This is a genomic window from Streptomyces sp. MK7, assembly GCF_032658145.1.
GTDB lineage: Bacteria > Actinomycetota > Actinomycetes > Streptomycetales > Streptomycetaceae > Streptomyces > Streptomyces spiralis.
On sequence record NZ_JAVACL010000027.1, the window covers coordinates 57672 to 115342 of the forward strand.

Here is a 57671-nt window from a genome sequence, read left to right on the forward strand (position 1 = left end):
CTGCCGCCGATGGCCTTGGACAGCACCATCACATCAGGTGTCACTCCGCTGTGTTCGACCCCCCAGAACGCGCCCGTGCGGCCGACCCCTGTCTGGATCTCATCGGCGATCAGCGGCACCGAGCGCTCCGCGGTGAGCCGCCGCATCCGCCGCATCCAGTCGTCCGGCGCGGGAATCACCCCGCCCTCGCCCTGGACGGGTTCGAGGATCATCCCGGCGGGCAGGGGCACACCCGACCTGGGGTCGTCCAGTACGGACTCGGTCCAGCGGGCCGCGAGTTCGGCTCCGCGGGGGCCGCCGACGCCGAACGGGCAGCGGTAGTCCTGCGGGTAGGGCAGCCGGGCGACCCGGACGTCGGGGGCGTGTCCGGAGGCGGCGAGCGCTCCGGCGGTCATCCCGTGGTAGGCACCGGCGAACGCCATGATCCCGGCGCGGCCGGTGGCGGCCCGGACGAGCTTGAACGCGGCCTCCACCGCGTCCGTCCCGGCCGGGCCGCAGAACTGCACGCGCGCGTGGCCGGCGAGCCCGGCGGGCAGGGTGCGGAACAGTTCGTCGACGAAGGCGTCCTTGACGGGTGTGGCCAGGTCGAGGGCGTGCAGCGGTGCGCCGGAGTCGAGTACCTTGCGAACGGCCTCGAGAACGACGGGATGGTTGTGCCCGAGGGCAAGGGTGCCCGCGCCCGAGAGACAGTCCAGATAGCGGCGGCCGTCCGCGCCCTCGATGGTGAGCCCACGGGCGCGGACGGGAACGATCGGCAGGGCGCGCGCGTAGGTGCGCGCCGCCGACTCGCGCGCCGACTGGCGCCGCAGGATCCCCTCGTGCAGGGCGCGTGCCCCCGCGGGCGCACACCCCGAGGGCACACACTCCCCAGAAGCACACCCCCCGGGCCCGGACCCACCGGGCCCAGACCCCCCGGGCGCAGACTCCGTCACGGTCACGGCTCCCTGTCCTCCCGCTGTCCCAAGGTGTCGGCCTCCACCTGTCCCGAGGGGCCGGCCTCCCAACTGCCGCGAGGCGTCGTCCCGCTGCCGCCTGCGGCCTGCCGGTCGGCACTGTGGTCGGCGCTGTCGGCGGCGAGTCGCACATCCGTCGGCGCGGGGGCCCGGGCGCGGACAGCAGGCCCCTCACCGTTACAACCGCCAACCGCCCATGGGGTTACGGGTTGATTCAAGATCCTTGCCGTGACGGAACCGTTGCCGTTCCGTCGGCGGTCCCCCACAGCGAGCGCATAGTGTGTGGTGCCGTTCCGCACGCTGTGAGCGCGCACGACCTCGGCCGGCCGGCTCGAGGTGGCTGCGGGGGCCACGGCGGCACCAGCAAGTCCCGTCATACCAGGGGGAGTCAGAGCATGCGACCCATACGCCCGTCCGTCACCGCTCGCCGAAGGGGGAGCGCCCGGCGCACGGGCTCCCCGGCGCTGGCCGCCCTCGCTCTGGTCTCGGCGCTGGCGCTCACCGCCACCGGCTGCAACGGGGACGACACCCACGCGGACGGCAAGCCCTCCGCGAGCGCCGACGACGCGGGTGGTTCGGGGGGCGACGGCAAGATCAAGATCCCGGACGACATCCGCAACAAGCTCAAGGAGCACGGGATCGACCTCGACAAGTGGAAGAACGGGGCCTGGAAGAACTGGGACAAGGACGACTGGCTGCGCGAGGCCAACGACTTCATCAACCCGATCATCCAGGGCCTGTGGGACCCGGACCGGATGCGCCGGGCCGAGGACCCGGACAAGGGAGTCGACGACAGCGACATCTCCGGTGACCAGGGTGTCACCGACCCGACCCCGGCGCCGGTGAAGGCACAGGCGGTGGCGCCGCCCTACCACACCAACGCCGCGACGGCGGGCAAGCTCTTCTTCGACTCCCCCGAGGGCACGATGGTCTGCTCGGCGACGGTGGTCGAGGATCCGGCCCACCCGGGCAAGTCCGACCTCGTGTGGACGGCCGGCCATTGTGTGCACGCCGGCAAGAAGGGCGGCTGGTACCGCAACATGGCGTTCGTGCCGTCGTACAACAACGCGGGCAAGAGCGCGGCCCAGTTGCAGAACGCCACCAGGGAGGAGGTCGCTCCGTACGGTGTGTGGTGGGTCGACTGGGCGCAGACCTCCGACCAGTGGATCGAGCAGGGCGGTGCGACCGGCGGGCAGGGCGCGTCGTACGACTTCGCCGTCATGCATGTGACGCCGGAGAAGGGCGGCAGCGGCAAGTCGCTGGAGGAGACGGTCGGTTCGGCGCTGCCGGTGAACTTCAATGCCCCGGCCGTGCCGAAGGTGGAGAGCATCACCGCGACCGGCTACCCGGCCGCGCCGCCGTACGACGGCCAGTTGCTGTACCAGTGCCAGGACAAGCCGGGACGGCTGTCGGTCAAGGCCTCCGACCCGACGATGTACCGCATCGGCTGCACCATGACCGGTGGTTCGTCCGGGGGCGGATGGGTCGAGAGGGGCGCGGACGGCAAGCCCGCGCTGGTGTCCAACACCTCGATCGGCCCGGTGACGTCGGGCTGGCTGGCCGGTCCGCGGCTGGGTCCGGTGGCCAAGGGCGTGTACGACTCGGTCAGCGAGAAGTTCGCCGGGCAGTGAGAAGGGCCCGGTGAACGCCGGGAGGCTTCGCCGACGGCGGTGGGGTGTCCGACGGAAACCTTCACCAGCCCACCGCCGATGGCACTCATCCGCACCTGCACAGTGGGGTGTCGCTCCCCGGCCGGTTCCCGCGCACAGCGCACGGGGACCGTCGTCGGCGCGGCCTGACAAGCACATGACATCAAGCACATCGTGAGCCGCGCGGCCGTCAGGCACGGCGCGCGCGGCAGGCGGACGAACCACAGGCAAACCAACCAACGGGGGTTCTACGAACCATGCGTTCCACACGTACGCCGTCCGCGCTCCGGCGCGGGCGCCGGCGCGCCGTCCTCGCCGCCACGGCCCTGGCCGCGACGCTGACGCTCACCGCGACCGCCTGCGACGACTCGGGCAAGGACGACGCGAGCGGCAAGCCGGGCGCCACCGCTTCGCAGGCCGCCGGAGACGGCAGCGGTGGCGGTGACGGCAAGGTCCACGTCCCCGCCGACATCGCGAACCGGCTCAAGGAGCACGGGATCGATGTCGGCCAGTGGCAGAAGGGCGGCTGGAAGGACTGGGACAAGGACAAGTGGCTCAGCGCCGCCAAGGACTTCGTCAACCCGGTGATCAAGGGGTTGTGGAAGCCCGAGCGGATGAAGTCAGCCAAGGAGGCCAACAAGACGGTCTCCACCAAGGACGCCGCCGCCGACCAGGGCGTCAGCGACCCGGCGCCGCCGCCTGTGCAGGCCCAGGCCGAGAAGACCCCGTACCACGAGCACGCCGCTCCGGTCGGCAAGGTGTTCTTCGACTCGCCCGAGGGTTCGATGGTCTGTTCCGGCACGGTCGTCAAGGACGTCAACCATCCGGGCAAGTCCAATCTGGTGTGGACGGCGGGCCACTGTGTACACGCCGGCCAGGGCGGCGGCTGGTACCGCAACATCGTGTTCGTCCCGGCCTACAACGACCTCGGCAAGTCCGCGTCCGAGCTGAGCGACGCCGGCGCGTCCCAGGTCGCCCCGTACGGCGCCTGGTGGGCCGACTGGGCCTCCACCTCGAACCAGTGGATCCAGGGCGGCTCGGAGACGGGCGGCGCGGGAGCGGCGTACGACTACGCCGTGCTGCACGTGAAGCCGGAGTCCGGCTCGAAGTCGCTGGAGGAGACCGTCGGGGCCGCGCTGGACGTGGACTTCTCCGCGCCGTCGGCCACCGAGGTCACCACGATGGGCGCCTGGGGCTACCCGGCCGCGCCGCCCTACAACGGTCTGAGGATGTTCCGGTGCCTGGACCGGCCGGGCCGGTTCTCGCTCAGTCCGTCCCTGCCGACGATGTACCGCATCGGCTGCACCATGACCGGTGGCTCGTCCGGCGGCGGCTGGTTCCGCGTGGTGGGCGGGAAGACCGAACTGGTCTCCAACACCTCGATCGGCCCGTCCGACAACACCTGGCTCGCGGGCCCGCAGCTGGGCCGGGGCGCCGAGGCGCTGTACGAGAACATGAGCAGGACGTACGGCGGCCGGTGACACCGGAGGCATGACGAGGGCCCGCCCCTGCGACAGGGAGCGGGCCCTTGTGCTGTGCGCCGGACCGAGGTGGCACGGTGCGCCGGAGCCGGCCGGCGCACCCGGGCCGGAGCGGCTCAGAGCGCGGCAGCCGGCACGTACGGCGCCAGGTCCGCCGCGAGCTCCTCGTGCACCCGGGCCTTGAGCAGGGTGCCCTCCGCGGTGTGCTCCTCGGAGATCACCTCGCCCTCGGTGTGGGCGCGCGCGACCAGCTTGCCGTGGGTGTACGGCACGAGCGCCTCGATCTCGACGGACGGCCGGGGCAGCTCGTTGTCGATCAGGGCGCGCAGCTCGGCGATGCCCCGGCCGGTGCGGGCCGAGACGGCGATCGAGTGCTTCTCGATCCGCAGCAGCCGCTGGAGCACCAGCGGGTCCGCCGCGTCCGCCTTGTTGATCACGACGATCTCGGGTACGTCGGTGGCGCCCACGTCCCTGATCACCTCGCGCACGGCGGCCAGCTGCTCCTCCGGGTTCGGGTGCGAGCCGTCCACGACGTGCAGGATCAGGTCGGAGTCGCCGACCTCCTCCATGGTGGAGCGGAACGCCTCGACCAGGTGGTGCGGCAGGTGCCGGACGAATCCGACGGTGTCGGCCAGCGTGTACAGCCGCCCGCTCGGGGTCTCGGCCCGGCGCACGGTCGGGTCCAGGGTCGCGAACAGCGCGTTCTCGACCAGGACGCCCGCGCCGGTGAGGCGGTTGAGCAGGGAGGACTTTCCCGCGTTGGTGTAACCCGCGATGGCGACGGAGGGGACCTTGTGACGGCGCCGCTCCTGGCGCTTGATCTCGCGGCCGGTCTTCATCTCCGCGATCTCCCGGCGCATCTTCGCCATCTTCTCGCGGATCCGGCGCCGGTCCGTCTCGATCTTGGTCTCACCGGGACCACGCGTGGCGAGTCCGCCGCTGCCGCCGCCCATCTGGCGGGACAGGGACTGACCCCAGCCGCGCAGCCTCGGCAGCATGTACTGCATCTGCGCGAGCGCGACCTGCGCCTTGCCCTCCCGGGACTTGGCGTGCTGGGCGAAGATGTCCAGGATCAGGGCCGTACGGTCGATGACCTTGACCTTGACGACGTCCTCGAGGTGGATCAGCTGACCCGGGCTGAGCTCACCGTCGCAGATGACGGTGTCCGCGCCCGTCTCCAGGACGATGTCGCGCAGCTCGTCGGCCTTGCCGGAGCCGATGTAGGTGGCCGCGTCGGGCTTGTCGCGGCGCTGGATCACACCGTCCAGCACGACCGCGCCGGCGGTCTCCGCGAGGGCGGCGAGCTCGGCCAGCGAATTCTCCGCGTCCTGCACGGTCCCCGAGGTCCAGACGCCGACGAGGACGACCCGCTCCAGGCGGAGCTGACGGTACTCGACCTCGGTGACGTCCTCGAGCTCGGTGGAGAGGCCCGCGACACGGCGCAGGGCCGCGCGCTCGGAGCGGTCGAACTGGTCGCCGTCCCGCTCTCCGTCGATCTCGTGGCTCCAGGCGACGTCCTCTTCCATCAGGGCATCGGCCCGAAGACCTTCGGCGTAGGTGTGCGCAAGGCGCTCGGTGGCCTGGGAAGAGGAAGAAGAGGAGGTCATTGGGTCCTTACGTCGTTGGGAATCCGTGGTGCGGCGACGGAGCCGTGGAGAGTCCGACGGGCTGTCCGCGGCAGTTCCGTCACTGCTGTCAACGCACGAGTGCCCCGGGAGATTCCCCGTGCACCCTGCCGTGCCGACCCGAAGATGGTCGCACGGGACGGCCCGTCTCGTCACGGTGTTATTTCTCCGCCGCGGCGGCCGCTTCCGCACCGTCGCCGGCAGCCCTTCCCACCGTCCGCGGCGACGGAGTGGCCTGCCACGGTCACTTCCTCGCCGGCCACGGTCACCGCTTCATCGTCCTCGGCGCGTTCTTCTGCCGTGGGGCGGGCTTCCAGTCCGGGTGGCCGGGCATCGGCGGGGTCTTCGCGCCGTACAGCCAGGCCTTGAAGAAGCCGCTCAGGTCGCGTCCGGCGACGTCCGAGGCCAGCCGTACGAAGTCGGCAGTGGTCACCGTGGAGTCCCGGTTGCCGCGCGCCCAGGCGCGCTCCAGGCGTTCGAACGCCGCCTCGCCGATCTGCCGGCGCAGCGCGTACAGGACGAGGGCCGCGCCGTCGTAGACGTTCGCGCGGAAGATCCCGATCTTCTGGCCGGGCGCCGGCGGCTTGGGCCGCGCGGGCGGGCCTCCGGCCTCGCGCCACTGGTCGGAGGCCCCGTAGGCGGCCTTCATCCGGGCCTCCACGGACTTGTGCGCCTTCTCCTCCGCGTACAGGGCCTCGTACCAGGTGGCGTGCCCCTCGTTGAGCCACAGGTCCGACCAGGCGCGCGGGGTGACGCTGTCGCCGAACCACTGGTGGGACAGCTCGTGCACCATCACCGACTCCACGTACCACTTCGGGTAGACGGGGTCGGTGAACAGATCTCTCTCGAAGAGGGAGAGCGTCTGTGTCTCGAGTTCGAAACCGGTGGCGGCCGAGGCCATGAGCAGGCCGTACGTCTCGAAGGGGTAGCGACCGACCTTGCTCTCCATCCAGGCGATCTGGTCCGGGGTCTTGGCGAGCCACGGTTCGAGCGCCTTGCGGTCCTTGCTGGGGACGACGTCGCGGACGGGCAGACCGTGCGGGCCGGTGCGGTGCAGCACGGTGGAGCGGCCGATGGAGACCTGGGCCAGTTCGGTGGCCATGGGGTGCCGGGTGCGGTACGTCCAGGTGGTCCGGCCGCCGGCCCGGGCGACACCCTCCGGCAGGCCGTTGGCGACGGCGGTGTACCCGTCGGGGGCGGTGACCCGGATGGTGAACAGCGCCTTGTCGGAGGGGTGGTCGTTGCACGGGAACACCAGGTGCGCGGCGTCGGCCTGGTTGGCCAGGGCGAGGCCGTCCGTGGTGCGCACCCAGCCGCCGTCCAGGCCCTTCGCCGACGCGGGGTCGCTGGTGTGGTGCACGGTGATCCGCGTCAGGCCGTACTCGGGCAGCGGGGCCTTCGGGGTGACCACGAGGTCCTCACCGGCGGTGGTGAACTCGGCCGGCCGGCCGTCGACCTCCACGGAGGTGACCTTGCCGTGCCCGAAGTCGAGGTTCACGCTCCGCAGCGTCCTCGTCACGCGGGCGTCGATCGTGGTGACGGCCTGGAGCGGCTTGCGGTTGTCGCCGGAGTAGGTGAAGGAGAGGTCGTACGACGCCACGTCGTAGCCGGGGTTGCCCAGATACGGGAACAACCGGTCGCCGATGCCGAGCGGGGCGGGCGGGGCGCTCGCGGCGAGGAGGCAGACGGAGACGGCGGACGCGAGAACGGTCGCCTTCAGGCGACGCATGGGGCGGTGACGGAGAGTGCGCGGCATGGACCCACGGCTATCAGCGCCCGGCGGTGGTGCGACGACGACGCGCGCCCGGCCCACCCGAACGGGGCCCTCCAGGTTGCGGACAGGGGTGGCATCCCCGGCGCAGACCCGTCCCCCCTCGGTTCAGCTCCCCGGCGGTTGGGGCTGCGGCTGGGTTCGGCTGACGTCGTAGACGCCCGGGACGTTGCGCATCGCCCGCATGAGGGCGGGCAGGCGGGCGGCGTCGGGGAGCTGCAGGGTGTAGGTGTGGTGGACGCGCTGCTGGGTCGGCGGGGCCACGGTCGCCGAGACGATCTCGACGCCCTCCAGGGCGATGGCCTCCGTCAGGTCGGCGAGCAGACGGGGGCGGCCGAACGATTCGGCGAGCAGCGTGACACGGCACGCGGTGGTATCGCCCCAGCGCACGCCGACCTCGGGGCGCCCCGCGTCCGTCATCTGCGTCACCGTGGCGCACGCGACGCGGTGCACGGTCACCACTCCCCCGCGGACGGCGAACGCGGTGATCTCGTCCGGCGGCACGGGTGTGCAGCACCCGGCGAGCCGCACGGTCGCGCGGGGCTGGTCGACGATGACGGCGCTCGCCGCCGGGGACAGGCCGCCGCGCGTGTCCGGCAGGGGCCCGTCCGCCCCGTCGGACCTTCCGGGTTCCTCCGCCGTGGCCGCGGCGGCCGGGGGCGCCCCGTCGACGGCCGCGGGAGTGACCCCCGGAACCTCGCTCCCGGCGTCCGGGCCACCCGGCGTGGCCCGCCCGGCGGTCCCCGCCGCGTCGTCGGCCGCCGCCGGATGCGCCGCCAGCCATCGCTGGATGGCGATCCGGGCGGCGGGGGTGTGGGCGTGGTCCAGCCATTCCCTGGACGGCTCGGAGGCGGGGTCCTGGCCCATGAGGAGCTGGACGGTGTCGCCGTCCCTCAGGACGGTGCTGAGCGTCGCCAGGCGGCCGTTGACGCGGGCGCCGATGCAGGCGTGGGCGTCCTCGCCGTACTGCGCGTAGGCCGCGTCCACGCAGGTCGCGCCCTCGGGCAGGCCCAGCGTGCCGCCGTCGGGCCGGAAGACGGTGATCTCGCGGTCCTGGGCGAGGTCCTCGCGCAGCGTGGACCAGAAGGTGTCGGGGTCGGGTGCCGCCCGCTGCCAGTCGAGGAGGCGGGAGAGCCAGCCGGGACGGGTGGGGTCGACGCGCTCGCCGTCGCCCGTCGACTGCTCCTCCGAAGGAGGAGCGTAGGGATTGCCGAGCGCGACGACGCCGGCCTCGGCGACCTTGTGCATCTGGTGGGTGCGGATGAGTACTTCGACGACCTGGCCGTCCTCCCGGGCGACGGCCGTGTGCAGCGACTGGTAGAGGTTGAACTTGGGTACGGCGATGAAGTCCTTGAACTCCGAGACGACCGGCGTCATACAGGTGTGCAGCTCGCCGAGGACCCCGTAGCAGTCGGCGTCCTCGTTCACCAGCACGAGCAGCCGGCCGAAATCGCAGCCGCGCAGCCGGCCGCGTTTACGGGCGACGCGGTGCACGGACACGAAGTGCCGCGGTCTGACGAGGACTTCGGCGGAGATGTCGGCCTCGCGCAGCACACCGCGGACCTGCTCGGCGACCTCGGTGAGCGGGTCGCCCGGCCGGGCCGCGTTCTCGGCGATCAACTCCCGTGTGCACTCGTACTCCTCCGGGTGCAGGATCGCGAAGACCAGGTCCTCCAGTTCGGTCTTGAGCGCCTGCACGCCGAGCCGTTCGGCGAGCGGGATGAGCACGTCCCTGGTCACCTTGGCGATGCGGGCCTGTTTCTCGGGGCGCATGACGCCGAGCGTGCGCATGTTGTGCAGCCGGTCGGCCAGTTTGATCGACATCACGCGGACGTCGTTGCCGGTGGCGACGAGCATCTTGCGGAAGGTCTCGGGCTCGGCCGCGGCGCCGTAGTCGACCTTCTCCAGCTTGGTGACGCCGTCGACGAGGTAGCGGACCTCCTCCCCGAACTGCTCGCCGACCTGGTCGAGCGTCACGTCGGTGTCCTCGACGGTGTCGTGCAGGAGGGAGGCGGTCAACGTCGTCGTCTCGGCGCCGAGTTCGGCGAGGATCAGAGTGACGGCGAGCGGATGCGTGATGTACGGCTCGCCGCTCTTGCGCATCTGGCCGCGGTGCGAGGACTCGGCCAGGACGTAGGCGCGGCGCAGCGGTTCGAGGTCCGCGTCGGGGAAGTGGGCGCGGTGTGCCTCGGCCACGTGGCCGATGGCGTCGGGCAGCCGGTCGCGGGCGGCCGGGCCGAGCAGCGCGGCGCGGCCGAGGCGGCGCAGGTCGATCCGCGGGCGGGCCCTCCTGCGGGGCGCCGCGGGCGCCACCGGGCCCGGGGCCGCGGGATTCGTGGCATCCGCACTCATGGGCACCTCCGGCTGCGTGGACCGGCGGACGGGGTGCCCCAGGGCGTACTCGGCTCAGGGGTTGGCGTCGGATCCCCCGTCCGGGCCGGTGCTTGATGCTACCGAGCCCAGCACACCGGGCCGACCGCCTCTCGGAGAGCGTGAAACGGATCACCCATTCGAGCGACAGATCGGAGGTTTACGATTTCTGGCCACCTGACAGGACGTCGGCCGTGGATTCGCTCCCGTGCCCGCGCTCCGGGCATGGTTCCTGTGCCGTATCCGGCTCGCAACCCCCGCTGGGTGTGTGCCGCGGGTGCTCAACCGGCCGCTGTTTCCAGCCACTCCGCGTCGATCGCGCCCTCGGCGACGATCACCGCGGGGCCGGTCATCTCGATCTCGCCGTCCGGACGCTCGGTGATCACCAGCGTTCCGCCGGGCACGTCCACCGTGTAGGTGGCCGGGGAGCCGGTGACGGCCGGGTCGGCTCCGTCGCGCCGGGCGGCCGCCACGGCGACGGCACAGGCGCCCGTGCCGCACGAGCGGGTCTCGCCGGCGCCGCGCTCGTGCACGCGCATCGCGACGTGCCGGGGGCCGCGGTCGACCACGAACTCGACGTTCACCCCGTCCGGGTAGGCGGCGGCCGGGCTGAACGGGGGCGGGGAGTACAGGTCGCCGGCGTCGGCGAGGTCGTCGACGAAGGCGACCGCGTGCGGATTGCCCATGTTCACGTTCCGCGCGGGCCAGCTGTGCCGCCCGACACTGACCGTGACCTCCTGCTCGGGCAGCCGCGCCCGGCCCATGCCGACGGTGACGTCGCCGTCTTTGGCGAGGTGCACCGTCTTCACGCCGCCGCGGGTGGCGATCGCGAGGTCGCCCTCGGCCACGTGCCCGGCGTGCTGGAGATAGCGCGCGAACACCCGTACGCCGTTGCCGCACATCTCCGCGATGGAGCCGTCGCCGTTGCGGTAGTCCATGAACCACTCGGCCTCGGCGGCCATCTCCCGGGCCTCGGGGTGCGCGGCCGACCGGACGACGTGCAGCACCCCGTCGCCGCCGATGCCCGCGCGCCGGTCGCACAGGGCGGCGACCGCTGCCGGGGACAGCTCGACGGTGTTCTCCGGGTCGGGGATGATCACGAAGTCGTTCTCCGTGCCGTGACCCTTGAGGAAGGCGATGCGGGTGCTCATGCCTCGATCGTACGGGGTGGGTACGACAACCCGGTGGCCACCGGGCGAGGGACGAGGCGCCCCACGGCGGCGGGCGCACGTGGAGGGCGGCAGCGGTGGGGGCGGCAGCCGTGGACGCCGGCCGACGCGACCGGACTAACGCAGCCGGGCGACCCGCCAGACGGCGAGGACCACGACGACCGCGACGAGCAGCACATAGGCGCCGATCAGCCGCCAGTCGGGACGTCCGCCGGCACCGCGCGGCGGCAGGCCCGGCCAGGTGTACCCCACGCGCCGGGCGGCCATCATGCCCCAGCCTGCCGCGCAGGAGCAGATCAGCAGCCCCAGCATGGCGATCATCGCACCGCTGTCGCCGTCGAAGGCCAGCGGGAAGGCGAACATCAGCGAGCCGACGGCGGCCAGTCCCACGATGGGGGCGAGCTGCCAGATACGCAGGCGCCGCTGCGGTCGCAGCTCGACCTCCACCTCGGGCCCGGCGAACATCTCCTCGGGCTCCGGGCCGTCCGCGGTCACGCCGTCCTGCGTGTCGTCGGGCCCGTCGGGGCTCAGCGGGTCCTCGTCCGGTTCCGCACCGGCGCGCTCCATGGTGATGCGCTCGGTGCCGTGCGCGGCATGTGCGCCGCGTGCGCCTTGTGCGGTGTCGCGAGGGCCGGCCTCCATCGCCACGCGCCCTCCCAACTAGGACTCCACTTGGTCGATCGAAGCTCGATGATGGCACGGTCCCGGAGGCCCGGATGACGGCCTGGGCGTCCCGATGCCATCACGTGATCAGGCTGTAACCGGTCGTTCGACCAACGCCAGCGCGAGGTGCGGAAGTTCCGGGAGGTCCGCGGCGGCCCCGCTCAGCCAGTGCACGCGCGGGTCGCGCCGGAACCAGGAGTCCTGACGGCGCGCGAAGCGCTTGGTGGCGCGTACGGTCTCGGCGCGCGCCTCCTCCAGCGTGCACTCCCCGGCGAGCGCCGCGAGCACCTGCTGGTAGCCGAGCGCCCGGGAGGCCGTACGCCCCTCCCGCAGACCCTGCGCCTCCAGCGCGCGCACCTCCTCCACGAGACCCGCCTCCCACATGCGGTCGACCCGGCGCGCGATGCGCTCGTCGAGCTCGGGCCGCGCCACGTCGACGCCGATCTGAACGGTGTCGTAGACGGAGTCGTGTCCCGGGAGGTTGGCCGTGAACGGCCGGCCGGTGATCTCGATCACTTCCAGCGCCCGGACGATACGGCGGCCGTTGCTGGGCAGAATCGCCCGCGCGGCCTCCGGGTCGGCGGCGGCCAGGCGGGCGTGGAGCGCCCCGGAGCCGCGCAGCGCGAGCTCCTCCTCCAGGCGTGCCCGCACGGCCGGGTCGGTGCCGGGGAACTCCAGGTTGTCCACGGCCCCGCGGACGTAGAGGCCGGAGCCGCCGACCAGGACCGGCCAGCGTCCCTCGGCGAGCAGGGCGTCGATGTGCTGCCTCGCGAGCCGCTGGTACTCGGCGACGGAGGCCGTGACCGTCACGTCCCAGATGTCCAGGAGGTGGTGCGGTACGCCGCCGCGCTCCTCGGGCGTCAGCTTCGCGGTGCCGATGTCCATCCCTCGGTAGAGCTGCATGGAGTCGGCGTTGACGACCTCTCCACCGAGGCGCTGGGCCAGGAAGACACCGAGGTCGGACTTTCCGGCCGCGGTGGGGCCGACGACGGCGATGACGCGGGGGGCGGGGGGTGCGCTGCTCACCGCACCAGTTTCGCAAACCTCCCGCGGGCCCCTCGAACGAGTTACGTGACGGCACGCGCGCGGGGTCGTTGCCCGTTGCGAGGTTCACGCGGCCGGATTCCGGCGGGCGGTGGTCCGGGCAGCGGGGACGGACACACCGGGCTACGCGGTTTCGCCCGCACGAGTAACGTATGGAGTTGATATGGGCGTTTTTGCGCGACTTTTCCGGAGGTCGAGGGCTACGGAGTCGAGGGCTGCGGAGGAGGCATCGGTCACGAAGGAGCCGGCCGGCGCGGCGACGACCGGCTCGCAGGATGTGACCACCGGCCCCGCGGTGGACAGGACGGCAGCGGCGAAGGGGTCCGCCGGGGCGGACGGCGGTGCCGAGGCCGACGCGGTGAAGGCGACGGAGGCGGAGGCCGTCGGTGCCGGCGCCGAGGGCACCGACCGGACCGCCGCGGACGGCGTGGAGATCCCCAAGCAGCAGTGCACCGACGAGGTTGCCGAGCAGGAGGCCGGCGAGGGCGCCCGCACGTAACTTCCGCCAGGGAAGGTGAACCATGGGTCTGCTGGACAACATGAAGGCCAAACTCGGCCCGGCCAAGGACAAGGTCTCGGACCTCGCCCAGCGGCAGAGGGGCTCGATCGAGCACGGGCTGGACAGGGCCGCGAAGGTGGTCGACGAGAAGACCAAGGGCAAGTACAGCGAGAAGATCCACGCGGGCACGGGCAAGGCGAAGGAGGCCGTCGACCGCATCGCCCACCGGGGTGAGCGGCGGCCGGACACAAGCACGAGTACGGCGCCGGGCGGCGAGACCGCCCAGACGCCTCCGCAGACGCCTCCGGAGGGACCCCCGCCCACCTCCTGAACAGCGTCCCGAAGACCACGACGGCGGTACACCGGCGGACGGCCGGGAAGCAGGTCTTCCCGGCCGTCCGCCGCGCCGTGGGGCTCTGCCCGCCCCCGGGCGCGGGCGCGCCATGACGTCCCCGGAAGACACCGCCCGCGCCCGTACCCGGGATAGGACCGGAACCAGGCGGCGTGGCGTCCTGTCAGGACCAGGTGGCGACGAGGTAGCCCACGCCGTAGGGCGCGGAGTCGTGGAGCAGGGTGCCGGAGAGGCCGGCGCCCTCGGCGGCGCCCGCGAGCACCTGCCACGGGGCCCGGCCGGCCGCCTTCAGCTCGTACGCCAGCTCGGCGTCGAGGGCGCTCAGCGCCGCCACGTCCGCCGCGCCGAGCGCACGGGCGACCTCCGCGTCGAAGGGCTCGGCACGTTCGTCGAGATACCCGGGTGCCTTGAGCGACCGGCAGGCGCTGGCGTCACCCATCACCAGCAGCGCCACCCGGTCGGCGCGCGCGGCGATGTCCCGTCCGGCGGCGATGCACCGCTCGGGCGCCAGCGGCTCGCCCACGCCCAGCCCCTCGATCGGGGCGTCGGACCAGCCGGTCCGCTCCAGCAGCCACGCCGCGACGGCGAGCGAGGGCGGCAGTTCGCGCTCCGACGCGGGGCCCGTGCCCGTATCCGTGTCCGTGAACCCACCGAGCCGTACGTCCAGATCCACGCCGAAGCCGCGGAAGGAACCCCGGGCGCCCTCCGGGTGCGGGCCCCGCCCGGACTTCTCGGCGGGCCCCACCACCATGAGCAGGCCGGGCCGGGCGGCGGCCAGCACTCCCAGCGCGTCCGTGCACGCGGCGCGCAGGGCGTCCAGTTCGGGTGCGGCACCCGCGGCGACCGCGGGCACGAGAAGGGGCGGACAGGGACAGACTGCGGCGGCGACAAGCATGATCGGCAGGGTAACGCGTGCACCGCTCCCCACCCCGCCAGGAGTGGCTCAGTCGCAGCCGCAGCCGCTGCCCGCAGCCGCCGGCAGCGGCTCCGGGACGCCGATCTTCGGCAGGCCCAGCATGACCCCGGCCGGCTTGGCCGCCTCGGCGGCGGTGCGCTTCTCCCAGGCGTCACCCGCCCGGGTGCGGCGCACGTCGAGCACCGGTCCCTCGGCGAGCAGGTGGTGCGGCGCGGCGTAGGTGACCTCGACCGTGACCACGTCGCCGGGGCGCACCTCCTGCTCCGGCTTGGTGAAGTGGACCAGGCGGTTGTCGGGGGCGCGGCCGGACAGGCGGTGGGTGGCGCCGTCCTTGCGGCCCTCGCCCTCCGCGACCATCAGTTCGAGCGTGCGGCCGACCTGCTTCTTGTTCTCCTCCCAGGAGATCTCCTCCTGGAGGGCGACGAGCCGCTCGTAGCGCGCCTGGACGACCTCCTTGGGGACCTGGTTCTCCATCTCGGCGGCCGGGGTGCCGGGCCGCTTGGAGTACTGGAAGGTGAACGCCTGAGCGAACCGCGCCTCACGCACCACGTGCAGCGTCTGCTCGAAGTCCTCCTCGGTCTCGCCGGGGAAGCCCACGATGATGTCGGTGGTGATGGCGGCGTGCGGGATGGCGGCGCGCACCTTCTCGATGATCCCGAGGTAGCGCTCCTGCCGGTAGGAGCGGCGCATCGCCTTCAGCACCGAGTCCGAGCCGGACTGCAGCGGCATGTGCAGCTGCGGCATGACGTTCGGGGTCTCGGCCATCGCGGCGATCACGTCGTCGGTGAAGTCGCGCGGGTGCGGGGAGGTGAACCGGACGCGCTCCAGGCCCTCGATGTCCCGGCAGGCGCGCAGCAGCTTGCTGAACGCCTCCCGGTCGCCGATGTCGGAGCCGTAGGCGTTGACGTTCTGGCCGAGCAGCGTGATCTCCGAGACGCCCTCGCCCACGAGGGCCTCGACCTCGGCGAGGATGTCGCCGGGACGGCGGTCCTTCTCCTTGCCGCGCAGCGCCGGGACGATGCAGAAGGTGCAGGTGTTGTTGCAGCCCACGGAGATGGACACCCAGGCCGCGTACGCGCTCTCGCGGCGCGTGGGCAGCGTGGAGGGGAACGCCTCCAGCGACTCGGCGATCTCGACCTGCGCCTCCTCCTGGACGCGGGCGCGCTCCAGCAGGACCGGCAGCTTGCCGATGTTGTGCGTGCCGAAGACGACGTCCACCCAGGGCGCCTTCTTCACGATGGTGTCCCGGTCCTTCTGCGCCAGGCAGCCGCCGACCGCGATCTGCATCCCGGGCCGCTTCGCCTTCTTGGGGGCGAGGTGGCCGAGGTTGCCGTAGAGCCGGTTGTCGGCGTTCTCCCGGACGGCGCAGGTGTTGAAGACGACGACGTCCGCGTCACCGTCCGACCCCTCGGGCGCACGTACATACCCGGCGTCCTCGAGCAGCCCGGCCAATCGCTCGGAGTCGTGGACGTTCATCTGGCACCCGTAGGTGCGGATCTCATAGCTGCGAGTGACGCCCACTTCTTGGCTCCGGTCGATGCTGCTCATGCCACAAGGGTAGGCGCTCGCCGGAGTACCCCCGGACGGCGCAGTCACCGGCGACGGCTTCGCGGCCGTGCGGCAGCGACGCGGGCGCGCTCCCGGGCCCTTCGAGCGGCCACCGCTCGCGCGGCGGCCGTGCGGCGGCGTCATTACGCTCGCAGCAGCCCTCTCGGACAGGCCCGCAGCCCCAGTCGGTCAGGCCCGCAGCCCTCTCGGACAGGTACGTGTGATGCAGCCTCGCGACGCCCTTCGGACGGCCGCCCCGGAAGTGCCCGTGGCCGCCGCACCGCGCGCCTGGCTGCTGCGTCCGGCCGGTCCGGCCGTGGTCACCCTCCTCGCCGTCGTCCTGCTGGCCCGGGCCGCGCGGGTGGCGGTGGTCTCCGCCCAGGGCGGGATGGACAACGCGTTCGTCGTCCACGCCGGGCAGGTCTGGCTGCACGGCGGTGCCCCGTACGCCGACCGGCGCTTCCTCTATCTGCCGAGCGCCGTGCTGTTCGCGGGTGGCCAGGCGCTGCTGCCGGCGCCGGTGCTGCGGGTGGCCGCGCCCGTGGTGTGCGTGGGGATGGTCGCGGCGGGCTGGTGGTGTGCGGTACGGCTGTTCCGGGTGCCGGCGCGGAGCCGGTTCGCGGTGCTCGGGCTGCTCGGGCTGGTGCTGTGCTGGGCACCGGTCGGCCATCTGATGAACCTCGGGAACTGGACCGCCGTGAGCGCCCTCGCGCTGCCGTCGGCACTGCTGCTGGCGGACCGCCGCCGCTGGGACGCGGCCGGAGTGGTCCTCGGGGTGTCCGTGGCGGTGAAGCCCCTGCTCCTGCCGGTCGTCGTGCTGCTGCTCCTGGCCCGGCAGTGGCGCGCCCTGGCCTGGATGGTGGCGCTGCCGCTGGCCATGTCCGCGGGCGCGGCGCTGATCATGCCGGATCCGAGCGGGTTCTTCACCCGCACCCTGCCGTTCCTCCTCAAGGGCGGGGACACGCTGATGCGGCCGTTCGACTGCTCCCTGCCCGCGGTGCTGCCGCGTCTCGGGGTGCCGCCACTCCTGGCCCAGGTGGTGGCGCTGGCCGCGGCGGCGGCCGGCCTGGTGTGCGCCTGGCGGCGCTGGCGCCGCGGCGACCCCGGTCCGGCGCGGCTCGCGGACACGGCCGCGATGCTCATGCTGGCGTCCTTCCTGGTGTCCCGGCCGTCCTACGAGCACTATCTGGTCGTCGTGGTTCCGCTGCTGGTCGCCGGGGCGCTGGAGGCGGGCTCGGTGACGCGGTCGCCGTGGTTCTGGGGGGCGCTCGTCCCGCAGGTGCCCGAGTTCGCCTTCCCTCACCTGGACGCGTCGACGCGCAGGGCGTTCAAGGACGCGTTCACGCTGTGCGGTCTGGCGCTGGTGCTGGGCGTGCGGTGCGCGCGTCCCGGGCGGGGGCGTCAGGCGCCGGTGGGGTCCCAGCCCTGCCGGCGGAGCACGGCCGACACGTCGGGCGCCTCGTAGTGGTCGCCCTTGAGCACCTTGCCGTCGGCGCGGCGGGTGACCTGGCCGTCCGGGCCGAGCTTGGTCATGTTGGAACGGTGGATCTCGGCGATCACCTCGTCCAGGTCGATGCCGTGCACCAGGGCGGTGCCGTACGCCACGTAGACCACGTCCGCCAGCTCGTGCGCCAGCCGGTCGAGCGGGCCGCCGGCCGACACCTCGGCGACCTCGGCCGCCTCCTCCGCGAGCAGCTCCCCGCGGTGCGCGCCGAGCTCCGGCGACACCCGTGTCGGGGTGCTGCGGACGTCGAGCCCGAAGGCACGGTGGAACTCACGGACGAGGTCGGCGGGCGAAGAACTCATACGGCGACTGTAGCCGCCGCCTGTGACAACCCGGCCGCCCCGCCTGCGGCCGCCCCTGGTCAGCGGGCCGTCCTGCTGGCAGGATCGCGCGCATGTCCAAGGTGTTCCCCTCGATCGGCAGGCGCCGCGGTGTGCAGGGCGCGGCCGTCGCCGCCGTTGTCCTCGGGCTGCTGCTGTGGTGGCTGCTGCCGCTGGGCGACCGGCCGCCGAGCGGGACGATCACCTTCAGCACCGGGACGCTGCGCGGGGTCTACCAGGAGTACGGCGAGCGGCTGCGCACCGCGTTCGCCAAGCGAATGCCGGATCTGAAGGTGCGGCTGCTGACCAGCGACGGCTCGCAGGAGAACGTCACGCGGGTGGCGACCGGCAAGGCCGACTTCACGATCGCGGCGGCCGACGCGGTGGAGACGTACGAACTGAACCACGGTCCGGGCGCCGGCCGGCTGCGCGGTGTCGCCCGCCTCTACGACGACTACGTGCAGCTCGTCGTCGCGCGCGACTCGGGGATCGACTCGGTCGCGGACCTGCGGGGCAAGCGGGTGGCCGTCGGGCCGCCGGAGTCGGGTGTGCGGCTGATAGCCGAGCGGGTGCTCAAGGCGGCCGGGATGGACCCGCACAAGGACATCCGGTCCGCGGGCGACGGCATCGACAGCGCGCCGGGCCGGCTGCGGCAGGGCGCGATCGACGCGTTCTTCTGGTCGGGCGGGCTGCCGACGGACGGTCTGACGCAACTCGCCTCGAAGTTCGCGTTCCGGTTCGTACCGATCGACGACGACCTGGTGGCCAGGCTGCACGCCCAGGGCGGCGCCACGCGCTACTACCGCGCCACCAACATGCCGGAGTCGGCGTACCCGTCCGTCCAGAACGGTTCGACGGTGCCGACGATCGCCGTGTCCAATGTGCTGATGACCCGCAAGGACGTGGATCCGAGACTGACCGAGTGGATCACCCGGACCGTCATCGACAGCCGCGACCGCATCGGCGCCCACGTCCACTCCGCCCAGCTGGTCGACCTGCGCACCGCGATCTACACCGACCCCCTGGTCCTGCACGAGGGCGCGCGGCGCTACTACCGGTCTGTGAAGCCGTAGGGGCACGCCGCCCGGCCCGCCGGGCACTGGACCGCTGGGGCCCGCTCGCGCCGCCGGCCCCTACGCCCGCCCCGGTTCCGACCTCGGCACCGTCACCGTCACGCGCAGTCCCCGCGGCTGGTGGTGGCCGTAGGCGATCGAGCCGCCGCCCGCGGCGAGCAGCGCGCGGGAGATGGACAGGCCGAGGCCGGAGCCCTTGATGTTCTGGTGGCGGCCGCTGCGCCAGAAGCGGTCGCCGATGCGGGCCAGTTCCTCGTCGGTGAGGCCGGGGCCGCGGTCGGCGACCACGACCGTCGAGGTGCCGCCGCTTCCGGAGACCGTCACATCGACGCTCTCGCCCTCCGGCGTGAACTTCACCGCGTTGTCGATCACCGCGTCCAGCGCGGACGACAGCGCCACCGGATCGGCCCAGGCCGTGGTGGCCGGGCACCGCCCCACCAGCCGCACCCCCTGGGCCTCGGCGGCCGGCGCCCAGGCCGCCACCCGCTCCGCGGTCAGCTCGCCGATGTCGATGAGCTGAAGGTCCGCCTCGGCGTGCTCGGCCAGCGCCAGGTCCAGCAGGTCGTCCAGGACCTGCGCCAGGCGCCGGCCCTCGGTGCGGACCGAGGCGATCTCCTCGTTGCCCTCGGGCAGTTCGAGGGCGAGCAGCTCGATGCGCAGCAACAGCGCAGAGAGCGGGTTGCGCAGCTGGTGCGAGGCGTCGGCGACGAAGGCGCGCTGCTGCTCCAGCACGTCCTCGACGTTGTCCGCCATCTCGTTGAACGACCGGGCCAGCCTGCGCAGTTCCGGTGGTCCGCCCGCCGCCGCCACCCGGGACTTCAGGCGCCCGGTGGCGATGTCGTGGGTGGTGGCGTCCAGGATCCGTACGGGACGCAGCACCCATCCGGTCAACCGCAGCGCGGCGCCGACGGCGACCAGCATCGCGACGATCTCGCCCGCGCCCAGGACCAGCCAGCCGTGCAACGTGCGCGACCGCATCTGCCCGGTGGGCGAGTCGGTGACGACGACCGCGACGACGTCGCCGTCCCGGATGACCGGCGAGGCGACGACGAGCCGGTGCCGCTGCCAGGGCCAGACCTGCTCCGGGTCGTGGCTGCGCCGGCTCAGCAGGGCTTCGCCGAAGGCCGCCCGGACCTCGCCCTCGGGCGGCAGGGACCAGTTGCCCGGGGCGACCGCCATGGGCGTCTTGGAGCGGTAGAAGACGCCGGCCCGGATGCCGTAGACCTCGTAGTAGCTGGCGAGTTCCCGGCTGAGGGCCTCCAGGCGCTCGTCGGGGACGGTGCGGCGGGAGCCGGTGGGCCGGTCGGTGACGAACTGGGCCAGCGCGGCGAAGCGCGCCGTGTCGTCGATCCGGTCGACGACCACCTTCTGCTGCTGGGCCGCGGCCAGGCTGACGGCGAGCGGGAAGCCGAGGGCCAGCAGGACCGCCGCCATCAGGACGATGAGCAGCGGCAGCAGACGTGTGCGCACCCGTCCCCGCTACGCGGCCGGGGCGACGAGGCGGTAGCCGACGCCGCGTACGGTCTCGATCAGGGCCGGCATGCGGAGTTTGGAACGCAGGGAGGCGACGTGCACCTCCAGGGTGCGTCCGGTCCCCTCCCAACTGGTGCGCCACACCTCGCTGATGATCTGCTCCCGGCGGAAGACCACCCCGGGGCGCTGGGCGAGCAGGGCCAGCAGGTCGAACTCCTTGCGGGTCAGCGGGACGACCGTGCCGTCCACGCTGACCTGCCGGGTGGGCAGTTCGATGTGCACGGGGCCGAGACGCAGGGTGCTCTCGCCGCCGTCGGTCGCGTCCTCGTGCACCGTGCGCCGGCTGACGGCGTGGATCCGGGCGAGCAGCTCCCCGGTGTCGTAGGGCTTCACCACGTAGTCGTCGGCGCCGAGGTTGAGCCCGTGGATGCGGGAGCGGACGTCGGAGCGGGCGGTGACCATGATGACCGGGGTGCTGGTGCGCTTGCGGATCTTGCCGCAGACCTCGTAGCCGTCCTGGTCGGGCAGGCCCAGGTCGAGCAGGACCACGCCGAAGCCCTCGCCGCCCGGGACGAGGGCCTGCAGTGCCTCCTCGCCGCTGCGGGCGTGCGTGACCTCGAACCCGTGCCGGGCCAGGACCGCGGACAGTGCGGCCGCGACGTGGTTGTCGTCCTCGACGAGGAGCAGTCTCATCCCGGCCTCCCCCGGTTCATCCGTCGTATCGTCATCCCATGTAGAAACCGTGCACGCGCGCGTGCACCATGGCAGTCACGCCGATGGACGAGGACGGCGTCAAGAGGCTTCCGGTTGCGCGCCACCTGTCGTTACCCAGCCGGTACGCGCCCCACGCGGCCTTGCTACGACACGTGTCCGGCCGCTACCAGATCGTGATGCTCAGATCTCCCTCAGATGTAATGACGCTGGTGGCGAGGCTGGCTACTGTCCACCGAAACCGAGGAGGACGGAGCCTGAAAGCGATGACCGAAGTATCGGTGGCCAAGGAAGACGTGGCCTCGACCGACGATCTGGTCGTCCTGAAGAGCGTCAACAAGCACTTCGGCGCGTTGCACGTGCTCCAGGACATCGAGCTGACGATCTCCCGCGGCGAGGTCGTCGTGGTCATCGGGCCCTCCGGGTCCGGGAAGTCCACTCTGTGCCGCACCATCAACCGCCTGGAGACCATCGACTCGGGCACGATCTCGATCGACGGCCGGCCGCTCCCCCACGAGGGCAAGGAGCTGGCCCGGCTGCGCGCCGACGTCGGCATGGTCTTCCAGTCCTTCAATCTCTTCGCGCACAAGACCGTGCTCGAGAACGTGACCCTGGGGCAGATCAAGGTCCGCCGCACGGACAAGAAGAAGGCCGAGGAGCGGGCTCGCGCCCTGCTCGACCGGGTCGGCGTGGGCGCGCAGGCCGACAAGTACCCCGCGCAGCTCTCCGGCGGCCAGCAGCAGCGCGTGGCCATCGCGCGGGCGCTGGCCATGGACCCGAAGGTCATGCTCTTCGACGAGCCGACCTCCGCGCTGGACCCGGAGATGATCAACGAGGTGCTGGAGGTCATGCAGCAGCTCGCCCGGGACGGCATGACGATGATCGTCGTCACCCATGAGATGGGCTTCGCCCGCTCGGCCGCGAACCGGGTGGTCTTCATGGCCGACGGCCGGATCGTCGAAGAGGCCGCGCCCGACCAGTTCTTCAGCAACCCGCGCAGCGACCGCGCGAAGGACTTCCTGTCGAAGATCCTGCACCACTGACGGCCTCGGGCAACCCGCGTCGGCCGCCGTCCGCCCCGGTCACGCGGGTCTCCCGGGTTGCCGCGGTGGCCCTGGTCACCCTGACGGCCCAGGTCGCCCCCGGTCGCCCGGTCCCTCGGCGCGGCCGGCACCGCCCCGAAACGGGCCTCGACTCCTCTTTGAGCAAAGGACATTCACCATGAAGCTCCGCAAGGTCACCGCCGCCTCGGCCGTCGTGCTCGCCCTCGCCGTCTCGGCGACGGCGTGCGGTTCCGACAAGAAGGACGGCGACTCGTCGGGCAGCGGCGGCGGCAAGAAGATCGCCGTCGGCATCAAGTACGACCAGCCGGGTCTCGGCCAGAAGACGCCGCAGGGCTACTCCGGCTTCGACGTGGACGTGGCCAAGTACGTCGCCAAGAAGCTCGGCTACAACGAGGACCAGATCGAGTGGAAGGAGTCCAAGAGCGCCGACCGCGAGACGATGCTGCAGCGCGGTGACGTCCAGTTCATCGCCGCCACCTACTCGATCACCCCGGAGCGCGAGAAGAAGGTCGACTTCGCTGGCCCCTACCTGCTGGCCCACCAGGACGTCCTGGTCCGTGCCGACGACACCTCGATCAAGTCGCCGGCCGACCTCAACAGCAAGAAGCTGTGCTCGGTCACCGGTTCCACCTCGGCGCAGAACATCAAGGACAAGCTGGCGCCCAAGGCCAACCTGCTGAAGTACCCCACGTACTCCGCCTGCCTGACCGGTCTGCAGAACAAGGCGATCGACGCGCTGACCACCGACGACTCGATCCTCGCCGGTTACGCCTCCCAGGACCAGTTCAAGGGCAAGTTCAAGCTGGGCGGCTTCAAGATGACCAACGAGAACTACGGCATCGGCGTCAAGAAGGGCAGCGACCTCAAGGCCAAGATCAACAAGGCCCTGGAGGACATGGTCGCCGACGGTTCCTGGGAGAAGGCCGTGCAGGCCAACTTCGGTCCCGCGAACTACCAGAACGAGCCGGCGCCGAAGATCGGCGACATCAAGAGCTGAGTCAGCGCCCCGGGTGCGCCGTCCACGGGGGAGCGGCGCACCCGGGGTCCAGCCCCTTCACACGCGGAAGCGCGGGAGATCGTGTTCGACTTTCTTTCAGGCTATGACCTGCTGGGAGCCTTCTGGGTGACCGTGCAGCTCACGCTGCTCTCGGCCGCCGGCTCCCTGGTCTGGGGCACCCTGCTGGCCGCCATGCGCGTCGGCCCGGTGCCCCTCATGCGCGGCTTCGGTACCGTCTACGTCAACGTCGTGCGGAACATCCCGCTGACGGTGATCATCCTGTTCACCTCGCTGGGCCTGAACCAGACACTCGGGGTCAGCCTCGGCACGCAGGACTTCGACACCATCAACTTCCGGCTCGCCGTGCTCGGTCTGATCGCCTACACCTCGGCGTTCGTCTGCGAGGCGATCCGCTCCGGCATCAACACGGTGCCGGTCGGCCAGGCGGAGGCGGCCCGCGCGCTCGGGCTGAGCTTCACGCAGGTGCTGACCCTGGTGGTGCTGCCGCAGGCGTTCCGCTCGGTGGTCGGCCCGCTGACCAACGTCCTGATCGCGCTCACCAAGAACACGACGGTGGCCGCCGCGATCGGCGTCGCCGAGGCGGCCCTGCTGATGAAGGAGATGATCGAGAACGAGGCACAACTCCTGCTGATCTCCGCGGTCTTCGCATTCGGCTTCGTGTGTCTGACGCTGCCGACCGGCCTGATCCTCGGCTGGGTGGGCAAGAAGGTGGCGGTGAAGCGATGAGCTCGGTGCTGTACGACGCGCAGGGGCCGAGGGCCAAACGGCGCAATGTCGTCTACACGATCGTGTTCCTGCTCGCCCTCGCGGGACTCGTGTGGTGGGTGTACCAGAGCCTGAGCGACAAGGGGCAGCTGGACTCGGAGAAGTGGAAGCCGTTCTTCTCCGGTTCCGAGGCGTGGACCACGTACATCCTGCCGGGCCTGAAGAACACGCTGATCGCGGCGGCCATGTCGATGATCATCGCGTTGCCGCTGGGTGCCGTCTTCGGGATCGCACGGCTGTCCGACCACGCCTGGATCCGCGTTCCGGCCGGGGTGGTCGTGGAGTTCTTCCGCGCCATCCCGGTGCTGATCCTGATGATCTTCGGCAACGCACTGTTCGCCCAGTACACCAACGTCAACTCCGACGACCGCCCGCTGTACGCCGTGGTCACCGGCCTGGTGCTCTACAACGCCTCGGTCCTCGCGGAGATCGTCCGCGCGGGCATCCTGGCCCTGCCCAAGGGCCAGACGGAGGCCGCCCTGGCCATAGGCCTGCGCAAGACCCAGACCATGACGTCGATCCTGTTGCCGCAGGCAGTGACCGCGATGCTGCCGGCGATCGTCAGCCAGCTGGTGGTCATCGTGAAGGACACCGCGCTCGGCGGCGCGATCCTCACCTTCCCTGAGCTGCTCGCGGCGGTCTCCCCGATGAGTTCGTACTACGGTGCGAACACCATCGCGAGCTTCACGATCGTGGCGGTGATCTACGTGGCGCTCAACTTCAGCCTCACCAGCTTCGCGAGCTGGCTGGAGCGGCGGCTGCGGCGGGGCAAGAAGTCCACCGGGGCGGTGCTCGCGCCGGCGGCGGTGGGGGGCACGCAGGCGACCGGAACCGCCGGCGGTGAAGCGGCGGGCGGCTACGCCGGGAAGACGCACGTCTGACGGTCAGTCATGCCGCAGTGCGACACGGGGGCAGTGGAGTGATCACCACTGCCCCCGTCACTTGACGCAAGCAGCGGCAATGGGTTGCATACGTTCTGTGATCGTGCACCCTGCTCCTACTGTTTGTTCACGTCTGTCGGTCAGGACATCGCCGCGGGCAGGGGGCGCCGCGCCGTGGACCCGGTGATCGTCGTCGGCGCGGGGCCCGTCGGGCTCACGCTCGCCCTGGCGCTGGCGCGCCAGGAGGTGCCGTCGGTCGTGCTCGACGAGACACCGGGCAGAGACGCGCCGCGCGCCGCGCGGACCGTTGTGCTGCGTGAGGACACCGCAGCGCTGGTGGAGCGGCTGGCCGGTGCGGCGCTCGGCCCGGCCGGGCTGCGCTGGGCCGGATGGCGGCTGCTGCGCCGCAAGCAGGTGACGGGTGAGGTCGCCTTCGGCGACACCGGGACGGCTGGTGCGGCTGGTTCCGCCGGTGCGGCGGGTGCGGCCGACGCGGGGCTGCCCGCACCGCTGCACATCGCGCAGCACGTCCTGACCGGCGCTCTGCGCGCCGCCGTCGCCCGCGAGCCGCTGGTCGAACTGGCGACCGACAGCCGGCTCGACACCATAGAGCAGGAAGCGGCGGGCGTCACCGCGCACACCCGCGGCCCGGCCGGCACCTGGTGGCGCGGGAGTTACCTCGTCGGCTGCGACGGGCCGCGCTCGACCGTGCGCAAACTCCAGGACATCCGCTTCCCCGGCCGTACGGCCGTCGAGCGGCACGCCGTCGCCGCGTTGCGCGCGGAACTCCCCCGGCCCGAGGAAGCGTTCCTCCACCGGGTGCCGCCGTGGCGGGCGACCGGCCCCTTCGCCGGGGAGATCACCGCCCGCCCGCTTCCGGACGGCGTGTGGCGGCTGGACTGGCTGCTGCCGCCCGGCAAGGACCTGGTGACGCCCGAACTGCTGGTCTCCCGGATCCGGGAGACCCTGACCGGTTGGACCGGCGAGTCCGCACCGTCGTACGAGCTCCTGGACACCGGGGTCCACACGGTCCACCACCGACTGGCCCGCCGCTGGCGCGTCGGCCGCGTCTTCGTCGCCGGGGATGCGGCGCACCTGCTGGGCGCGTTCGGCACCCAGGGGCTGGACGAGGGTCTGCGGGACGCCGACAACCTGGCCTGGAAGCTGGCCACCGCCTGGCACCACGGGTCCCACGAGACACTGCTGGACAGCTACCAGGCGGAGCGGCGGGCGGTCGTCGCCGCCCGGCTGCGCGCCGCGGACCAGGTGCTGCCGGTGCTGCGCGGGGGCGGCGGTCTGCGCTCGTACGTCCCCGGGGCCGCGCGCGGGCACGACGCGCTGCTGATGGACGGCCACCTCGGGCGCGGGGCACTGGGCGCGCCGGGGGTGTACGCCGGCTCGCCGCTGGCGCCCCCGGGCTGCGAGGCCGAGGTGCCGGTGGACACGCCGGTCGGTGCGCCGGTCGCCGATGTGGTGGTGACGGCGGAGGACGGCTCGTTCGTACCGCTGCGGGAGCGGCTGGGCCGCGGGGTGCTGCTGGTGGTGCTGGTGGCGCCCGGTACGGGGGTGTGGGAGCGCCGGCACTGGGTGGGCGCCGGGATCATGCCCCGGCTGGCGGCCGCGGTGACGGCCCTGCCGCATCGTGCCGAGCTGCTGGTCGCCGAGAGCTATCCGGGCGCGGCCCCCCACACCGTGCTCCTGGTGCGCCCCGACGGGCACCTGGTCATCGCGCTCGGCGGAGTGCGCCCCGCCGATCTGTACGCGGCGGCAAAAGCCGCGCTCGGCGGACCGGCGCACACGGAGACGCGGGCGGAGGCGGGGGCGCGCTGACGCCCGGGCGCCCGCCGGCGTCCGGGGTGACGCTGACGCCCGGGCGCCCGGGCGCCCGCCGAGCGTACGCACCGTCACCGTGCTGTCCACATGGATTACGGTGAGTTGACCGGTTTCGGTGCGCCGTGGTGTACTCCGGATCGTGACCGACACCGATGTGCGCCTGTGGCGGAGGGTCCATATGGACCTCGTCCGCTATGCGGGCTGCGTCTGTCACCCGTTCTGCTGAACTCGCATCCCCCTTTCCCGCGCGCGCCGTTCACGTGCCTTCCGCGCTCCTCTGCGCCTCCGTGCCGTCGCGCCTCCGCGAACGCTCGTTAGGACGGTGTACGTGTCTGTCTTCTCCTCCACATCCACATCCGCATCCGCATCCGCCATCACCACGATGTCCACGACTGCTTCGGCTGGCTCCGCTTCTCCGCAGCCGACCCAGGCGGAGCTCCTCGACTTCGCGCGGCGGGTGGCCGTCGACGCCGCGCTGATCGCCTCCCTGCCGCTCGACCCGGAGGGCCGCACCTGGGTACGGCTGGAAGGGCCCGCGGGCAGCGAGGCCTGGCTGATCGGCTGGCCGCCCGGCACCGGTACCGGCTGGCACGACCACGCCGACTCGGTCGGTGCCTTCGTCACCGCCGCCGGTGAGCTGACGGAGAACTCCCTCGCCACCCGCCTGCCCACCGACGGCTGGAAGACCCTGGAACTCACCGACGGCGTGGACCGCGAGCGACGGCTCCCGGCGGGCAGGGGCCGCTCCTTCGGCCGCCACCACGTCCACGAGGTGCTCAACGGGTCCACCGAACGGCACGCGATCTCCGTGCACGCCTACTACCCACCGCTGCCGCGAATCCGCCGCTACAGCCGCTCCGGCCAGACGCTGCGCCTGGAGCAGATCGAGCGCCTGGAGGACTGGCAGTGAGCGGCACCGGAGGAGCGGCAGTGAGCGGCGCGGGTGAACGGCCGGTCGGGATCGACGAGTTGCTGGAGCAGGTGCGCCGGGGCTATGAGCGCGTCGAGCCGCGGGAGGCGTACGCCGCGGCCCGGACCGGCGAGGCCCTGCTGGTGGACATCCGCTACGCCGCGCTGCGCGAGCGGGACGGACTGATCCCGGGCGCCCTCCTCGTCGAGCGCAACGAACTCGAGTGGCGGCTCGATCCCCAGGGCAGCCACCGCCTCCCCGAGGCCACCGGCCACGATCTGCGCTTCGTGGTGGTCTGCAACGAGGGCTACGCGTCGAGCCTGGCGGCCGCGTCCCTGCACCAGTTGGGCCTGCACCGGGCGACCGACCTGGTCGGCGGTTTCCAGGCCTGGCGGGCGGCCGGGCTGCCGGTGACGGCGTGGGCGCCGTAGCCGCTGTCTCAGTACCCCTCGCCGGCGAGGAACTCCGTGTCCTCGCCCTCTTCCTCCAGCGCCTGTCGGACCACCCGAAGGGCCAGCCCCTGGGAGTAGCCCTTGCGGGCGAGCATGCCGGCCAGGCGGCGCAGCCGCTTGTCGCGGTCCAGGCCCCGGGTGGAGCGCAGCTTGCGGGCGACGAGCTCGCGGGCGGTGGCCTCCTCCTGCTCGCTGTCGAGCCGGCCGACGGCCTCGTCGATCAGCGTGGCGTCAACACCCTTGGTGCGCAGTTCCTGGGCGAGCGCCCGGCGGGCCAGTCCGCGCCCGTGGTGCCGGGACTCCACCCACGCGTCCGCGAACGCGCTGTCGTCGATCAGCCCGACCTCCTCGAACCGGGACAGCACCTGCTCCGCCGCCTCGTCCGGGATCTCCCGCTTGCGCAGGGCGTCGGCGAGCTGCTTACGGGTGCGTGGGGTCCCGGTGAGCAGGCGCAGACAGATCGCTCGCGCCCGCTCCACCGGGTCCCCCGGAGACTCCCCCTGCTCAGCCCTCGACAAGGAAGAGGTGTCCCCGTCCGCCACGGCCGTCGCCTCGCCGAAGCCCCGCCGGCGACGCCCGCGCCCGCCGCGCGGCCCGCCGTCACGCGAGCCGTCCTGGCGTGAGTCACCACCCGCACGTGAGCCTGTCGTGGCGCCGTGCGGCCGGTACGCGTCGTCCGCGTCCGCATCGGCACCGTCGGCGCCCGTGCCGGGCCGGTTCCCGGTGCCCCTCCCCCGTGGGGCACCGGAAGCGGTGTGTCCGTACTCGTACTCGGCCCAGTCGGTTCGTCGTGTCACGGGTCAGCTCTTGGCTGTGGCGGCCTTGGCCTTGGTGGCCTTGGCGGCCGCGGGGGCGGGCACCGTCTTGGCCGCGTCGCCCGGGGTGGCGGAGACCGCCGCGTCAGCGCCCGGCTCGGCGGTCGGCTCCTCCGGCCGCACGCCGACGCCCAGCTTCTCCTTGATCTTCTTCTCGATCTCGTTGGCCAGGTCGGGGTTGTCCTTGAGGAAGTTGCGCGCGTTCTCCTTGCCCTGGCCGAGCTGGTCGCCCTCGTAGGTGTACCAGGCGCCGGCCTTGCGGACGAAGCCGTGCTCCACACCCATGTCGATCAGGCCGCCCTCGCGGCTGATGCCCTGGCCGTAGAGGATGTCGAACTCGGCCTGCTTGAAGGGCGGAGCGACCTTGTTCTTGACGACCTTGCAGCGGGTGCGGTTGCCGACCGCCTCGGTGCCGTCCTTCAGGGTCTCGATACGGCGGATGTCGATGCGCACGGAGGCGTAGAACTTCAGCGCCCGGCCACCCGTCGTGGTCTCCGGGGAGCCGAACATCACACCGATCTTCTCGCGCAGCTGGTTGATGAAGATCGCGGTGGTCTTCGACTGGTTGAGCGCGCTGGTGATCTTACGCAGGGCCTGGCTCATCAGGCGGGCCTGCAGACCCACGTGCGAGTCGCCCATCTCGCCCTCGATCTCCGCGCGCGGGACGAGCGCCGCCACCGAGTCGATGACGATGAGGTCCAGGGCACCGGAGCGGACCAGCATGTCCACGATCTCCAGCGCCTGCTCGCCGTTGTCCGGCTGGGAGAGGATCAGGTTGTCGATGTCGACACCGAGCTTGCGCGCGTACTCGGGGTCGAGGGCGTGCTCGGCGTCCACGAAGGCCACCTGACCGCCGGCCTTCTGCGCGTTCGCCACGGCGTGCAGGGTCAGGGTCGTCTTACCCGAGGACTCCGGGCCGTAGATCTCCACGACACGGCCGCGCGGCAGGCCGCCGACGCCGAGGGCCACATCGAGCGCGGTCGACCCGGTCGGGATGACCTCGATGGGCTCCTTCGACCGCTCGCCCATGCGCATGACCGCGCCCTTGCCGAATTGCCGTTCAATCTGTGCGAGCGCGGCGTCGAGAGCCTTCTCGCGGTCGGTTCCTGCCATGGGTTCCACCCGGTTTGCTTGAGTCGATCGCTTCACGTCAAAGACGCTAACGCCTGCCACTGACAATGCGCCTCGACGCACGTCCGGCCTGTGGATAACCAGGGAACCTTCTACCCCATAACGGGCCGAAATCCCCTCCGTCGAGCCCCGCCGGAGCATCCATAAGAATGGATGTTCGATTTTCGTGTCAAGCTCGCCCACACCCTCGGCGCGCCCCGGCCGCCCGCCGCTCGCCCCGCCTACTCCGTGCGCGGTAGACCGGATGCCTTCGACCGGACGACGACGGTCCACGGCGCCTTCGCGAGGCTTGCGCCATGGCAGTCTCCACGTTCCCACGGCGCCCCTCCCTCCTGTCCGCCCACGCCCGCGCGCTGCGCCCCGCCGAGCGGCTGTGCCACGCCACCGGCCTGCTCCTCGTGCTGTCCGGCCTGGCGCACCTGGTGGTGTTCGCGGTGGACGGCGGGCCGTGGGACGGGCCCGTCTCCTGGCGCAAGCCCTTCACGTTCGGGCTGTCCTTCGGCGTGACGCTGATCGCGCTCACCTGGGTCACGTCGTATCTGCGCGTCGGGGAGCGACTGCGCACGGCACTGCTCGTCGTCTTCGCCGCCGACTGCGTCGTCGAGGTGGGGGGCATCACGCTCCAGGCATGGCGCCGGGTGCCCTCGCACCTGAACATGGAGACGTCCTTCGACACGGCGGTGTCGATGACGCTCGCGGTGGGCGGCGGTGTCCTCGTGGTGCTTCTGACCTCGTTCGCGGTCGTGTCATTCCGGCGGCGGCCGGCGGGGCCCGCCGGGATGGCGCTCGCGCTGCGCTCGGGGTTCGCGATCCTCCTGATCGCCCTGGCCTCGGGCGCCGCCATGATCGCGCGGGGTGTGGTGCTGACCCGGACCGGTCACCAGCAGGCGGCGTACCACTCGACGGCCCCGCTCAAGCCGCTGCACGGGGTGAGCCTGCACGCGGTGCTGGTCCTGCCCGCACTGGCCTGGCTGCTGTCCCGTACGTCCTTCGGCGAGCCGGCCCGCCGGCGGATCGTCACCGCCGCCGTCGCCGCCTACGCCGCCGCCGTCGTCGGCGCCGGGATCTGGGCAGCCCTCACCTAGTCAACTACCCGTCGCTAAAGCGACGGGCTTGCACAACGGGCATCACTGCTTCACGATCAGCAAACCTACACAGACATACGACTGCCCACCGTACGTTCCCCACGGATCACCCGCCCGAGTGAACTTGGCACAGCCACGGCTCCCCCGGACACGAACCCCGGCCGCTTCCCGGCTGAGCACACACGAGCGATATCGCGGCGCTCCGCGCCGCGACCACGAGGATGCGATTCCTCCCAGGGCTGAAGCCCTGGGGTTCCACGCAAGAATCCGCTGAACCCCACCGGCTCGGCAAACCCATGAAGCCCACCGGCCCCGGTCACTCCCCCGAGGGGCTCTCCCCGGCCACCACCGGCCCCCGAGAGGCGTCCGCCGTCCCGGACACTGCCGGAGCTGCGGAGTCCGCCGTCCCGGCTTCCTCCGCCTCCGCCGGCCGGGGCCACAGCCGTCTCGCGCGTGTGAGCAGGCCCGGTGCCGTGCCCCGGCCTCGGTGGCCGTGGACACGGGGATCGTCCGTGACGGCGTACCGCTTCACGTAGGCCCCCAGGAACGCCTGCAGAGTGGCGACCGCGGGAATCGCGATCAGCGCGCCGACGGCGCCGAGCAGCGCGGTGCCCGCGATCACCGAACCGAAGGCGACCGCGGGGTGGATGTCGACGGTCTTCGAGGTCAGCTTGGGCTGCAGCACGTAGTTCTCGAACTGCTGGTAGATCACCACGAAACCCAGCACCCACACCGCGTACCACGGGTCGACCGTGAAGGCGATCAGCATCGGCAGGGCGCCCGCGAGATAGGTGCCGATGGTGGGGATGAACTGCGAGACCAGCCCCACCCAGACGCCGAGCACGGGCGCGTACGGCACGCCCAGGGACTCCAGCAGGATGTAGTGGGCGATGCCCGAGATGAGCGCCATCAGACCGCGCGAGTACAGATAGCCACCGGTCTTGTCGACGGCGATCTCCCAGGCGCGCAGCACCTCGGCCTGGCGGGCGGGCGGCAGCACGGAGCAGATGGTGCGGCGCAGCCGTGGCCCGTCGGCGGCGAAGTAGAACGAGAACAGCGCGACCGTCAGCAGCCGGAACAGGCCGCCGAGCACCTGCGCGGACACGTCGAGTACGCCCGCCGCGCTGTTCTGCGCGTACTTGCGCAGCCAGTCGGAGTGGAGCAGGCCCTCCTGGACGTCCACCCGCCTGAGGTCGGTGTGGAACGTGGCGTTGACCCAGTTGATGACGGAGTCGAGGTACTCCGGGAAGCCCTCGACCATCTTGATGATCTGCCCGGCGAGCATCGAGCCGAGCAGAGTGACGAAGCCCGCCGTGGCGATCGCCAGGCCGAGGAAGACCAGGAAGGTCGCGAGGCCCCGGCGCATGCCGCGGGCGGCCATACGGCTCACCGCGGGCTCGAGGGCCAGAGCCAGGAAGAACGCGATGAGGATGTTGATCAGCAGGCCGGTGACCTGGTGGAAGGCCCAGCTGCCGAGCTGGAACGCGGCGATCAGCGCCAGCGCGAGCACCATCGCACGCGGCAGCCAGCGCGGCATGCGGGCGCCCGGCCCGGCGGCACCACCGGCCTGGGGCCGGGAAGGCGGCGTCGTACCGGTCGGGGGTGCGTGCTGGGCCGTCTGCCCGGACTCGTCAGTGGGTGCCACGGTGCAAGTCTCCCGCACGCCACCGACAGTCCGGCACACTCCCTGGGCCGAGGGACGCGGTCAGTGCCTCTCCCGCGGAACGTTCATGACCTGACAGACCACGCGCCACACGTCCTTGGCCTCCCAGCCGGCCGCCAGCGCCTCGTGCACCGTGCGCCCGCCGAGCTCCGACATCACGTGGTCACGCGCGAAGGTGTCGGCGTATCCGGCACCGAAGTGCTCCGCCATCCGCTCCCAGAAGACCGTCAACCGCATGCCCCCAGTATCCCGCCCCTGGGAGTGCCCCCGAGCCGGCGAGGCGCTGCACGCCCCCTCGGGGCGTACGGGCCCCCCATGGGCTGACGGGCGGGCTCGCCGTGGACGGCTCGACCGGCAGCGGGCCCGTCCCTCACCCGCCCATGGCCCGCACCCCGGCCGTCACCAGCACGGCCGCCGCGACGACGAGCAGGAAGGGGGCCCGCAGGACCAGTGCCACGGCGGCGGCCGTGAGCCCGGCCGCCCGCGCGTCCAGGACGAGCGCGCGCCCGTCGGCGAACGTCTGCTGGGCGGTGAGGGCGGCGAGCAGCGCCGCGGGAAGCAGCGCGGCGAGCCGCTTCACCAGCGGCCGTTCCAGGGCGCCCGCCGGAACGAGCAGCCCGGCCAGCTTGACGGCGTAGCAGCCGAGGGCGGTCGCGGCGAGCGCGATCCAGGTGTTCAACGCTCGTCCTCCTCTCGCACGTCGGCACGGGCACCGCCCCCGCGGCGCCCCTCCAGGTACAGCACGGCCGGCGCGGCGAGTGCGGCCACCAGGACCGGCGCCCCGGCGGGGAGCACGGGGAGCAGGCCGAGCCCGAGGAGCACGGCGAGACTGGCGACGGCCCGCTCGGTGGCGGTCTTCAGCATGGGGGCGAGCAGCGCGAGGAACACGGCGGGACCGGCCGCGTCCAGGCCCCAGGCGTCGGTGTCCCCGATGGCCCTGGCGCCCAGCGCGCCGAGCAGCGTGGTGAGGTTCCACAGGACGTACAGGGTGGCGCCGGTGACGGTGAAGCCGATCCGCGCGCCGCGGCGCGTGGGCTGGGCGAGGGTCACCGCGGTGGTCTCGTCGATGACCCACTGCGCGGCCAGCGGCCGCAGCCCGCGCGGGAGGGCCAGCAGCTGGGACAGGCGCAGTCCGTAGAACGCGTTGCGCACGCCCAGGAAGAAGGCGCCGGCGGCCGCCGTGAACGGGTTGCCCCCGGCCGCGAGGGCCCCGACGAGGGCGAACTGCGAGGCGCCGGTGAACACCAGCAGGCTGAGCGCGCAGGTCTGGAGCAGCGTCAGTCCGCTGCCCGCCGAGGTCACCCCGAAGGCGAACCCGGACAGTCCTACGGCGACTCCCACCCCGAGGGCGTCCCGGACGACGTCGGCGTCCGGTTTTCCGCCGTCGTCCTGTCCCGCGCCGCCGGCGCGTATGTCTGCGAGAGCTGTCTCTTCTGCCACGCCCCGGACGGTAGGAGCAGCCGGGGCCGCGCGTCTTGTACGTTCTTGCGCTCGCGCTGGTAGGCGCCCGGGGGCACGCCCACGATCCGGGAGAAGTGGCGGCTGAGGTGCGACTGGTCGGTGAACCCCACGTCCGCGGCGGCCTGAGCCGGTGCGGTGCCCGCGTCCAGCAGCCGCCTGGCCCGCCGCACCCGGGCGTCGGTCAGCCAGGTGTGCGGCGGCATTCCGTAGGCCTGCCGGAAGGCCCGCAGCAGGGCGAACGGGCTCGTCCCGAGGTCGGCCGCGAGCCGTTCGAGAGTCGGCGGCTCGGCCATGCGCTCCTCCAGCACGGCACGCGCGCGTGCCGCGATCCGGGCGCCCGCCGTGCGCACCTGCCGCTGCGGGAGCATCCCGCCGTTCAGCCGCAGCAGCCGTGTCACGGCGACCCGCAGCAGGGTGTCGGCGGCCAGCGCGTTGCCCTCGTCGGCGGCGCGCAGCACCTGGTGGACCAGTCCGACGGCGTACGGGTCCTCGAGCACCGGGCTCACGAACCCCGGTGTCCCGCGGATCCCCGTGGTGTCCGCGGCGATCTCGGCCACCAGTTCGGGCGCCGGGTACACGGCCCCGTACCGCCACCCTTCGGGGACTCCCGCCCGCCCCGTGTGCGGGGTGTCGGGATTGACCAGGGCGAGGGCCCCGGGCCCCGCGTACCGGTCGGCACCGCGGTGGTGGAAGACCTCCACGCCCTCGGCGATGGCGGCGATCACGAAGTGCTCGTGGGTGTGCCGCACGAACTCCTTGCGGACGTACCGGGCCCGCAGCAGATCGACACCGGGCAGCTCCTCGTACCGCCAGTGCCGTGCCCGCTCCTCGCCCGATCCCGCCGCCATCCGCCCATTCTCCGCGAGGCCCGGGGCGGATCTTTCACGGACGCCGGTGCCAAAGGCCCGGCCCGCCGGCCGGACACGCGGGCCGACCCGTCCCCGCCGAAGGCGAAGGCCCAGGTCAGAGCATGTTGTCAGTCGCTGGGTGCACGATGGACGCATGGTCAGCGATGCACACCGGGCCCTCGACGGCTTCTCCCCCGCGACCCGCGGCTGGTTCACGGGGGCTTTCTCCGCGCCCACCGCGGCCCAGGCGGGCGCGTGGCAGGCCATCGGCGCGGGCTCGGACGTGCTGGTGGTCGCCCCGACCGGCTCGGGCAAGACCCTGGCCGCCTTCCTCGCCGCCCTGGACCAGCTGGCCTCCACCCCGCCCCCGGCCGACCCGAAGAAGCGCTGCCGGGTGCTGTACGTGTCCCCGCTTAAGGCCCTCGCCGTCGACGTGGAGCGCAACCTGCGCAGCCCGCTCACCGGCATCCGGCAGGAGTCCGTCCGCCTGGGCCTGCCCGAGCCGGAGGTGAAGGTCGGCATCCGCTCGGGCGACACCCCGGCCGCCGAGCGCCGCGCGCTGTCCACCCGCCCGCCGGACATCCTGATCACCACGCCCGAGTCGCTGTTCCTGATGCTGACCTCGGCCACGCGCGACGCACTGACCGGTGTCGAGACGGTGATCCTGGACGAGGTGCACGCGGTCGCCGGCACCAAGCGCGGCGCCCATCTCGCGCTGTCCCTGGAGCGGCTCGACGAGCTGCTGCCGAAGCCGGCCCGCCGCATCGGGCTGTCCGCGACCGTCCGCCCGGTCGACGAGATCGCCCGCTATCTGTCGCCGCGCCGCAAGGTGGAGATCGTCCAGCCGGAGTCCGGCAAGGAGTTCGATCTGTCGGTCGTCGTCCCGATCGAGGACATGGGCGAGCTCGGCGGCTCCCCGGCCGCCGACGGAGGGGACGGCGCGGAGCGGCCCTCGATCTGGCCGCATGTCGAGGAGCGGATCGCGGACCTGGTCCAGGCCCACCGTTCGACGATCGTGTTCGCCAACTCCCGCCGGCTCGCCGAACGCCTGTGCAATCGGCTCAACGAGATCGCCTACGAGCGCACGACCGGCCAGTCCCTGGACGAGCATCACTCCCCGGCCGAACTGATGGGCGGCTCCGGTGCGGCGCACGGCGCGCCCGCGGTCATCGCCCGGGCCCACCACGGCTCGGTCTCCAAGGAGCAGCGCGCGCTCGTCGAGGAGGACCTCAAGGCGGGCCGTCTCCCCGCCGTGGTGGCCACCTCCAGCCTGGAGCTGGGCATCGACATGGGCGCCGTGGACCTCGTCGTGCAGGTGGAGTCCCCGCCGTCCGTGGCCTCCGGTCTGCAGCGCGTCGGCCGCGCGGGACACCAGGTCGGTGCGGTCTCCACCGGCGTGGTCTTCCCGAAGTACCGCGGCGACCTCGTCCAGGCCGCGGTGGTCACCGAGCGGATGCGCTCCGGTGCCATCGAGTCCCTCCGGGTGCCCGCCAACCCCCTGGACGTCCTCGCCCAGCAGCTCGTCGCGATGACGGCGCTGGACAGCTGGCAGGTCGACGACCTGCTGGCCCTGGTCCGCCGGGCCGCGCCGTTCGCCTCGCTGCCGGAGTCGGCCTTCACGGCCGTCCTCGACATGCTCGCCGGCCGCTATCCGTCCGACGCGTTCGCGGAGCTGCGCCCGCGCGTGGTGTGGGACCGGGTGGCGGGCACGGTCACCGGCCGCCCCGGCGCGCAGCGCCTCGCGGTCACCTCCGGGGGCACGATCCCCGACCGCGGACTGTTCGGGGTGTTCCTCGCCGGCTCCGACCCCAAGAAGGGCGGCGGCCGGGTCGGCGAGCTGGACGAGGAGATGGTCTACGAGTCCCGGGTCGGCGACGTCTTCACACTCGGCACCAGCTCGTGGCGCATCGAGGACATCACCCGCGACCGGGTCCTGGTCTCCCCCGCGCCGGGCGTGCCAGGCCGGCTGCCGTTCTGGAAGGGCGACCAGCTGGGCCGCCCGCTGGAACTGGGCCGCGCGGTGGGCGCGTTCCTGCGCGAGGTCGGCTCCCTGCCGGACGAGGACGCCCGGCTCAGGCTGCTCGCGGCCGGCCTCGACGCCTGGGCCGCCGACAACGTCCTCGCGTATCTGAAGGAGCAGCGCGAGGCGTGCGGCCATGTCCCCGACGACCGCACGATCGTCGTGGAGCGCTTCCGTGACGAGCTGGGCGACTGGCGGGTGGTGGTGCACTCGCCGTTCGGCGCCCAGGTGCACGCCCCGTGGGCGCTGGCCCTCGGCGCCCGCCTGTCCGAGCGCTACGGCATGGACGCACAGGTCATGCACGCGGACGACGGCATCGTGCTGCGCCTGCCCGACGCCGACCTGATGGGCCTGGACCTCCTCGACCAGGAGCCCGTGAAGGCCGGCCTGGAGTACGACGCCGAGCAGGCGCCCGTGGGCGCGGCGGACGTCGCCTTCGACAAGGGCGAGGTCGACCAGATCGTCACCGACCAGGTCGGCGGCTCGGCCCTGTTCGCCTCCCGCTTCCGCGAGTGCGCCGCCCGCGCGCTGCTGCTGCCCCGCCGCAACCCCGGCAAGCGCACCCCGCTGTGGCAGCAGCGCCAGCGCGCGGCCCAACTGCTCCAGGTGGCGAGCGAGTTCGGTTCGTTCCCGATCGTCCTGGAAGCGGTCCGCGAGTGCCTCCAGGACGTCTTCGACGTCCCGGGCCTGGTGGAGCTGATGGGGGACATCGAGTCCCGCAAGGTCCGCCTGGTCGAGGTCACCACGCCCGAACCCTCACCGTTCGCGCGCTCGCTGCTCTTCGGGTACGTCGCCCAGTTCCTGTACGAGGGCGACTCGCCGCTCGCCGAGCGCCGCGCCGCCGCCCTGTCCCTGGACTCGCGGCTGCTGGCCGAGCTGCTGGGCCAGGCGGAGCTGCGCGAACTGCTGGACGCCGAGGTGCTGGTCGAGCTGGAGCGGGAGCTGCAGTGGCTGACCGAGGACCGCCGGGTCAAGGACGTCGAGGGCGTCGCGGACGTCCTGCGGCTGCTCGGCCCGCTCACCGACGAGGAGCTGGCCGAGCGGGGCGCGGAGCCGGGCTGGGCGCAGGAACTGGCCGGTGCCCGCCGGGCCATCCGGGTCCGGATCGCCGGGGCCGGCCACTGGGCAGCGGTCGAGGACGCGGGCCGGCTGCGCGACGCGCTCGGCACCGCGCTGCCGGTGGGGGTCCCGGAGGCCTTCACCGAGCCGGTCAAGGACCCGCTGGGCGACCTCCTCGCGCGTTACGCCCGCACTCACGGCCCGTTCACCTCGGCCACGGCGGCGGCCCGTTTCGGCCTGGGCGTGGCGGTCACGGAGGGCGCGCTGCAACGGCTGGCCGCGAGCGGCCGCGTCGTCCAGGGCGAGTTCCACCCGGCGGGCATCGGCCAGGAGTGGTGCGACGCGGCGGTGCTGCGCCGGCTGCGCCGCCGCTCGCTGGCCGCGCTGCGGCACGAGCTGGAGCCGGTGCCGCCTGCCGCGCTCGCCGAGTTCCTGCCCCAGTGGCAGCACATCGGCAGGGGGCACGGCCTGCGAGGCGTCGACGGACTGGTGCGCGCCATCGAGCAGTTGCAGGGCGCCTCCGTGCCGGCCTCGGCGCTGGAGAAGCTGGTCCTGCCCTCACGGGTGGCGAACTACACGCCGTCGATGCTCGACGAACTCACCGCGGCCGGCGAGGTGGTGTGGGCGGGCGCGGGAGCGCTGCCCGGCAAGGACGGGTGGGTCTCCCTGTATCTCGCGGACGCGGCGCCGCTCCTCCTGCCGCCCCCGCACCCGCTGGAGCTGACGGCGCTGCACCAGTCGGTCCTGGACGCCCTCTCCGGCGGCTACGGCCTGTTCTTCCGTCAGATCGCCGACCAGGTCCGCGCGACCACCCACCCGGAGGCCACGGATCCCCAACTGGCCGACACCCTCTGGGACCTGGCCTGGTCGGGTGGGCTCACCAACGACACGCTGGCACCGATGCGTTCCCTGCTGGGCTCGGGCCGCACCGCCGGCTCCACCGCCCACCGTGCCAAGCGCGCCGTTCCGCGCGGGCGCTACGGCTCGTTGACGGCCGCCGCCCGTCCCGTCTCGCGCGGCGGCCCGCCGACCGTCGCCGGACGCTGGTCCCTGCTGCCCGTCCGTGACACCGACACCACCGTGCGCGCCCATGCGCTCGCCCGCACCCTCCTCGACCGGCACGGTGTGGTCACCCGGGGAGCGGTGTCCGCGGAGGGCGTCGAAGGCGGCTTCTCGGCCGTGTACCGGATCCTGTCCGCCTTCGAGGAGAGCGGCCAGGCCCGGCGGGGCTATGTGGTGGAGGGCCTGGGCGCGGCACAGTTCGCCATGGACGGCGCGGTCGACCGGCTCCGCGCGGCGGCCAACGCACGGGAGCGGGGCGAGGGTCTGCCCGGTCCGGCATTCGCGGGCGGCGCGGGCCCGGACGGCTTCGGCCCCTCGGACGGCCTCCGGGCGCCGAGCGCCTTCGGACCGCCCGGCGGCCTCGACTCGGCCCACCCCTTCGAACCGTCCGACGGCTTCGACGCCACCGGTCCCGGCGCCACCGGCTTCGGCGGTGACATCGACTGGCGGGCCGCCGGCCGCTCCTCTCCGGACGAGTACGTCTCCCCCAGGGACCTCACGTCACCGGGCCACGGCGGGCCACGGGGCGGCGGCCAGGCACTGCCGTACGGCGGCTCCGGTCTCGGCGCCCGGCGTGGCCGTGGCGGCTCCGCGGACTCCCGGGCGGTCGTCCTGGCCGCCGCCGACCCGGCGAACGCCTACGGCGCCGCCCTGCCCTGGCCGGAGCCGCCGACCGGCGCCGGGCACAAGCCGGGGCGCAAGGCCGGCTCCCTGGTGGTGCTCGTGGACGGCGAGCTGACCCTCTACATGGAACGCGGCGGCAAGACCCTGCTGGCCTGGCCCGCCGACCCGGAGGCCGCGGCCGGCGACGACCCACGCCTGAGCGCGGCCGCCGAGGCACTGGCCGCGGCCGCCCGCGCGGGCTCCCTGGGCACGGTCACCGTGGAGCGCGTCAACGGCACCTCGGCCCTGACCGCGCCCATCGGCAGCCTCCTGGAGGGAGCGGGCTTCATCGCGACCCCGCGCGGGCTGCGCCTGCGCGCATGACCGGAGCCGATGCCCAGCGGACCACGGCTGGAGCCGGCATGCACGAGAACATGACCGGAGCGGACGTGCGCGGGAACATGCCACGCTGGACCCATGCCCGAAGGTGACACGGTCTGGCAGACCGCGAGGCGACTGCACGACGCGCTCGCGGGCAGAGTCCTGACCAGAAGCGACTTCCGGGTGCCGAAGTACGCGACGGTCGACCTGTCCGGCCGGGCCGTCCTGGACACGGTCTCGCGCGGCAAGCACCTGCTCACCCGCGTCGAGGGTGGCCTGACCCTGCACTCGCACCTGCTGATGGAGGGCGCCTGGAAGGTCTACGGCGACGGCGAACGGTGGAAGGGCGGCCCCGGCCACCAGATCCGCGCCGTACTCGCCACCACCGACCGCGCCGCCGTCGGCTACCGCCTCCAGGTCCTCGACCTGATGCGCACCACCGAGGAGGACCGCACTGTCGGCCACCTCGGCCCGGATCTCCTCGGCCCCGACTGGGACGGCGACCTGGCGCTGGCCAACCTCCTGGCCGACCCCGCCCGACCGCTCGGCGAGGCCCTGCTCGACCAGCGCAATCTCGCCGGCATCGGCAACGTCTACAAGAGCGAGCTCTGCTTCCTGCTCGGCGTGACCCCATGGCTGCCCGTGGGCGCCCTGCCCGCGGAGCTCGCCGCGAAGCTGCCCCCGCTCGCGAAGAGCCTCCTGGAGGCCAACCGTGACCGCCCGGTCCGCCGGACCACGGGCCTGCGGGGCCAGGGCCAGGACCTTTTCGTGTACGGCCGGGCGCCCCGCCCCTGCCTGCGCTGCGGCACGTCCGTGCGCGTGGCCGACCAGGGCGACGGCTCCCAGGAGCGCCCCACGTACTGGTGTCCGCGCTGCCAGGGCGGTCCCGCTCCGGCGCCGGGTTCCCCGCAGAGGTGGCGCGAGCGGTACCGCCGTACGACCAGGTGACACCCGGAGTCAGTGGTCCCTCTCCTCGTCCTCCGGGACAGCGCCCTCGGGGACCGAGTCCTTGAGGACCGAGTCCTTGGGGACACAGTGCACAGGCAGCAGGCTCAGCCCCCACCCACCTGCCGCGACCGCGCCCTCCAGCACCCCCGCGTCGCCCGACAGGACCAGCCGCAGCACCGCCCACCACCACACCGCGCCGAGCCCCAGAGCGGCCAGAGCCGCCGCACAGCGCACTGCCGGCCCCGCCATCGCACCCACGCACCCACCTCCATCCGGCGCTCCGGACGACAGCCCGACGGCCTTCCCGTCACGCTCCGGCGCCGGTCGAGCCGAGCACTACCCGGCCTCAACCATCGCCCCGCACAGGAGAAGGCACAAACGGCAGCACGCACGAAGGCCCCGGCCTGAACTCCCCCGGGTTTCCCGGAGCAGCCCCGGCCGGGGCCTCACGACGTGCGTGTCAGCTCGTGTGTCAGTCAGCTCGGGCACGCGTGTACGATCACGCGGCGACCACGTCCACCGCTTCCGCGGGCGCCTTGATGGTCACCCGTTCCGGTGGCACACCGGTCACCGACACGGAACCCAGCATCGGGCGAACCGGCGTGGGCACGGGCTCGGTGGCCGCAGCAGACTGGGCCAGCTCGGCGAGGGCGAGTTCGTCGCTCACTTCCCGCATGAGCTCGGACATCCGTACGTCCAGCGCGTCGCAGATGGCGGAGAGCAGCTCGGAGGAAGCCTCCTTCTGCCCCCGCTCCACCTCGGAGAGATAGCCGAGCGAGACTCGGGCGGACGAGGAGACTTCGCGCAGAGTACGGCCCTGGCGTTGGCGCTGCCGACGCAGCACGTCACCCAGCAGGCGACGGAGCAGAATCATCGGTGGCTCCCTCCTCGGACCGCGTAGCCGCATCCTTCACGCCCCACCGTACCGCCTCGCGCCGCGGCCGTGCGGGGAGCGATGTCGTGTTCACTCAGGGCTGCAAACATCAAAACCCCCCGTTCCGTTCCGTATCCTGTGCCCGCTCATTCCCGGTCTGTTCGCCCGCAATCCGCTTCAGAAGCAGCGCGAGTACGCTCCGTACACTCTCCATACGAATTTCCGCCCGGTCGCCGTTCAACCGCAGCGCGGCCGTTTTCTCGCCAGGGGCGGTGCCGTTCTCCGTTTCGCCGGGCCCGTCCACGGCCACGAAGACCGTTCCGACGGGCTGTCCGTCCTGGGGGTCGGGGCCGGCGACCCCGGTGGTCGCGATGCCCCAGTCGGCGCCCAAGGCCTTGCGGACACCGGCCGCCATCTGGGCCGCGACCTGCGGATCCACCGCACCGCGTTGCGCCAGCAGAGTGGCGTCGACGCCCAGCAGCTCGTGCTTGAGTTCCGTGGCGTACGCGGTGACCGAACCCCGGAAGACCTTGGAGGCCCCCGGGACCGACGTGATCTCCGCCGCGACCAGGCCGCCGGTCAGCGACTCGGCGACGGCGATCGTCTCGCCCCTCACCGTGAGTAGTCCCACGACTTCGGCGGCCGGCGACCTCACCCTTACGACTCCTCCAACGCGGCCCGGCGCTCGGCGATTCCCCGCCTGCGCAGCACAATGGCCTGTCTCACATAGTCCAGTCCGGTCACCACGGTCAGCACGACGGCCACGGCCATCACCCAGAACCTCAGGGTGGCCAGCCAACCCGTCAGCGCCAGCACGTACATCCCGACGGCCACGCCCTGCGTGAGCGTCTTCAGCTTGCCGCCGCGGCTCGCGGGGATGATGCCGTAGCGGATGACGAGGAAACGCAGCAGAGTGATCCCGAGCTCCCGGCCGAGGATCACGGCGGTCACCCACCAGGGCAGGTCGCCGAGCCCCGAGAGACAGATCAGCGCCGCCCCCATGATCGCCTTGTCGGCGATGGGGTCGGCGATCTTCCCGAAGTCGGTGACCAGGTTGTACGTCCGCGCCAGGTGGCCGTCGAACAGATCGGTGATCATGGCGATGGCGAAGGCCGCCCAGGCGAAGGAGCGCCATGCCGGGTCGTACCCGCCGTTCGCCAGCATCAGGAACACGAAGGCGGGCACCAGCAGCAGCCGCAGCATGGTCAGCAGGTTGGCGACGTTCCAGACGCTGGCCTGGTTCACGGCGGCCGCCGCGATCTTCCCGCCGCGCGGGTGTTTGCCACCGGTCGGCTCCTCGGCCTCCCGGCCTGCCGCGCCGGGCGTGTGACCGGAGGTGCCGGCGGCGCCGGGGGCCCCGTCCGCACCGGTACGGCCCGACGCCGCCCCTCGCGCGCCGGAGGAGCCGCCCGCCGCGGACGCCGGGACTCCCGTCATCTGCCCGCCTCCTCATCGCATGTGAACGCGCCCGCCAGCGGCTCGGCCACCAGGTCGACACCCTCCGTGCCGACCGCCTTGGCCTCGACCACACGGCCGACGCTCAGACCCTCGCCGCTGGTGAGCAGCACCTGCCCGTCCGTCTCCGGTGCCTGGTGCGCCGCACGTCCGTACACACCCTCCTCGGGGTCCACGGACTCCACGAGTACCCGCACCGTCTCACCGATGCGCTCCTCGGCCCGCTGCGAGACGAGCTCCTCCGCCAGTCGGGAGACGCGTGCCAGTCGTTCGGCGACGATCTCCTCGTCCAGCTTGTCGTCGTAGGTCGCCGCCTCCGTGCCCTCCTCGTCGGAGTAGCCGAAGACGCCGATGGCGTCCAGCCTCGCACCGTTCAGGAAGCGCTCCAGTTCGGCCAGATCGGCCTCGGACTCGCCGGGGAAGCCGACGATGAAGTTGGAGCGCACACCGGCCTCGGGCGCCTTGGAGCGGATGGTGTCGAGCAGCTCCAGGAAGCGGTCGGTGTCGCCGAAGCGGCGCATGGCGCGCAGCACGCCGGGCGCGGAGTGTTGGAAGGACAGGTCGAAGTAGGGGGCGACCTTCGGGGTGGAGGTCAGGACGTCGATGAGCCCGGGGCGCATCTCGGCCGGCTGGAGGTAGCTGACCCGGACCCGCTCGATGCCCTCGACCTCGGCCAGCTCGGGCAGCAGGGACTCCAGCAGGCGGATGTCGCCGAGGTCCTTGCCGTAGGAGGTGTTGTTCTCGGAGACCAGCATGATCTCTTTGACGCCCTGCTCGGCCAGCCACCGTGTCTCGTTCAGCACGTCGCTCGGGCGGCGGGAGATGAAGGAGCCGCGGAAGGACGGGATGGCGCAGAAGGAGCAGCGCCGGTCGCAGCCGGAGGCGAGCTTGACCGAGGCGACAGGGGAGCCGTCCAGACGGCGGCGCAGGGGCGCGCGCGGGCCGGAGGCCGGCGCGAGGCCCTCGGGAAGATCCGCGGGAGCGTGCCCCGGCAGCGCGACCGCGGCCCCTGCCTCCTGCCGCTCCGCCGGGCTGATCGGCAGCAGCTTGCGCCGGTCGCGGGGAGTGTGCGAGGCGTGGATGCCGCCGTTCAGGATCGTCTGCAGGCGGTCGGAGATGTCCGCGTAGTCGTCGAAGCCGAGCACGCCGTCGGCCTCGGGGAGGGCCTGGGCCAGCTCCTTGCCGTACCGCTCGGCCATGCAGCCGACCGCGACGACGGCCTGCGTTCTGCCGTGGTCCTTGAGGTCGTTGGCCTCCAGGAGGGCGTCGACGGAGTCCTTCTTGGCGGCTTCCACGAAGCCACAGGTGTTGACCACGGCGACGTCCGCGTCCGCGGCGTCCTCCACGAGCTGCCAGCCGTCCGCCTCCAAACGGCCTGCGAGCTCCTCCGAGTCCACCTCGTTACGGGCGCAGCCGAGAGTGACGAGTGCGACGGTACGGCGTTCAGGCATGGGCTCAAGACTACTTCGTCCCACCGACAGCCCACGTCGAAGGGGTTGGCCGATCTTGGCCAACCCCTTCTCCGTGCGTCCGCTTCCCTCCCTGGTGAGGGGGCTATCCGACCTGCGGGTCGCCCTTGGTGTACGTGAGGCGTTCCACGGCGCCCGGCTGGAACTGGTCCTCGATCTTCTTGCCGTTCACATAGAGCTGGATGGCGCCGGCGTCGCCCAGGATGAGGTTGATCTTGGTGCTGTCCTGGAAGGTCTTGGACTCGCCCTTGTTGAGGAGCCCGTCGAAGAGCATGCGGCCGTTGTGGTCCTTGGCGGAGATCCAGCTGCGCCCGTTCGGTGCGCTGACCTGGACGGTCACCTTGTCCTGGGGCGCGGCCGCGATGGCGCTGTCGGACGGTGCCGGCTTCTGGTCGGTCGGCTTGCTGCTCTTCGGCTTCGGCGAGGCGGGCTTGCTGGTGCTGGGGGTGGAGCCCTCGGCGACCTGCGACTTGGCGCCGCCGTCGCCGCCACCGCCCTTGAAGGCGGTGAAGCCGACGAAACCGACGACGACAACGATGGCGGCGACCATGGCCGCGGTCCAGTTGGGGCCGCGCCGCTCGGGGCGGATACGTTCCGCCTCGAACAGCGGGGCGGCCGGGGTCGGGGCGGGGCGGCCGCCGTGCTCGGCGTCGTACTGCGCGAGCAGCGGGGCCGGATCGAGGTGGACGGCACGGGCCAGGGTCCGGATGTGCCCACGGGCGTAGACGTCGCCGCCGCAGGGGGCGAAGTCGTCGGCCTCGATGGCGTGCAGGATCGCGATGCGGACGCGGGTGGCGGCGCTGACCTCGTCGACGGTCAGCCCGGCGGCGAGCCGCGCGTCCTTCAGGACACGGCCGATGGAGGGGCGGGCTTCCTCGGAAACGTCTTCGAACGGACGCTCGTCTTCAGGGGAGTTGCCGATGGACACGGGGGCGCCTTTCGAGCGTGTAGCCGCCTGTGCTGGACGTTCAGTCTAGGGGGGTGCCAAAGGGTGGAGCGACCCGGCGGTAGGACTTTGTACGCCATCGGAATGGCCGGACAATCCGATGGTGGGACAGGCGCGGAACCCATGGTGGGACCCGCACCGGTCCTCTCGCTCAACTTGACGTACGTCCAAGGGAAACGGTTGCTCACCGCTGTCTAACGGGTGGATCACGGTGCGGCCACCCTTCCACCCGCCCCTCGGCCGGAGGCCGCCTCCACCGGACGGACGTCCCTGTGCTGCTACCCCTCGGTCTCGCCCCGAATCACGGCCAGCACACCGTCCAGGTCGTCGGGCTTCACGAGCACGTCACGCGCCTTGGACCCCTCGCTGGGACCGACGATGTTCCGGGACTCCATGAGGTCCATCAGCCGCCCGGCCTTGGCGAAGCCGACGCGCAGCTTGCGCTGGAGCATGGACGTCGACCCGAACTGCGTGGAGACGACCAGCTCGGCCGCCTGGCACAGCAGGTCGAGGTCGTCGCCGATGTCCTCGTCGATCTCCCTCTTCTGCTTGGTGCCGACGGTGACGTCGTCCCGGAAGACCGGCGTCATCTGGTCCTTGCAGTGCCGGACGACGGCCGCGACCTCGTCCTCGGTGACGAAGGCGCCCTGCATTCGGGTCGGCTTGCTCGCGCCCATCGGCAGGAACAGTCCGTCGCCCTTGCCGATCAGCTTCTCGGCGCCCGGCTGGTCGAGGATGACGCGGCTGTCGGCGAGCGAGGAGGTGGCGAACGCGAGCCGGGAGGGCACGTTCGCCTTGATCAGACCGGTGACGACGTCGACGGAGGGCCGCTGGGTGGCGAGCACCAGGTGGATGCCGGCCGCGCGCGCGAGCTGCGTGATGCGCACGATCGCGTCCTCGACGTCACGCGGGGCGACCATCATCAGGTCGGCGAGCTCGTCGACGATCACCAGCAGGTACGGGTACGGCTGAAGCTCGCGCTCGCTGCCCTCGGGCGAGTGCACCTTGCCGCTCCGCACGGCCGCGTTGAAGTCGTCGATGTGTCGGAACCCGTAGGCCGCCAGGTCGTCGTAGCGCAGATCCATCTCCCGCACGACCCACTGCAGGGCCTCGGCGGCCCGCTTGGGGTTGGTGATGATCGGCGTGATCAGGTGCGGGATGCCCTCGTACGCGGTCAGCTCGACGCGCTTGGGGTCGACGAGGACCATGCGCACGTCCTCCGGAGTCGCCCGCATCATGATCGAGGTGATCAGGCAGTTGATGCAGGACGACTTGCCGGAACCGGTGGCGCCGGCGACCAGCACGTGCGGCATCTTCGCGATGTTGGCCATCACATAGCCGCCCTCGACGTCCTTGCCGAGCGCGACCAGCATCGGGTGGTCGTCCTCGGCCGCCTCCGCCAGGCGGAGCACGTCACCGAGGTTGACCATCTCCCGGTCGGTGTTCGGGATCTCGATGCCGACCGCGGACTTGCCGGGGATCGGGCTGATGATCCGCACGTCCGGGCTGGCGACGGCGTAGGCGATGTTCTTGGTCAGCGCGGTGATCCGCTCGACCTTCACGGCGGGACCCAGCTCGACCTCGTAGCGGGTGACCGTCGGCCCGCGCGTGAAGCCGGTGACGCGGGCGTCGACCTTGAACTCGGTGAAGACATTGGTGAGCGAGGCGACGATGGCGTCGTTGGCGGCGCTGCGCGCCTTGCCCGGGCCGCCCCGCTCCAGCAGGTCCAGGGAGGGCAGGGAGTAGGTGATGTCACCGGACAGCTGGAGCTGCTCGGCGCGCGGCGGCAGCTCACGGGTCTCGGCGGGCGGCGTCTTGGTGAGGTCGGGGACACCCGCGGCCGGCTTCTCCTGCTTCTCCTGTTCCTCCCGCGGGGGCCGGCCGGCCCGCGGGTCCGCCTCGGGGCGCGCGGCCGGCGAGTCCTCCTTGGGCCCGGTGGCCGGACCGTCCGGCTCGGGACGCGCCGCCGGCACCGGGGTCGGGGTCGGCGTCTCGGCCCGGTCGCCGACGGTGACGCCCTGGGTGAGGTCCGCGACGAGCGGAGACGGCGGCATGCCGTGCAGCACGGCACCGTCGAGCGCGGCGGCGGCTGCGGCGGCGACGTCCACGGCGTCCATCCGCCGTTCCATGTCGGGCTGCGGCACGGCGGAGCGCCGGGGCCGGCCACGGCGCCTGGAGAGTGCCTCCTGCTCGGCGGCGTCGGAGTCGTAGGCCTGGGGAGCGCTCTGGCGCCGGCGGAGGCGCGCGGGCAGCGCTTCGCGCCACTGTTCGTCGTAGCGGGCGTCGTCCTCGGTGTACTCGCCGGGTTCGTCGTCCTGGGGGTCGGGCAGGAGGCCGAGCTTGACGCCGAGCAGCCGCAGCCGCTGCGGAATGGCGTTGACCGGGGTGGCGGTGACGACGAGCAGTCCGAACACCGTGAGCAGCACCAGCAGCGGTACGGCGAGCACCGCGCCCATCGAGTACGTCAGCGGTGTGGCCGCGCCCCAGCCGATGAGGCCGCCGGCGTCCCTTATGGCCTGCATGCCGTCGCTGCGGGCGGGCGAGCCGCAGGCGATGTGGACCTGGCCGAGCACACCGAGGACGAGCGCGGACAGACCGATGACGATGCGGCCGTTGGCCTCGGGTTTCTCCGGGTGCCGGACGAAGCGTACGGCGATGATCCCGAGCAGGATCGGCACGAGCAGGTCGAGCCGGCCGAAGGCACCGGTGACCAGGATCTCGACCAGGTCGCCGACGGGCCCGCGCAGATCGGCCCAGGTACCGGCGGCGACGATCAGGGCGGCGGCGAGCAGCAGCAGCGCGGTGCCGTCCTTGCGGTGCGCGGGATCGAGGTTCTTGGCGCCCCGCCCCACCCCCCGGAGCACGGCGCCGACGGCGTGCGCCAGCCCGAGCCAGAGGGCGCGCACGAGCCGGTACACGCCCCCGGTGGGGTTCGGTGCGGGTTTGGGCGCGGCCTTCTTGGCGGCCGCCTTCTTGGCGGGTGCCTTGGCCGGAGCCTTCTTGGCGGGTGCCTTTTTCGCAGCGGCCTTCTTCGCCGGAGCCTTTGCGGGAGCGGCCGCCTTCTTGGCGGGCTGCTTCTTGGCTGCGGAGGAACGTGAGGCCATAGGTGTGAGGTTACCGTCGGAGACGACAGCGGACACGTGTGCCCACTGCTTCACCCGTTCGTGTCGTCCCCACGGACTCGACGGTCTGACGCCTCGTCACCGAAGGCGGTGATCGAAGGATTTGTGCCACGCACGGCCCCCGGCCCGCCGCACCTCCTGAGCCAGATCCTGCACTCACCGGCCCCGCCCGGGATGCGCCCACTCCCCTGAAGCCGACCGGCACCGCGGCACCACGCTCAGGCCCGCGGCCTCGGCCGCGACCTCGAGTCCGTCCCGCGCCTGGCCTGCTGCCCGCGCCTTTTGCGGCCCGCGCCCGGTTGCGGCCCGCGCCCGGTTGCGGCCCGCGCACGCTCCTGGCCGCACCCCGAGCACCCGGGCTCCAGCCCGCACCCAAGGCCCGTCCCGGCGTGCGCCCCGCGCCGGGTCCCGCCCGCGGCCCGCGCCCGACCTGCGCCCAAGCCCGCGCCGCCCGGCGCGGCCCGAACCGCGGCCCGACTCAAACCCCGGAAAGCCGCCCGTCCCCGAAGGGGAACCTCACCCCTGCGACGTGACCGACGACGTGTTCCCCGCCCCCGGCTCCAGCGCGTCCAGCGCGCGCCGAAGGCCGGTGAGTTTGCGCTCCAGGTGGGCCGCCGTGGCGACCGCCGCCGCGTCGGCGGACTCGTCGTCCAGCTGCTTGGAGAGAGCCTCCGCCTGCTCCTCCACGGCTGCCAGGCGCGCCGACAGCTCCGCGAGCAGGCCCGCCGACTCCTTGCCCTCGCCGGTCCCGCCCTTCGCGCCGCCCTCCAGCTGGATGCGGAGAAGCGCCGCCTGTTCCTTCAGCTGGCAGTTCTTCATGTACAGGTCGACGAAGACCGAGACCTTCGCGCGCAGCACCCACGGGTCGAACGGCTTGGAGATGTAGTCCACCGCACCGGCCGCGTAGCCACGGAAGGTGTGGTGCGGGCCGTGGTTGATCGCGGTGAGGAAGATGATCGGGATGTCCCGGGTCCTCTCCCGCCGCTTGATGTGCGCCGCCGTCTCGAAACCGTCCATGCCCGGCATCTGGACGTCCAGCAGAATGACCGCGAAGTCGTCCGTGAGCAGTGCTTTGAGCGCTTCCTCCCCTGACGATGCCCGTACCAGCGTCTGATCGAGCGCAGAGAGGATGGCCTCCAGCGCCAACAGATTCTCCGGCCGGTCATCGACCAGGAGGATCTTGGCCTTCTGCACCATGGCCCGCCCTCCTCGCCCCGGCTTGGGGCCGCCCCTGTCCGCAGGAACCGGGGAGGCACCGGCGGGTGCCGCCCCAGGGGACGACTCCCTTGCGCCGCCCGTCCTTGTGCCGGTCATCGTAGCCGCACCCCGCCTGTCGCCACACCCTGTCACCGCGATGTCACTGTGCACGTAGCAGAAACGCGTCGGGAGAGCAGAAGGTTCCCCGAATCCCGCACTTCCACACGACTTCGAGCACCCTCACTCAACATCTTCGCGCGCACCCCGAAGGCGCCCGTCACCGGGTCCTCCACGTGCTTTGCCCGTGGTTCCGACTCATCCCTCCCGCATCCACTGCTCCATCACGCCCAGCAGGTGATCGGGGTCGACCGGCTTGGTCACGTAGTCGGAGGCGCCCGACTCGATGGCCTTCTCCCGGTCGCCCTTCATCGCCTTCGCGGTCAGCGCGATGATCGGCAGCCCGGCGAACTGCGGCATGCGCCGGATCGCCGTGGTGGTCGCGTATCCGTCCATCTCGGGCATCATGATGTCCATCAGGACGACCGCCACATCGTCGTGCTGCTCCAGCACCTCGATGCCCTCGCGGCCGTTCTCGGCGTAGAGCACGGACAGGCCGTGCTGCTCCAGGACGCTGGTCAGCGCGAAGACGTTGCGGATGTCGTCGTCGACGATCAGCACCTTCTCGCCACCGAACCGGACGTCCCGGCGCCCGTGCGGCGCCGCCTCCGCCTGCCCGTCGGCGCCGAGGGTCCCGGCCGCCTGCTCCGGCATCTGCTGGTCCCGCTGTCCCGGCTGCTGCTCGCCCGCGGGCAGGGCCGCCCTGCGGCGGCGCCGGAAGAGCGCGGCGGCCCCGTTCTGGGTCTCCTGGTACGACCTCACCTCGGCCGGCATCTCCACCTCTACGGCCGACAGCTCGGACAGATCGGAGAGGCTGGAGATTTCGGACAGGTGCGGCTCGGCGGCGGCGACCAACTCCTCGGCGGCGAGCGCGGACCCGGGCTGCTGGTAGCCGTGCGGCGGCAGCTCGCCCGGGTGCAGCGGCAGATACAGGGTGAACGTCGAGCCGCGGCCCGGCTCGCTCTGGGCGTGGATCTCACCGCCGAGCAGCTGCGCGATCTCCCGCGAGATGGACAACCCGAGGCCCGTACCGCCGTACTTACGGCTGGTGGTGCCGTCGGCCTGCTTGAACGCCTCGAAGATCACCCGCATCTTGCTGGCCGCGATGCCGATGCCGGTGTCGGTGACCGAGAACGCGATCAGCTCCGCGTCCGGGTCGGTCAGCGAGCCGGTCTCCAGCAGCTGCTCCCGGATCGCCTGCGGGACGTCGGTCCGCGCGGGACGGATGACGAGTTCCACGGACCCGGAGTCGGTGAACTTCACCGCGTTGGACAGCAGATTGCGCAGCACCTGCAGCAGCCGCTGCTCGTCGGTGTGCAGGGTCGCGGGCAGCTCCGGCGACACCCGCACCGACAGGTCCAGGCCCTTCTCGGCGGTCAGCGGCCGGAAGGTGGCCTCCACGTAGTCGATGAGCTGGACGAGCGCGATACGCGTCGGGGAGACGTCCATCTTGCCCGCCTCGACCTTCGACAGGTCCAGGATGTCGTTGATCAGCTGCAGCAGGTCGGAGCCGGCGCCATGGATGGTCTCGGCGAACTCCACCTGCTTCGGGGAGAGGTTGCCCTCGGCGTTGTCGGCGAGCAACTTGGCCAGAATCAGCAGGGAGTTGAGCGGCGTACGCAGCTCGTGCGACATGTTCGCGAGGAACTCGCTGCGGTAGCGCATGGAGACGGCGAGCTGCTCGGCACGCTCCTCCAGGACCTGCCGCGCCTCCTCGATCTCGGAGTTCTTCGCCTCGATGTCGCGGTTCTGCTGGGCCAGCAGCTCGGCCTTCTCCTCCAGTTCGGCGTTGGACGCCTGCAACGCCTTCTGCCGCTGCTCCAGCTCCTCCGAGCGCAGCCGCAGTTGCTCCGTCAGCTCCTGGGACTGCTTGAGCAGCTGCTCGGTCTTGGTGTTGACCGAGATGGTGTTGACGCTGGTGGCGATCATCTCCGCGATCTGGTTGAGGAAGTCCTTCTGGATCTGCGTGAACGGCGTGAAGGAGGCCAGCTCGATCACGCCGAGCACCTTGCCCTCGAACAGCACCGGCAGCACGATCACCTGCGCGGGAGGCGCCTCGCCGAGCCCGGAGGAGATCTTCAGATAGCCGCTGGGCGCGTTCTCCACCAGGATCGTGCGCTTCTCCTCGGCGGCCGTCCCGATCAGCGCCTCACCCGGCCGGAACGACGTCGGCATGGAGCCCATCGAGTAGCCGTAGGAGCCCAGCATGCGCAGCTCGTAGACGTCCTCCGCGTCGGCGCCGAGGTCCTTGTCGTCGACCAGCGGCATGGCCACGAAGAAGGCGCCGTGCTGCGCGGAGACCACCGGCGTCAGCTCGCTCATGATGAGCGAGGCCACGTCCTCCAGGTCCCGGCGTCCCTGCATCAGGGCCGAGATGCGGGCCAGGTTGCCCTTGAGCCAGTCCTGCTCCTTGTTGGCGATCGTGGTGTCGCGCAGGTTGGCGATCATCTTGTTGATGTAGTCCTGGAGCTCCTGGATCTCGCCGGAGGCGTCGACGTCGATCTTCAGGTTCAGGTCGCCGCGGGTCACGGCGGTCGCCACGCGCGCGATGGCGCGCACCTGCCGGGTCAGGTTCCCGGCCATCTCGTTCACGGACTCGGTCAGGTCCCGCCACGTGCCGTCGACGTCCCGCACGCGTGCCTGACCGCCGAGCTGTCCCTCGGTGCCCACCTCGCGGGCGACCCTGGTGACCTCCTCGGCGAAGCTGGACAGCTGATCAACCATCGTGTTGATCGTCGTCTTGAGTTCGAGGATCTCGCCACGGGCGTCAATGTCGATCTTCTTGGTCAGGTCACCCTTGGCGATCGCCGTGGTGACCATGGCGATGTTGCGCACCTGACCGGTCAGGTTGGACGCCATCTGGTTCACCGACTCGGTGAGGTCCTTCCAGGTGCCGGCCACGCCCGGGACGTAGGCCTGCCCGCCGAGGATGCCGTCCGTGCCCACCTCGCGGGCCACCTTGGTGACCTGGTCGGCGAACGAACTCAGCGTCTTGACCATGGTGTTGAAGGTGTCGGCGAGCTGCGCCACCTCACCGCGCGCCTCGATCGTCACCGTCCGCGTCAGGTCGCCGTTGGCGACCGCGGCGGCCACCTGGGAGATGTTGCGCACCTGCATGGTCAGGTTGTTGGCCATCAGGTTGACGTTGTCGCTGAGGTCCTTCCAGATGCCGACCACGCCCGGCACATGCGCCTGACCGCCGAGGATGCCTTCGGTGCCCACCTCGCGGGCGACCCGGGTCACCTGCTCCGCGAACGACGACAGCTGGTCCACCATCGTGTTGACGGTCGTGACGAGCTCCAGGATCTCGCCCTTGGCGTCGACGGTGATCTTCTTCGACAGGTCGCCCTTGGCGACGGCCGTCGTGACCTCGGCGATGTTGCGGACCTGGATGGTCAGGTTGTTCGCCATGAAGTTCACGGACTGGGTGAGGTCCTTCCAGGTGCCGGCCACACCCTGCACCTCGGCCTGACCGCCCAGGATGCCCTCCGTGCCCACCTCGCGGGCCACGCGGGTGACTTCCTGGGCGAACGACGACAGCTGGTCCACCATCGTGTTCAGGGTGTTCTTCAGCTCCAGGATCTCCCCGCGCGCGTCCACGGTGATCTTCTGGGACAGGTCACCGCGGGCCACGGCGGTGGCGACCTGCGCGATGTTGCGCACCTGCGCGGTGAGGTTGCCGGCCATGCCGTTCACCGAGTCGGTGAGGTCCCGCCACACACCGGCGACGCCGGGCACCTGCGCCTGACCGCCCAGCCGGCCGTCCGTGCCCACCTCGCGGGCCACCTTGGTCACCTGGTCGGCGAAGGCGGAGAGCTGGTCGACCATCGTGTTGATGGTGTTCTTCAGCTCCAGGATCTCCCCGCGCGCGTCCACGTCGATCTTCTGGGACAGGTCACCGCGGGCCACCGCCGTCGTCACCTGGGCGATCTGCCGCACCTGGGAGGTGAGGTTGCCGGCCATGAAGTTGACGGAGTCGGTCAGCTCCTTCCACGTGCCCGACACGCCGTCCACTCGGGCCTGACCGCCCAGCCGTCCCTCCGTGCCCACGTCCCTGGCCATCCGGGTCACCTGGTCGGCGAACGACGACAGCTGGTCCACCATGGTGTTCACGGTGTTCTTCAGCTGGAGCATCTCGCCGGAGACGTCCACGGTGACCTTCTGCGACAGATCACCGTTGGCCACGGCCGTCGTCACCTGGGCGATGTTCCTCACCTGACCGGTGAGGTTGCGGAACGCGGTGTTGACGGAGTCCGTCAGGTCCTTCCACGTACCCGCGGCGCCCGGCACCTGTGCCTGACCGCCCAGCTCACCCTCGACACCGACCTCCCGCGCCACGCGCGTGACCTCGGCACCGAACGCCGACAGCTGGTCGACCATGCCGTTGACGGTGTTCTTCAGCTCCAGCATCTCGCCGGCCACGTCCACGGTGACCTTCTGCGACAGATCACCGCTGGCCACGGCCGTCGTCACCGCCGCGATGTCCCTCACCTGAGTGGTGAGGTTCCGGAACACCGTGTTGACGGAGTCCGTCAGGTCCTTCCACGTCCCGGCGACGCCCGGCACGTTCGCCTGACCGCCCAGCCGGCCCTCCGCGCCGACCTCGTTCGCCACGCGCGTGACCTCGTCCGCGAAGATCCGCAGCGTCTCGGTCATCTGGTTGATCGTCTCGGCCAGCCGCGCGACCTCCCCGCGCGCCGGGACGGTCACCTTCTGCGACAGATCACCGTTGGCCACGGCCGTGGTGACCTGCGCGATACCGCGCACCTGGGCCGTCAGGTTGCCGGCCATCAGGTTCACCGAGTCGGTGAGCTCCTTCCACGTGCCGTCCACCCCCGGCACATGCGCCTGGCCGCCGAGGATGCCGTCCGTGCCCACCTCGCGGGCGACCCGCGTCACCTCGGAGGAGAACGCGGAGAGCTGGTCGACCATCGTGTTGACGGTGTTCTTCAGCTCCAGCATCTCGCCGGCGACATGCACGGTCACCTTGCGTGACAGGTCACCCTTGGCGACGGCCGTGGTCACCAGCGCGATGTCCCGCACCTGCGCTGTCAGCCGGGACGCCATCGTGTTGACGGAGTCCGTGAGGTCCTTCCAGGAGCCGGACAGACCGCGCACCCGCGCCTGCCCGCCCAGCTTCCCCTCGGTGCCCACCTCGCTGGCCACGCGCGTGACCTCGTCGGTGAACGTCGACAACTGGTCGACCAGGTTGTTGACCGTCCGCCCGACCTTCAGGAACTCGCCCCGCAGCGGATGCCCGGCCCCCTCCGGCGCCGGGGTGCGCAGCTCCATCCGCGGCGAGAGATCACCCTCGGCGACCGCGGACAGCACCCGGCCGACCTCGGAGACGGGCCGCACCAGGTCGTCGACGAGCGCGTTGCAGTTCTCGATCGCCACCGCCCAGGAGCCCTCGCAGGCCCCCGTCTCCAGCCGCTCGGTGAGTTTTCCCTCACGTCCCACCATGCGCCGTACCCGCGACAGCTCGCCGGTCAGATGCATGTTGCGGTCGGCCACCTCGTTGAAGACCGCCGCGATCTCCGACATCACGCCGTCCCCGGACACCGTGAGCCGCTTGCGGAAGTTACCGTCCCGCATCCCCACCAGAGCCGCCAGCAGCCGGTTCAGGGCGGCCGTGTCCACCGCGGTGGTACCACCGCGCGGTGTGCGCCGGTTGTTCAGGGACTGTCCGGACTGTCCGCCTTTCGCGCGCGTCTTCGTGCCCCGCGTCGCTGCGCCAGACTCCACTGTGTCCCTCCCGCAGGGATCGACCACTACTGCTGTGCCCCGGCACCACCACCCGGCGTACCGGTTACTGCTTGGTAACTCTGCCCGATGCTTACTGCTGCGTCACTCTGCCCGAAGCGGCCAGGCCGCACGAGGGCCTGCTGCCCAGCGCACGCAGAACCCACTCAGCCTGCCCGCCACGTCAACAGAAGCCTGCCCAGTGTTTCACCCCCACCGAACCAGGCCATAACAGTTCGGCAGCTTCGCACACCGTCCGCACACCCTCCGGGCGAAAACACCGAAGACCGGCATCCGCAGCGACCGCGAAGGTAAGTAACCTTGCATGCGGCTGTCCAGCCACGCCGGTCCGTCCGGCCTGGGCGGTGGCACGGGAACGAGCGGGCATCGGAGGGCGGCCGCACACAATGACCACCGGAGTGATCCCCGGGGAACAGCCCCCGGAGCCACGGCCGCAGAGGCCGCAGCTACCGGAGCAGCGCCGCGAGCCGGTCGGCCCGCAAGGCCTGCACGTCGACAACCGGACGAGGAGTTCTGTGATCACCGCCCGCGCGGCCGCCAGCTTCGAGCCCCTCGGGCGATCGGTCGCGACCGCCCGGTCCTTCGTCCGCGACACCCTCCAGGGGTGGGGCTTCGGAGACATCGTCGACGATGCCGTGGTGCTCACCAGTGAACTGGTCACCAACGCCGTCGTCCACGCCGGCACGGCCGCCGACGTCGTGTGCCTGCGCAGTGACGACGGCGTACGGATCGAGGTGGCCGACCGCTACCCCGAGCGCGAGGTCCCCCTGCAGAGCACCGCCGTCAACATGGGCAGCCCCGACCGCGAGGGCGGCCGCGGCCTCCAGCTGTGCGCGGCCCTCGCCGCCCGCTGGGGCGTGGAGTACACACCCACGCACAAGAACGTCTGGTTCCAACTCGACCTTCCCGAGCGTCCGGTCGGCACCCGCGCCGCCGGGCCCATGGTGCCCGCCGAACTCCTCCCGATCGCCGACGGCCGCGTCCGCGTCGCCGTCGTCCAGATCGACCGCGGCGGCTCCATCACCGCCTGGAACGAGGACGCCGAGGAACTCTTCGGCTACGCCGCCGAACAGGTCGTCGGCAAGCCGCTGACCGACCTCGCCGCCTGGCCGCACACCCCCGGCACCGGCACCGGCATCGCCGAAGCGCTCCAACTCTCCCGCTGGGAGGGCAGCTACGGCATCCGCGGCGCCCACGGCCGGGTCATCCCCGTCTACGCCTCCCACCTCCGCGTCCGCGACACCGGCGGCGAACCGTCCACCGTCTGCCTGCTCGTACGGGACCACGAACGCGCCGTGCTGCAGAGCCCGTTGCGGGTTCCCGCCTCCGGTGGCGACACCGGTGCCGCGGCCGACGGCGCCGGCACCGACCCGTTCGAGGTCTTCATCGGCTCACCGGCCCCCGACGACCTCGACGGCCTCCTGCAGCGCACCGTGGAACGCGCCCGCGACATGCTCGACGGCGACGCCGCCTTCCTGCTCCTGGCGACCGACGACGAGACCGAGTTGGAGGTCCGCGCCTCCACCGGCCTGCCCTCCGCCCGCCAGCGCTTCGCCCGCGTCCCCGTCGAAGCCGGCCCCGGCCGCTACGGCTCGGCCCGCATGCCCG

General features: G+C 72.0%; 46 protein-coding genes (2 of these 46 cut by a window edge). 18 read left to right on the plus strand and 28 right to left on the minus strand.

Features of this window, described 5'->3' with window-relative positions:
- Positions 1-860: the 5' portion of a diaminobutyrate--2-oxoglutarate transaminase family protein gene (locus tag R2S09_RS26085; RefSeq protein WP_316743575.1), read on the minus strand. Its footprint begins 586 nt before the window's first position; 860 of the gene's 1446 nt are visible here — the first part of the coding sequence; it begins with the start codon at positions 858-860; the stop codon falls past the left edge of the window.
- A gap of 488 nt (positions 861-1348) precedes the next feature.
- Here R2S09_RS26085 and R2S09_RS26090 point away from each other — a divergent pair, with 488 nt between their 5' ends.
- Entirely contained in the window at positions 1349-2584 is a 1236-nt protein-coding gene (locus R2S09_RS26090; protein ID WP_316743577.1) for a hypothetical protein, read from the plus strand.
- Positions 2585-2859: 275 nt separating this feature from the next.
- On the plus strand, positions 2860-4083 hold the full coding sequence (locus R2S09_RS26095) for a serine protease (protein WP_306189827.1): 1224 nt from the start codon (positions 2860-2862) through the stop codon (positions 4081-4083).
- A 116-nt stretch (positions 4084-4199) separates the two neighbouring features.
- Here R2S09_RS26095 and hflX read toward each other — a convergent pair whose 3' ends face one another.
- The 6 genes from hflX to miaA form a co-directional block, all read right to left on the minus strand.
- Positions 4200-5690: a GTPase HflX gene (gene hflX / locus R2S09_RS26100; RefSeq protein ID WP_316743578.1), complete on the minus strand. Its 1491-nt coding sequence runs from the start codon at positions 5688-5690 to the stop codon at positions 4200-4202.
- Between the two features lie 283 nt (positions 5691-5973).
- Positions 5974-7464, minus strand: coding sequence for a M1 family metallopeptidase (locus R2S09_RS26105; RefSeq protein ID WP_316743579.1), 1491 nt, complete (start codon positions 7462-7464; stop codon positions 5974-5976).
- A 123-nt stretch (positions 7465-7587) separates the two neighbouring features.
- A complete protein-coding gene (locus R2S09_RS26110; protein WP_316743581.1) occupies positions 7588-9831 on the minus strand; it encodes an HD domain-containing protein in 2244 nt (747 codons plus the stop codon).
- 299 nt (positions 9832-10130) lie between these two features.
- Complete coding sequence (gene dapF, locus R2S09_RS26115) at positions 10131-11000, minus strand: diaminopimelate epimerase (protein WP_306189831.1); 870 nt, start codon at positions 10998-11000, stop codon at positions 10131-10133.
- 135 nt (positions 11001-11135) lie between these two features.
- A complete protein-coding gene (locus R2S09_RS26120; protein WP_306189874.1) occupies positions 11136-11660 on the minus strand; it encodes a hypothetical protein in 525 nt (174 codons plus the stop codon).
- 108 nt (positions 11661-11768) lie between these two features.
- Positions 11769-12707, minus strand: coding sequence for a tRNA (adenosine(37)-N6)-dimethylallyltransferase MiaA (miaA, locus tag R2S09_RS26125; RefSeq protein WP_316743583.1), 939 nt, complete (start codon positions 12705-12707; stop codon positions 11769-11771).
- A gap of 295 nt (positions 12708-13002) precedes the next feature.
- Between miaA and R2S09_RS26130 the strand changes: the two genes are divergently transcribed.
- Entirely contained in the window at positions 13003-13224 is a 222-nt protein-coding gene (locus tag R2S09_RS26130) for a gliding motility protein (protein WP_316743584.1), read from the plus strand.
- Positions 13225-13246: 22 nt separating this feature from the next.
- Positions 13247-13555, plus strand: a complete 309-nt coding sequence (locus R2S09_RS26135) for an antitoxin (RefSeq protein ID WP_306189834.1) — start codon at positions 13247-13249, stop codon at positions 13553-13555.
- Between the two features lie 184 nt (positions 13556-13739).
- Here the strand turns inward: R2S09_RS26135 and R2S09_RS26140 are convergent, their stop codons facing one another.
- Together R2S09_RS26140 and miaB are read right to left on the minus strand one after the other, a co-directional pair.
- Complete coding sequence (locus R2S09_RS26140; protein ID WP_316743586.1) at positions 13740-14471, minus strand: class III extradiol dioxygenase subunit B-like domain-containing protein; 732 nt, start codon at positions 14469-14471, stop codon at positions 13740-13742.
- A gap of 48 nt (positions 14472-14519) precedes the next feature.
- Positions 14520-16040, minus strand: a complete 1521-nt coding sequence (miaB, locus tag R2S09_RS26145; RefSeq protein ID WP_316743588.1) for a tRNA (N6-isopentenyl adenosine(37)-C2)-methylthiotransferase MiaB — start codon at positions 16038-16040, stop codon at positions 14520-14522.
- A 223-nt stretch (positions 16041-16263) separates the two neighbouring features.
- Between miaB and R2S09_RS26150 the strand changes: the two genes are divergently transcribed.
- Positions 16264-17505 carry a glycosyltransferase family 87 protein gene (locus R2S09_RS26150; protein ID WP_316743589.1) on the plus strand — a complete coding sequence of 414 codons (1242 nt, stop codon included), beginning with the start codon at positions 16264-16266 and terminating at the stop codon, positions 17503-17505.
- Here R2S09_RS26150 and R2S09_RS26155 read toward each other — a convergent pair.
- The gene (locus tag R2S09_RS26155) at positions 17442-17846 is read right to left on the minus strand and encodes a MazG nucleotide pyrophosphohydrolase domain-containing protein (protein ID WP_316743591.1); all 405 of its coding nucleotides are present in this window, start codon (positions 17844-17846) and stop codon (positions 17442-17444) included. The two genes, R2S09_RS26150 and R2S09_RS26155, sit on opposite strands and share 64 nt — an antisense overlap.
- Before the next feature lie 92 nt (positions 17847-17938).
- On the opposite strand from R2S09_RS26155, the gene R2S09_RS26160 reads away from it, so the two are divergent.
- Positions 17939-18937 carry a TAXI family TRAP transporter solute-binding subunit gene (locus R2S09_RS26160; RefSeq protein WP_306189839.1) on the plus strand — a complete coding sequence of 333 codons (999 nt, stop codon included), beginning with the start codon at positions 17939-17941 and terminating at the stop codon, positions 18935-18937.
- Between the two features lie 60 nt (positions 18938-18997).
- Here R2S09_RS26160 and R2S09_RS26165 read toward each other — a convergent pair whose 3' ends face one another.
- The gene (locus R2S09_RS26165) at positions 18998-20407 is read right to left on the minus strand and encodes a HAMP domain-containing sensor histidine kinase (protein ID WP_316743592.1); all 1410 of its coding nucleotides are present in this window, start codon (positions 20405-20407) and stop codon (positions 18998-19000) included.
- A 9-nt stretch (positions 20408-20416) separates the two neighbouring features.
- Positions 20417-21103 carry a response regulator transcription factor gene (locus tag R2S09_RS26170; RefSeq protein WP_316743594.1) on the minus strand — a complete coding sequence of 229 codons (687 nt, stop codon included), beginning with the start codon at positions 21101-21103 and terminating at the stop codon, positions 20417-20419.
- A 284-nt stretch (positions 21104-21387) separates the two neighbouring features.
- On the opposite strand from R2S09_RS26170, the gene R2S09_RS26175 reads away from it, so the two are divergent.
- The 8 genes from R2S09_RS26175 (at position 21388) to R2S09_RS26210 (ending at position 28023) form a co-directional block, all read left to right on the plus strand.
- The gene (locus tag R2S09_RS26175; protein WP_316743595.1) at positions 21388-22164 is read left to right on the plus strand and encodes an amino acid ABC transporter ATP-binding protein; all 777 of its coding nucleotides are present in this window, start codon (positions 21388-21390) and stop codon (positions 22162-22164) included.
- A gap of 178 nt (positions 22165-22342) precedes the next feature.
- The gene (locus R2S09_RS26180; protein WP_306189843.1) at positions 22343-23182 is read left to right on the plus strand and encodes a glutamate ABC transporter substrate-binding protein; all 840 of its coding nucleotides are present in this window, start codon (positions 22343-22345) and stop codon (positions 23180-23182) included.
- Between the two features lie 81 nt (positions 23183-23263).
- Positions 23264-23929: an amino acid ABC transporter permease gene (locus tag R2S09_RS26185; protein ID WP_306189844.1), complete on the plus strand. Its 666-nt coding sequence runs from the start codon at positions 23264-23266 to the stop codon at positions 23927-23929.
- The gene (locus R2S09_RS26190) at positions 23926-24849 is read left to right on the plus strand and encodes an amino acid ABC transporter permease (RefSeq protein WP_316743597.1); all 924 of its coding nucleotides are present in this window, start codon (positions 23926-23928) and stop codon (positions 24847-24849) included. The genes R2S09_RS26185 and R2S09_RS26190 overlap by 4 nt, the downstream gene beginning before the upstream one ends.
- A 174-nt stretch (positions 24850-25023) precedes the next feature.
- Positions 25024-26679, plus strand: a complete 1656-nt coding sequence (locus R2S09_RS26195) for an FAD-dependent monooxygenase (RefSeq protein ID WP_316743624.1) — start codon at positions 25024-25026, stop codon at positions 26677-26679.
- A gap of 157 nt (positions 26680-26836) precedes the next feature.
- Complete coding sequence (locus R2S09_RS26200) at positions 26837-26908, plus strand: putative leader peptide (RefSeq protein WP_316743625.1); 72 nt, start codon at positions 26837-26839, stop codon at positions 26906-26908.
- Between the two features lie 156 nt (positions 26909-27064).
- Positions 27065-27592, plus strand: a complete 528-nt coding sequence (locus R2S09_RS26205) for a cysteine dioxygenase (protein ID WP_306189846.1) — start codon at positions 27065-27067, stop codon at positions 27590-27592.
- Between the two features lie 20 nt (positions 27593-27612).
- Positions 27613-28023 carry a rhodanese-like domain-containing protein gene (locus R2S09_RS26210; protein ID WP_306189847.1) on the plus strand — a complete coding sequence of 137 codons (411 nt, stop codon included), beginning with the start codon at positions 27613-27615 and terminating at the stop codon, positions 28021-28023.
- Between the two features lie 8 nt (positions 28024-28031).
- On the opposite strand, the gene recX is transcribed toward R2S09_RS26210, so the two are convergent.
- Together recX and recA are read right to left on the minus strand one after the other, a co-directional pair.
- Positions 28032-28841 (minus strand): recombination regulator RecX, encoded by an 810-nt coding sequence (gene recX, locus R2S09_RS26215; RefSeq protein ID WP_316743598.1) that lies wholly within the window; start codon positions 28839-28841, stop codon positions 28032-28034.
- Between the two features lie 3 nt (positions 28842-28844).
- A complete protein-coding gene (gene recA / locus R2S09_RS26220; protein WP_306189849.1) occupies positions 28845-29972 on the minus strand; it encodes a recombinase RecA in 1128 nt (375 codons plus the stop codon).
- A 314-nt stretch (positions 29973-30286) separates the two neighbouring features.
- On the opposite strand from recA, the gene R2S09_RS26225 reads away from it, so the two are divergent.
- The gene (locus R2S09_RS26225; RefSeq protein WP_316743600.1) at positions 30287-31075 is read left to right on the plus strand and encodes a hypothetical protein; all 789 of its coding nucleotides are present in this window, start codon (positions 30287-30289) and stop codon (positions 31073-31075) included.
- Between the two features lie 316 nt (positions 31076-31391).
- On the opposite strand, the gene R2S09_RS26230 is transcribed toward R2S09_RS26225, so the two are convergent.
- From R2S09_RS26230 to R2S09_RS26250, 5 genes are all read right to left on the minus strand, one after another.
- Entirely contained in the window at positions 31392-32720 is a 1329-nt protein-coding gene (locus tag R2S09_RS26230) for an AI-2E family transporter (protein WP_306189851.1), read from the minus strand.
- Between the two features lie 60 nt (positions 32721-32780).
- On the minus strand, positions 32781-32975 hold the full coding sequence (locus R2S09_RS26235) for a DUF3046 domain-containing protein (protein WP_189907242.1): 195 nt from the start codon (positions 32973-32975) through the stop codon (positions 32781-32783).
- 133 nt (positions 32976-33108) lie between these two features.
- Positions 33109-33417, minus strand: coding sequence for an AzlD domain-containing protein (locus tag R2S09_RS26240; protein ID WP_316743602.1), 309 nt, complete (start codon positions 33415-33417; stop codon positions 33109-33111).
- The gene (locus R2S09_RS26245) at positions 33414-34178 is read right to left on the minus strand and encodes an AzlC family ABC transporter permease (protein WP_316743604.1); all 765 of its coding nucleotides are present in this window, start codon (positions 34176-34178) and stop codon (positions 33414-33416) included. Before R2S09_RS26245 ends, R2S09_RS26240 begins: the two co-directional genes overlap by 4 nt.
- Entirely contained in the window at positions 34064-35047 is a 984-nt protein-coding gene (locus R2S09_RS26250; protein ID WP_316743605.1) for an AraC family transcriptional regulator, read from the minus strand. The genes R2S09_RS26245 and R2S09_RS26250 overlap by 115 nt, the downstream gene beginning before the upstream one ends.
- Positions 35048-35201: 154 nt before the next feature.
- Between R2S09_RS26250 and R2S09_RS26255 the strand changes: the two genes are divergently transcribed.
- Together R2S09_RS26255 and R2S09_RS26260 are read left to right on the plus strand one after the other, a co-directional pair.
- Positions 35202-40175: an ATP-dependent helicase gene (locus R2S09_RS26255; protein ID WP_316743606.1), complete on the plus strand. Its 4974-nt coding sequence runs from the start codon at positions 35202-35204 to the stop codon at positions 40173-40175.
- 93 nt (positions 40176-40268) lie between these two features.
- Positions 40269-41120, plus strand: coding sequence for a DNA-formamidopyrimidine glycosylase family protein (locus tag R2S09_RS26260; RefSeq protein WP_306189857.1), 852 nt, complete (start codon positions 40269-40271; stop codon positions 41118-41120).
- Positions 41121-41129: 9 nt separating this feature from the next.
- On the opposite strand, the gene R2S09_RS26265 is transcribed toward R2S09_RS26260, so the two are convergent.
- The 9 genes from R2S09_RS26265 to R2S09_RS26305 form a co-directional block, all read right to left on the minus strand.
- Positions 41130-41378, minus strand: a complete 249-nt coding sequence (locus R2S09_RS26265; protein WP_316743627.1) for a hypothetical protein — start codon at positions 41376-41378, stop codon at positions 41130-41132.
- Between the two features lie 241 nt (positions 41379-41619).
- On the minus strand, positions 41620-41994 hold the full coding sequence (locus R2S09_RS26270) for a helix-turn-helix domain-containing protein (RefSeq protein WP_030178264.1): 375 nt from the start codon (positions 41992-41994) through the stop codon (positions 41620-41622).
- Between the two features lie 109 nt (positions 41995-42103).
- Positions 42104-42649, minus strand: a complete 546-nt coding sequence (locus tag R2S09_RS26275; RefSeq protein WP_316743611.1) for a CinA family protein — start codon at positions 42647-42649, stop codon at positions 42104-42106.
- Between the two features lie 2 nt (positions 42650-42651).
- Entirely contained in the window at positions 42652-43431 is a 780-nt protein-coding gene (gene pgsA / locus R2S09_RS26280; RefSeq protein ID WP_316743612.1) for a CDP-diacylglycerol--glycerol-3-phosphate 3-phosphatidyltransferase, read from the minus strand.
- Entirely contained in the window at positions 43428-44900 is a 1473-nt protein-coding gene (gene rimO, locus R2S09_RS26285; RefSeq protein ID WP_306189860.1) for a 30S ribosomal protein S12 methylthiotransferase RimO, read from the minus strand. The genes pgsA and rimO overlap by 4 nt, the downstream gene beginning before the upstream one ends.
- A 103-nt stretch (positions 44901-45003) precedes the next feature.
- On the minus strand, positions 45004-45846 hold the full coding sequence (locus R2S09_RS26290; protein ID WP_316743614.1) for a RodZ domain-containing protein: 843 nt from the start codon (positions 45844-45846) through the stop codon (positions 45004-45006).
- Between the two features lie 296 nt (positions 45847-46142).
- Positions 46143-48968: a DNA translocase FtsK gene (locus tag R2S09_RS26295; RefSeq protein ID WP_316743616.1), complete on the minus strand. Its 2826-nt coding sequence runs from the start codon at positions 48966-48968 to the stop codon at positions 46143-46145.
- A 534-nt stretch (positions 48969-49502) separates the two neighbouring features.
- Entirely contained in the window at positions 49503-50183 is a 681-nt protein-coding gene (locus R2S09_RS26300; RefSeq protein WP_306189863.1) for a two-component system response regulator, read from the minus strand.
- A gap of 315 nt (positions 50184-50498) precedes the next feature.
- Positions 50499-56045 carry a HAMP domain-containing protein gene (locus R2S09_RS26305; RefSeq protein WP_306189864.1) on the minus strand — a complete coding sequence of 1849 codons (5547 nt, stop codon included), beginning with the start codon at positions 56043-56045 and terminating at the stop codon, positions 50499-50501.
- Positions 56046-56449: 404 nt separating this feature from the next.
- Here R2S09_RS26305 and R2S09_RS26310 point away from each other — a divergent pair, with 404 nt between their 5' ends.
- Positions 56450-57671, plus strand: the beginning of a protein-coding gene (locus tag R2S09_RS26310; RefSeq protein ID WP_316743618.1) for a SpoIIE family protein phosphatase. 1538 nt of this gene lie beyond the right edge of the window; the window shows 1222 of its 2760 coding nt (coding positions 1-1222); the start codon lies at positions 56450-56452; the stop codon falls past the right edge of the window.

Bases quoted from the DNA above. Each gene is read 5' to 3' on its own strand.
- R2S09_RS26090 (WP_316743577.1), top strand. From the start codon at position 1,349: ATGCGACCCATACGCCCGTCCGTCACCGCTCGCCGAAGGGGGAGCGCC.
- R2S09_RS26095 (WP_306189827.1), top strand. From the start codon at position 2,860: ATGCGTTCCACACGTACGCCGTCCGCGCTCCGGCGCGGGCGCCGGCGC.
- hflX (WP_316743578.1), bottom strand. From the start codon at position 5,690: ATGACCTCCTCTTCTTCCTCTTCCCAGGCCACCGAGCGCCTTGCGCAC.
- R2S09_RS26105 (WP_316743579.1), bottom strand. From the start codon at position 7,464: ATGCCGCGCACTCTCCGTCACCGCCCCATGCGTCGCCTGAAGGCGACC.
- R2S09_RS26110 (WP_316743581.1), bottom strand. From the start codon at position 9,831: ATGAGTGCGGATGCCACGAATCCCGCGGCCCCGGGCCCGGTGGCGCCC.
- dapF (WP_306189831.1), bottom strand. From the start codon at position 11,000: ATGAGCACCCGCATCGCCTTCCTCAAGGGTCACGGCACGGAGAACGAC.
- R2S09_RS26120 (WP_306189874.1), bottom strand. From the start codon at position 11,660: ATGGAGGCCGGCCCTCGCGACACCGCACAAGGCGCACGCGGCGCACAT.
- R2S09_RS26135 (WP_306189834.1), top strand. From the start codon at position 13,247: ATGGGTCTGCTGGACAACATGAAGGCCAAACTCGGCCCGGCCAAGGAC.
- R2S09_RS26140 (WP_316743586.1), bottom strand. From the start codon at position 14,471: ATGCTTGTCGCCGCCGCAGTCTGTCCCTGTCCGCCCCTTCTCGTGCCC.
- miaB (WP_316743588.1), bottom strand. From the start codon at position 16,040: ATGAGCAGCATCGACCGGAGCCAAGAAGTGGGCGTCACTCGCAGCTAT.
- R2S09_RS26150 (WP_316743589.1), top strand. From the start codon at position 16,264: ATGCAGCCTCGCGACGCCCTTCGGACGGCCGCCCCGGAAGTGCCCGTG.
- R2S09_RS26155 (WP_316743591.1), bottom strand. From the start codon at position 17,846: ATGAGTTCTTCGCCCGCCGACCTCGTCCGTGAGTTCCACCGTGCCTTC.
- R2S09_RS26160 (WP_306189839.1), top strand. From the start codon at position 17,939: ATGTCCAAGGTGTTCCCCTCGATCGGCAGGCGCCGCGGTGTGCAGGGC.
- R2S09_RS26170 (WP_316743594.1), bottom strand. From the start codon at position 21,103: ATGAGACTGCTCCTCGTCGAGGACGACAACCACGTCGCGGCCGCACTG.
- R2S09_RS26175 (WP_316743595.1), top strand. From the start codon at position 21,388: ATGACCGAAGTATCGGTGGCCAAGGAAGACGTGGCCTCGACCGACGAT.
- R2S09_RS26180 (WP_306189843.1), top strand. From the start codon at position 22,343: ATGAAGCTCCGCAAGGTCACCGCCGCCTCGGCCGTCGTGCTCGCCCTC.
- R2S09_RS26190 (WP_316743597.1), top strand. From the start codon at position 23,926: ATGAGCTCGGTGCTGTACGACGCGCAGGGGCCGAGGGCCAAACGGCGC.
- R2S09_RS26205 (WP_306189846.1), top strand. From the start codon at position 27,065: ATGTCCACGACTGCTTCGGCTGGCTCCGCTTCTCCGCAGCCGACCCAG.
- recA (WP_306189849.1), bottom strand. From the start codon at position 29,972: ATGGCAGGAACCGACCGCGAGAAGGCTCTCGACGCCGCGCTCGCACAG.
- R2S09_RS26225 (WP_316743600.1), top strand. From the start codon at position 30,287: ATGGCAGTCTCCACGTTCCCACGGCGCCCCTCCCTCCTGTCCGCCCAC.
- R2S09_RS26235 (WP_189907242.1), bottom strand. From the start codon at position 32,975: ATGCGGTTGACGGTCTTCTGGGAGCGGATGGCGGAGCACTTCGGTGCC.
- R2S09_RS26250 (WP_316743605.1), bottom strand. From the start codon at position 35,047: ATGGCGGCGGGATCGGGCGAGGAGCGGGCACGGCACTGGCGGTACGAG.
- R2S09_RS26255 (WP_316743606.1), top strand. From the start codon at position 35,202: ATGGTCAGCGATGCACACCGGGCCCTCGACGGCTTCTCCCCCGCGACC.
- R2S09_RS26260 (WP_306189857.1), top strand. From the start codon at position 40,269: ATGCCCGAAGGTGACACGGTCTGGCAGACCGCGAGGCGACTGCACGAC.
- R2S09_RS26270 (WP_030178264.1), bottom strand. From the start codon at position 41,994: ATGATTCTGCTCCGTCGCCTGCTGGGTGACGTGCTGCGTCGGCAGCGC.
- pgsA (WP_316743612.1), bottom strand. From the start codon at position 43,431: ATGACGGGAGTCCCGGCGTCCGCGGCGGGCGGCTCCTCCGGCGCGCGA.
- rimO (WP_306189860.1), bottom strand. From the start codon at position 44,900: ATGCCTGAACGCCGTACCGTCGCACTCGTCACTCTCGGCTGCGCCCGT.
- R2S09_RS26295 (WP_316743616.1), bottom strand. From the start codon at position 48,968: ATGGCCTCACGTTCCTCCGCAGCCAAGAAGCAGCCCGCCAAGAAGGCG.
- R2S09_RS26300 (WP_306189863.1), bottom strand. From the start codon at position 50,183: ATGGTGCAGAAGGCCAAGATCCTCCTGGTCGATGACCGGCCGGAGAAT.